Origin of the sequence: Streptomyces sp. NPDC006610 (assembly GCF_040611575.1) — a bacterium.
GTDB lineage: Bacteria > Actinomycetota > Actinomycetes > Streptomycetales > Streptomycetaceae > Streptomyces.
In genome coordinates this window covers 114,785-171,691 of record NZ_JBEXOP010000007.1, presented here as the reverse complement: position 1 = coordinate 171,691, position 56,907 = coordinate 114,785, and the positions used below count along the sequence as shown (strand labels likewise).

Annotated in this window: 50 protein-coding genes and 3 pseudogenes (1 of these 53 running past the window's edge); 43 read left to right on the top strand and 10 right to left on the bottom strand. The window is 72.0% G+C overall.

What is annotated here, in order from left to right; genetic code table 11:
* A protein-coding gene (locus ABZY13_RS08430) for an alpha/beta hydrolase (RefSeq protein ID WP_356628103.1) crosses the window boundary here: on the top strand, positions 1-968 show its 3' portion. Its footprint begins 97 nt before the window's first position; the window shows 968 of its 1,065 coding nt (coding positions 98-1,065); its start codon lies beyond the left edge, outside the window; its stop codon occupies positions 966-968.
* A gap of 109 nt (positions 969-1,077) precedes the next feature.
* On the opposite strand, the gene ABZY13_RS08425 is transcribed toward ABZY13_RS08430, so the two are convergent.
* On the bottom strand, positions 1,078-1,638 hold the full coding sequence (locus tag ABZY13_RS08425) for a GNAT family protein (RefSeq protein ID WP_356628102.1): 561 nt from the start codon (positions 1,636-1,638) through the stop codon (positions 1,078-1,080).
* Positions 1,639-2,131: 493 nt separating this feature from the next.
* The gene (locus ABZY13_RS08420; protein WP_356628101.1) at positions 2,132-2,518 is read right to left on the bottom strand and encodes a VOC family protein; all 387 of its coding nucleotides are present in this window, start codon (positions 2,516-2,518) and stop codon (positions 2,132-2,134) included.
* 268 nt (positions 2,519-2,786) lie between these two features.
* Here ABZY13_RS08420 and ABZY13_RS08415 point away from each other — a divergent pair, with 268 nt between their 5' ends.
* A complete protein-coding gene (locus ABZY13_RS08415) occupies positions 2,787-3,431 on the top strand; it encodes a hypothetical protein (protein ID WP_356628100.1) in 645 nt (214 codons plus the stop codon).
* Positions 3,432-3,451: 20 nt separating this feature from the next.
* Here ABZY13_RS08415 and uppS read toward each other — a convergent pair whose 3' ends face one another.
* The gene (gene uppS / locus ABZY13_RS08410) at positions 3,452-5,032 is read right to left on the bottom strand and encodes a polyprenyl diphosphate synthase (protein ID WP_356628099.1); all 1,581 of its coding nucleotides are present in this window, start codon (positions 5,030-5,032) and stop codon (positions 3,452-3,454) included.
* Between the two features lie 520 nt (positions 5,033-5,552).
* On the opposite strand from uppS, the gene ABZY13_RS08405 reads away from it, so the two are divergent.
* Positions 5,553-5,981 (top strand): hypothetical protein, encoded by a 429-nt coding sequence (locus tag ABZY13_RS08405; RefSeq protein ID WP_356628098.1) that lies wholly within the window; start codon positions 5,553-5,555, stop codon positions 5,979-5,981.
* A 349-nt stretch (positions 5,982-6,330) separates the two neighbouring features.
* Positions 6,331-6,519 (top strand): annotated as a pseudogene (locus ABZY13_RS08400) (transposase); the annotation flags it as partial.
* A 241-nt stretch (positions 6,520-6,760) separates the two neighbouring features.
* Here ABZY13_RS08400 and ABZY13_RS08395 read toward each other — a convergent pair.
* Complete coding sequence (locus ABZY13_RS08395) at positions 6,761-8,311, bottom strand: glycoside hydrolase family 32 protein (protein WP_356628097.1); 1,551 nt, start codon at positions 8,309-8,311, stop codon at positions 6,761-6,763.
* 186 nt (positions 8,312-8,497) lie between these two features.
* Between ABZY13_RS08395 and ABZY13_RS08390 the strand changes: the two genes are divergently transcribed.
* Genes ABZY13_RS08390 through ABZY13_RS08375 form a run of 4 tightly spaced genes read left to right on the top strand, consistent with a single transcriptional unit; the run spans position 8,498 to position 13,077 of the window.
* Positions 8,498-9,904, top strand: a complete 1,407-nt coding sequence (locus ABZY13_RS08390; RefSeq protein WP_356628096.1) for an extracellular solute-binding protein — start codon at positions 8,498-8,500, stop codon at positions 9,902-9,904.
* Positions 9,901-10,854: a sugar ABC transporter permease gene (locus tag ABZY13_RS08385; RefSeq protein ID WP_356628095.1), complete on the top strand. Its 954-nt coding sequence runs from the start codon at positions 9,901-9,903 to the stop codon at positions 10,852-10,854. The genes ABZY13_RS08390 and ABZY13_RS08385 overlap by 4 nt, the downstream gene beginning before the upstream one ends.
* Positions 10,855-10,867: 13 nt before the next feature.
* On the top strand, positions 10,868-11,722 hold the full coding sequence (locus tag ABZY13_RS08380; RefSeq protein ID WP_356628094.1) for a carbohydrate ABC transporter permease: 855 nt from the start codon (positions 10,868-10,870) through the stop codon (positions 11,720-11,722).
* The gene (locus ABZY13_RS08375) at positions 11,719-13,077 is read left to right on the top strand and encodes a glycoside hydrolase family 32 protein (RefSeq protein WP_356628093.1); all 1,359 of its coding nucleotides are present in this window, start codon (positions 11,719-11,721) and stop codon (positions 13,075-13,077) included. Before ABZY13_RS08380 ends, ABZY13_RS08375 begins: the two co-directional genes overlap by 4 nt.
* Positions 13,078-13,210: 133 nt before the next feature.
* Here the strand turns inward: ABZY13_RS08375 and ABZY13_RS08370 are convergent, their stop codons facing one another.
* Positions 13,211-14,272 carry a LacI family DNA-binding transcriptional regulator gene (locus ABZY13_RS08370; RefSeq protein ID WP_356628092.1) on the bottom strand — a complete coding sequence of 354 codons (1,062 nt, stop codon included), beginning with the start codon at positions 14,270-14,272 and terminating at the stop codon, positions 13,211-13,213.
* A 385-nt stretch (positions 14,273-14,657) separates the two neighbouring features.
* On the opposite strand from ABZY13_RS08370, the gene ABZY13_RS08365 reads away from it, so the two are divergent.
* From ABZY13_RS08365 to ABZY13_RS08355, 3 genes are read left to right on the top strand one after another with little or no spacing between them, the layout of a single operon-like run.
* Positions 14,658-14,984: a PadR family transcriptional regulator gene (locus ABZY13_RS08365; RefSeq protein WP_356628091.1), complete on the top strand. Its 327-nt coding sequence runs from the start codon at positions 14,658-14,660 to the stop codon at positions 14,982-14,984.
* A complete protein-coding gene (locus tag ABZY13_RS08360) occupies positions 14,981-15,337 on the top strand; it encodes a DUF1048 domain-containing protein (RefSeq protein ID WP_356628090.1) in 357 nt (118 codons plus the stop codon). The genes ABZY13_RS08365 and ABZY13_RS08360 overlap by 4 nt, the downstream gene beginning before the upstream one ends.
* Before the next feature lies 1 nt (position 15,338).
* Positions 15,339-15,665 carry a DUF1048 domain-containing protein gene (locus ABZY13_RS08355; protein WP_356628089.1) on the top strand — a complete coding sequence of 109 codons (327 nt, stop codon included), beginning with the start codon at positions 15,339-15,341 and terminating at the stop codon, positions 15,663-15,665.
* A 466-nt stretch (positions 15,666-16,131) separates the two neighbouring features.
* Here ABZY13_RS08355 and ABZY13_RS08350 read toward each other — a convergent pair whose 3' ends face one another.
* Entirely contained in the window at positions 16,132-17,331 is a 1,200-nt protein-coding gene (locus ABZY13_RS08350) for a hypothetical protein (protein ID WP_356628088.1), read from the bottom strand.
* Between the two features lie 87 nt (positions 17,332-17,418).
* On the opposite strand from ABZY13_RS08350, the gene ABZY13_RS08345 reads away from it, so the two are divergent.
* The 11 genes from ABZY13_RS08345 to ABZY13_RS08295 all read left to right on the top strand — a co-directional run bounded on the left by ABZY13_RS08345 (position 17,419) and on the right by ABZY13_RS08295 (position 30,169).
* Positions 17,419-18,396, top strand: coding sequence for an ABC transporter substrate-binding protein (locus ABZY13_RS08345; RefSeq protein WP_356628087.1), 978 nt, complete (start codon positions 17,419-17,421; stop codon positions 18,394-18,396).
* A 77-nt stretch (positions 18,397-18,473) separates the two neighbouring features.
* The gene (locus ABZY13_RS08340) at positions 18,474-19,628 is read left to right on the top strand and encodes an iron ABC transporter permease (RefSeq protein ID WP_356628152.1); all 1,155 of its coding nucleotides are present in this window, start codon (positions 18,474-18,476) and stop codon (positions 19,626-19,628) included.
* The gene (locus ABZY13_RS08335; RefSeq protein ID WP_356628086.1) at positions 19,625-20,632 is read left to right on the top strand and encodes an iron ABC transporter permease; all 1,008 of its coding nucleotides are present in this window, start codon (positions 19,625-19,627) and stop codon (positions 20,630-20,632) included. The genes ABZY13_RS08340 and ABZY13_RS08335 overlap by 4 nt, the downstream gene beginning before the upstream one ends.
* A gap of 20 nt (positions 20,633-20,652) precedes the next feature.
* Positions 20,653-21,474, top strand: a complete 822-nt coding sequence (locus ABZY13_RS08330) for an ABC transporter ATP-binding protein (RefSeq protein WP_356628085.1) — start codon at positions 20,653-20,655, stop codon at positions 21,472-21,474.
* A 58-nt stretch (positions 21,475-21,532) separates the two neighbouring features.
* On the top strand, positions 21,533-21,646 hold the full coding sequence (gene amiA / locus ABZY13_RS08325) for a streptamidine family RiPP (protein ID WP_240797855.1): 114 nt from the start codon (positions 21,533-21,535) through the stop codon (positions 21,644-21,646).
* Positions 21,647-21,735: 89 nt separating this feature from the next.
* Positions 21,736-22,590: a hypothetical protein gene (locus tag ABZY13_RS08320; protein ID WP_356628084.1), complete on the top strand. Its 855-nt coding sequence runs from the start codon at positions 21,736-21,738 to the stop codon at positions 22,588-22,590.
* The gene (locus tag ABZY13_RS08315; protein ID WP_356628083.1) at positions 22,587-24,068 is read left to right on the top strand and encodes a CocE/NonD family hydrolase; all 1,482 of its coding nucleotides are present in this window, start codon (positions 22,587-22,589) and stop codon (positions 24,066-24,068) included. The genes ABZY13_RS08320 and ABZY13_RS08315 overlap by 4 nt, the downstream gene beginning before the upstream one ends.
* Entirely contained in the window at positions 24,065-25,444 is a 1,380-nt protein-coding gene (locus ABZY13_RS08310) for a YcaO-like family protein (RefSeq protein WP_356628082.1), read from the top strand. The genes ABZY13_RS08315 and ABZY13_RS08310 overlap by 4 nt, the downstream gene beginning before the upstream one ends.
* A gap of 11 nt (positions 25,445-25,455) precedes the next feature.
* Positions 25,456-26,682 carry a SagB/ThcOx family dehydrogenase gene (locus ABZY13_RS08305; protein ID WP_356628081.1) on the top strand — a complete coding sequence of 409 codons (1,227 nt, stop codon included), beginning with the start codon at positions 25,456-25,458 and terminating at the stop codon, positions 26,680-26,682.
* Positions 26,679-28,418, top strand: coding sequence for an ABC transporter ATP-binding protein (locus ABZY13_RS08300; RefSeq protein WP_356628080.1), 1,740 nt, complete (start codon positions 26,679-26,681; stop codon positions 28,416-28,418). Before ABZY13_RS08305 ends, ABZY13_RS08300 begins: the two co-directional genes overlap by 4 nt.
* Positions 28,415-30,169: an ABC transporter ATP-binding protein gene (locus tag ABZY13_RS08295; protein WP_356628079.1), complete on the top strand. Its 1,755-nt coding sequence runs from the start codon at positions 28,415-28,417 to the stop codon at positions 30,167-30,169. Before ABZY13_RS08300 ends, ABZY13_RS08295 begins: the two co-directional genes overlap by 4 nt.
* Before the next feature lie 353 nt (positions 30,170-30,522).
* On the opposite strand, the gene ABZY13_RS08290 is transcribed toward ABZY13_RS08295, so the two are convergent.
* Together ABZY13_RS08290 and ABZY13_RS08285 are read right to left on the bottom strand one after the other, a co-directional pair.
* A complete protein-coding gene (locus ABZY13_RS08290; protein WP_356628150.1) occupies positions 30,523-30,942 on the bottom strand; it encodes a Fur family transcriptional regulator in 420 nt (139 codons plus the stop codon).
* Positions 30,943-31,392: 450 nt separating this feature from the next.
* Positions 31,393-32,586 carry an Ig-like domain-containing protein gene (locus ABZY13_RS08285; RefSeq protein WP_356628078.1) on the bottom strand — a complete coding sequence of 398 codons (1,194 nt, stop codon included), beginning with the start codon at positions 32,584-32,586 and terminating at the stop codon, positions 31,393-31,395.
* A 199-nt stretch (positions 32,587-32,785) separates the two neighbouring features.
* Between ABZY13_RS08285 and ABZY13_RS08280 the strand changes: the two genes are divergently transcribed.
* The 5 genes from ABZY13_RS08280 to ABZY13_RS08260 all read left to right on the top strand — a co-directional run bounded on the left by ABZY13_RS08280 (position 32,786) and on the right by ABZY13_RS08260 (position 38,524).
* Complete coding sequence (locus tag ABZY13_RS08280) at positions 32,786-33,949, top strand: peptidoglycan bridge formation glycyltransferase FemA/FemB family protein (RefSeq protein ID WP_356628148.1); 1,164 nt, start codon at positions 32,786-32,788, stop codon at positions 33,947-33,949.
* Positions 33,946-35,619: a murein biosynthesis integral membrane protein MurJ gene (gene murJ / locus ABZY13_RS08275; RefSeq protein ID WP_356628077.1), complete on the top strand. Its 1,674-nt coding sequence runs from the start codon at positions 33,946-33,948 to the stop codon at positions 35,617-35,619. Before ABZY13_RS08280 ends, murJ begins: the two co-directional genes overlap by 4 nt.
* A 78-nt stretch (positions 35,620-35,697) precedes the next feature.
* Positions 35,698-36,381: a response regulator transcription factor gene (locus ABZY13_RS08270; RefSeq protein ID WP_356628076.1), complete on the top strand. Its 684-nt coding sequence runs from the start codon at positions 35,698-35,700 to the stop codon at positions 36,379-36,381.
* Complete coding sequence (locus ABZY13_RS08265) at positions 36,378-37,946, top strand: HAMP domain-containing sensor histidine kinase (RefSeq protein ID WP_356628075.1); 1,569 nt, start codon at positions 36,378-36,380, stop codon at positions 37,944-37,946. Before ABZY13_RS08270 ends, ABZY13_RS08265 begins: the two co-directional genes overlap by 4 nt.
* The gene (locus ABZY13_RS08260) at positions 37,943-38,524 is read left to right on the top strand and encodes a hypothetical protein (protein ID WP_356628074.1); all 582 of its coding nucleotides are present in this window, start codon (positions 37,943-37,945) and stop codon (positions 38,522-38,524) included. The genes ABZY13_RS08265 and ABZY13_RS08260 overlap by 4 nt, the downstream gene beginning before the upstream one ends.
* Positions 38,525-38,554: 30 nt before the next feature.
* Here the strand turns inward: ABZY13_RS08260 and ABZY13_RS08255 are convergent, their stop codons facing one another.
* On the bottom strand, positions 38,555-39,562 hold the full coding sequence (locus ABZY13_RS08255) for an amino acid ABC transporter permease (protein WP_356628073.1): 1,008 nt from the start codon (positions 39,560-39,562) through the stop codon (positions 38,555-38,557).
* 672 nt (positions 39,563-40,234) lie between these two features.
* On the opposite strand from ABZY13_RS08255, the pseudogene ABZY13_RS08250 reads away from it, so the two are divergent.
* The 10 genes and pseudogenes from ABZY13_RS08250 to ABZY13_RS08205 form a co-directional block, all read left to right on the top strand.
* Positions 40,235-40,363: pseudogene (locus tag ABZY13_RS08250) on the top strand (alkanesulfonate monooxygenase); the annotation flags it as partial.
* A complete protein-coding gene (locus ABZY13_RS08245; protein ID WP_356628072.1) occupies positions 40,360-40,875 on the top strand; it encodes a GNAT family N-acetyltransferase in 516 nt (171 codons plus the stop codon). The pseudogene ABZY13_RS08250 and the gene ABZY13_RS08245, both read left to right, overlap by 4 nt.
* 2 nt (positions 40,876-40,877) lie before the next feature.
* A complete protein-coding gene (locus ABZY13_RS08240) occupies positions 40,878-41,828 on the top strand; it encodes an ABC transporter substrate-binding protein (RefSeq protein WP_356628146.1) in 951 nt (316 codons plus the stop codon).
* A 21-nt stretch (positions 41,829-41,849) separates the two neighbouring features.
* Positions 41,850-42,881, top strand: coding sequence for an amino acid ABC transporter permease (locus tag ABZY13_RS08235; protein WP_356628071.1), 1,032 nt, complete (start codon positions 41,850-41,852; stop codon positions 42,879-42,881).
* Positions 42,878-43,642, top strand: a complete 765-nt coding sequence (locus ABZY13_RS08230; RefSeq protein ID WP_356628070.1) for an amino acid ABC transporter ATP-binding protein — start codon at positions 42,878-42,880, stop codon at positions 43,640-43,642. The genes ABZY13_RS08235 and ABZY13_RS08230 overlap by 4 nt, the downstream gene beginning before the upstream one ends.
* 37 nt (positions 43,643-43,679) lie before the next feature.
* Positions 43,680-44,666: pseudogene (locus ABZY13_RS08225) on the top strand (ABC transporter substrate-binding protein).
* A 163-nt stretch (positions 44,667-44,829) separates the two neighbouring features.
* Positions 44,830-46,032, top strand: coding sequence for an LLM class flavin-dependent oxidoreductase (locus tag ABZY13_RS08220; RefSeq protein ID WP_356628069.1), 1,203 nt, complete (start codon positions 44,830-44,832; stop codon positions 46,030-46,032).
* A 25-nt stretch (positions 46,033-46,057) separates the two neighbouring features.
* Positions 46,058-47,431 carry an NtaA/DmoA family FMN-dependent monooxygenase gene (locus tag ABZY13_RS08215; RefSeq protein WP_356628068.1) on the top strand — a complete coding sequence of 458 codons (1,374 nt, stop codon included), beginning with the start codon at positions 46,058-46,060 and terminating at the stop codon, positions 47,429-47,431.
* Entirely contained in the window at positions 47,428-48,519 is a 1,092-nt protein-coding gene (locus tag ABZY13_RS08210) for an LLM class flavin-dependent oxidoreductase (protein ID WP_356628067.1), read from the top strand. The genes ABZY13_RS08215 and ABZY13_RS08210 overlap by 4 nt, the downstream gene beginning before the upstream one ends.
* Positions 48,512-49,639: an LLM class flavin-dependent oxidoreductase gene (locus tag ABZY13_RS08205; protein WP_356628066.1), complete on the top strand. Its 1,128-nt coding sequence runs from the start codon at positions 48,512-48,514 to the stop codon at positions 49,637-49,639. Before ABZY13_RS08210 ends, ABZY13_RS08205 begins: the two co-directional genes overlap by 8 nt.
* 103 nt (positions 49,640-49,742) lie before the next feature.
* On the opposite strand, the gene ABZY13_RS08200 is transcribed toward ABZY13_RS08205, so the two are convergent.
* Entirely contained in the window at positions 49,743-50,669 is a 927-nt protein-coding gene (locus ABZY13_RS08200) for a LysR family transcriptional regulator (protein WP_356628065.1), read from the bottom strand.
* A gap of 76 nt (positions 50,670-50,745) precedes the next feature.
* Between ABZY13_RS08200 and ABZY13_RS08195 the strand changes: the two genes are divergently transcribed.
* From ABZY13_RS08195 to ABZY13_RS08170, 6 genes are all read left to right on the top strand, one after another.
* Positions 50,746-50,886, top strand: a complete 141-nt coding sequence (locus ABZY13_RS08195) for a putative leader peptide (protein ID WP_356628064.1) — start codon at positions 50,746-50,748, stop codon at positions 50,884-50,886.
* A gap of 185 nt (positions 50,887-51,071) precedes the next feature.
* Entirely contained in the window at positions 51,072-52,205 is a 1,134-nt protein-coding gene (sfnG, locus tag ABZY13_RS08190; RefSeq protein ID WP_356628063.1) for a dimethylsulfone monooxygenase SfnG, read from the top strand.
* Between the two features lie 46 nt (positions 52,206-52,251).
* Complete coding sequence (locus tag ABZY13_RS08185) at positions 52,252-53,469, top strand: acyl-CoA dehydrogenase family protein (protein WP_356628062.1); 1,218 nt, start codon at positions 52,252-52,254, stop codon at positions 53,467-53,469.
* A gap of 63 nt (positions 53,470-53,532) precedes the next feature.
* Positions 53,533-54,087, top strand: a complete 555-nt coding sequence (ssuE, locus tag ABZY13_RS08180) for an NADPH-dependent FMN reductase (RefSeq protein WP_356628061.1) — start codon at positions 53,533-53,535, stop codon at positions 54,085-54,087.
* 3 nt (positions 54,088-54,090) lie between these two features.
* Positions 54,091-55,275: an SfnB family sulfur acquisition oxidoreductase gene (locus tag ABZY13_RS08175; protein ID WP_356628060.1), complete on the top strand. Its 1,185-nt coding sequence runs from the start codon at positions 54,091-54,093 to the stop codon at positions 55,273-55,275.
* Positions 55,276-55,310: 35 nt separating this feature from the next.
* Positions 55,311-56,501 (top strand): LLM class flavin-dependent oxidoreductase, encoded by a 1,191-nt coding sequence (locus ABZY13_RS08170; RefSeq protein ID WP_356628059.1) that lies wholly within the window; start codon positions 55,311-55,313, stop codon positions 56,499-56,501.
* Positions 56,502-56,907 lie beyond the last annotated feature (406 nt).

Genomic DNA, 56,907 nt, shown 5'->3' with positions numbered 1-56,907 from the left:
TGCTGTGGCAGAACTCCTACGACATGGACGAACAGCGGGTCACCATCCGCCACGGCGGCCACACCCTCAACGGCGTACTGGCCACCCCCAGGGACGGCCGCGAGCGCCACGGCCTGGTCGTGTACGTCCACGGCGACGGCCCCGTCGACGCCACCCACGACGACGGCTACAAGCCCCTGTGGGAGGCGAACGCCAAGGCCGGGTACGCCTCCCTGTCCTGGGACAAGCCCGGCGTCGCGGGCGCGCCCGGAAACTGGCTCGACCAGTCCATGGACGACCGGGCCGACGAGGCAGCCGCCGCCATCGCCTGGGCCCGCGCCCGCCCGGACATCGACGGCGACCGGATCGGACTCTGGGGCGCCAGCCAGGCGGGCTGGGTCCTGCCGAAGATCGCCGCCAGGACGCCCGTGAGCTTCGTCGTCGCCGTCTCGCCCGCGATCAACTGGCTCCGGCAGGGCCGCTACAACCTCCTCGCCGAACTGCGCGCCGACGGCGCGTCAGCAGCCCGTACCCGGGAGGAGGTCGCCCAGAGCGACACCACCCGCCGGCTGCTGAGACAGCATGCGACGTACGAGGAGTACGTCCGGGCGATGGGCGGCGACGCGGACGGCATGACCGCCGACCGCTGGGCCTTCGTCTCCAGGAACTACACCGCGGACGCCACGCAGGACCTCCGCGCCCTGCGCGGCGTACCGGTGCTGCTGGCCCTCGCGGGCCATGACGTCAACGTGGACACCGCCGACACGGAGCGCACGTACCGCGAGGTGCTGGACGCAGGCGGTGCCTTGACGGTCGAGCGTTACCCGGACGCCAGTCACTCACTGCTCAAGCAGTCCGTCGAGCAGTCGGACCTCAAGATCACGCTCACCGCGCTGTTCCGCCCCCGCTCGCTCTTCGCGGACGGATTCCTGGCCGACCAAAGACACTTCATCGAGGAACTGGGCCGAAGCGGTCACGCCGCTCCATGAGGAACGGTCTGACGGCGTGGCCGGCTTCTCCGCGCTCTGCGAGTGCGGAGAAGCCGGCCCGTCCCCGAAACCTGCCGGGTGCGGACCGACGGGCGGGCAGGGCTCGGCTCTAGTGGCCGGCCGTCGGGTGCCACTCGCGGCGCAGGAGGCCGAAGATCCAGGAGTCGGAGACGTCGCCGTTGACGACGCAGTCCTCGCGGAGGGTGCCTTCGCGGACGAAGCCGAGCTTCTCCAGGACCCGGGCGGACGCCAGGTTGCGGGTGTCGGTCTCGGCCTGGACGCGATTCAGGTCCAGGGCGTCGAACGCCCACCGCAGGACGGCGTGCGCGGCCTCCGTGGCGTAGCCGTGGCCCCACGCGGCGGCGTCGAAGACGTAGCTCAAGGACGCGCTGCGGAAGGCGGGGTTCCAGCTGGTCAGACCGCACCAGCCGATGAACGCGCCGTCGCAGAGGCGGTCGACGGCCAGCCGCGCTCCCGTGCCTTCCTGCTCGATGGTCCGGCAGATCGCGATGAAGCGCTGGGCACGGGCCGGTTCGCTCCACGGCGGGGAGTCCCAGTAACGCAGCACGTGGGCGCTGCTGTGCAGCGCGTAGAGCGGTGCCGCGTCGGCCTCGGCGAACGGTCGCAGGCGCAGGCGGGCGGTGTGCAGATCGGGGGTGGGCAATGTCATGCGGAGCATGCTGCCGCGTCCCGCTCGGCCCTGACCATCCGTTTGTCCGGACGGTCGAGCGGCGCATAGGCGCCCGGTGACACGGCAGGCGTCGCGTGGTGACAGCGGCGACGCGCCCGACGAGCACCCGGTGCGGGCCGACCATGCCCTGCCCGGGCGCGAAGGCTGCGTCGCCCGGGCCCGCCGCCACGCCGCCGCGTTCCCCGACCGGGCCGGCGACGAGCATCGCCTGCGGGTCTCCGCACGGGCGAGAGACCTCGCACACCGTGCAGTGCGCTGACCTGCATGGTCAGGTCGCTCTACGAAGGGATCGTCCAGCGCGCCTCAGCACCGAACTCGCGTCTGCACGCCCACCTGCGCTGGTGCGACCGGAACGCCCGGCACCCCGACGTCCTGCCGCGCAACGTCGGAACGCGCCCGTGTTCTGGAGCCGGAAAGGAATCCGCCGGGGAGGTCGCCCCGTCGCTGCAACAGCCCGACCAGCACCGGATCGCTAGGAGGTCTCCTTGTGGACGGCTTCGATGTTGTTGCCGTCCGGGTCGCTGACGAACGCACAGTAGGCGCGGTACTCGCTCCACGCGCGGGGCCCGTGCCGGGAGGCGCCCCCGGCCGCTACCGCAGCCGAGTGGAAGGCGTCCACCGCATCCCGGCTGACTGCTGTGAACGCGATGTGCACCCCCGTGGTGACGGCGTCCACCGCGCGTTCCAGGGACAACGACGGCGTGTCCTGCCCCGGACTCCAGTACTCGGCGACGCCATCGGCCCGGTAGCCGACTCCGATCCCCAGAGCTTCCAGCGCGGAGGTGTAAAACCGTTCGCTGGCCTCGAAGTCCGAAGCGAAGACCCCGAGGTGATGGACGAAGGACGTCGTTGTCTCCATGGCGACCGAGCCTACGGACCAACACATCGAGCGACACGCTCCGACGCTCGACACCCACGGTGAACCTTCCCGGTCGCACCACTAGCCGCGATCATCACGCTCCGCCGCCCGCTTCCCGAACGCCACTTCTGCAAGGCCGGGTACACCAGGGCGCGGCCCTACCACGCTTTCGGGTGGTTTGAGGCTGTTTCGCAGCCTGGATATCTCGACAGTCGGATGATCCTCCTGGGTCGCACCCTGCGGCCCGGAAAGGGTGGTCCGTAGAGCGATGACTACGACGCGACGAACAGTCCTGGGCGCCGCCGCAGCAGCGTCCCTGTTGGCTCAGTTCACCGGAACAGCGTCCGCAGCTGCGGACGACAAGTGGGGAACGGTCACCGACGGTTGGGCCGAAGTCCGCTGGACCGGGCAGGTCCAGGCGGAGCTGGACCGGTTGGGGGCCGTCGTCGAAGCCGTGGCTCCGGCCCGGCTGGTCACGGACTCCCGGGGGTCGGCCGTGCGGTTCCCCGTGGGGTCCGGCAAGGGCGATCCCTCGCTCAGGCGCCTGTCGGAGGCCAGGGGCAGCGGTGTCCTGGACGGTGGGATCGAGGTCCGCACGCCGACCGGCGGCTTCCGGATCGTCAACCCCGAGAGCGTCCTGCGGGACGGGGTCGCGTCCGGGAAGTGCACGGTCAACGGCGTCGAGATCGGGCACCGCTCGGTGTTCCGGTGCGGTCTGGCCGAGGGCCTGCTGACCACCGACGGGGCGCCCGTGGGGCAGCCGCTGACGGTCCGCATCGGCGAGGTGCCGCTGCGCCCCACCCCCGAGCTGCTGGAGGTGTACACCGCTACTTTCGGCGCTCCTGTGTTCGACGCCGACACGGTGCTGGCGTATGTGACTGCCGAAGGCGTGTACACGCCGCCGAAGCCGTGAAGTGAGGGCCGGCCCCGAGCTCAGGAGGCAGGGGCCGGCTCCACCGGGCGGGTGGGACCGGGAAGGCCGCCGCCGAAGCGGCGCTGGCGGCCGGCGTACGTGGTGACGGCCTTCCGCAACTGCTCCAGCCCGAACTCGGGCCAGGGGTTGGGATCGAAGACCAGCTCGGCATAGGCGAGATGCCACGGCAGGAAGTTGCTGATTCGCTGCTCACCGGAGGTGCGGATCAGCAGATCGACGTCGGGAAGGCCGGGCACGTACAGGTTCCGGGCCACGTCGGCGGGGCCGATGTCCTCCGGCCGGATCCTTCCTGCGACCGCCTCGGCCATCAGCGCGCGGGCGGCTTCGGTCAGCTCCTCCCGCCCGCCGTAGTCGACGCAGACGGTCAGCGACAGGACGTCGTTGTTCGACGTCATGCTCTCCGCCAGTTCCAAGGAGGAGGCGAGCGACGGCTCGATGCGGTCGCGCCGCCCGCACCAGCGCACCCGCACACCCAGTTCGTGCAGCCACTCGATCCCCTGGGCGATCCCGTGACCCAGCGTATCGAACAAGACGGCCAGCTCCTCCTGGGAACGGTCCCAGTTCTCGGTGGAGAACGCGTAGATGCTCAGATGCCGCACTCCCAGCCGCAGGGCGGCGTTGACCAGGCGCATCGCGGCCCACTCGCCCGTCTGGTAGCCCCGGGAAACGGGCAGGCCCTGCCGTGCGGCCCACCGCCGGTTACCATCCATGATCACCGCGATATGGTCCGGCACCGCGCCGGCGTGCGGCCACGCGGGACGGCGAGCCGCTCCATCGGCCGCCACAAGCGGCTCGACGCCCTCAGTGAAGACCCGGGCCTGCCGGAGCGTGACCTCGTCGAACTGCAGCTGTGCGCCCAGGAGCAGGGCGTGCAGGAACGGCCGGTATTCGGGGGCCACCAGCTCGGCCACCGGCACCGCCTGCTCCAGCAGATCACGCCAGCGGCCGAGCTGGATGCTCACCAGCTCGTCCAGCACCTGGTGCCGCTCACCGCGCACAAGATCGCTGATCTCCAGCCCCAGCTGTCGCAGGTCGGCGCGCGGCAAGTAGCACCGGCCGGCAGCGAGGTCATCCGGCAGGTCCTCGAAGATGTCCACCAGCTGACACACCTCGCCCAGCACGGAGGTCAGCGAAGACACCTCCGCCCCTCTCGGCTCCAGCAGCGGAGTCCACATCTCGAAGACCGTTCCTGCTACTCCCCGCAGGTAGCGTCGTTGTTCGGCGAACGTCTCGAAAGCGGGCGGGGAGGCACAGTCGGTTCCGATCGCGTCGAGGAATTCCCCGATCACCGCGCGGTCCAGCCCCCACCGCAGCACTGTGTCCACGAAAGCCCGCCGCAGCGGGTGCTCACTGCGCCCCGCACGCAGTTCCCTCAGGGTCTCGGAACGCCACCGGGCGACCCGCTCCTCGCGGTCTGTCTGTGCTCCATGCTCGTCGGCGAGGCGATCGGTCCGCACCACGAAGCCGTGCACGGCCAGGATGTGGGGACGGACCGCGGCGGGCAGCACCCCGGCGGCCTTCCACAGCGGCGCCAGGAACTGCCTGGTCTCGGCCGCGCACAGCTCGTAGGATTCACGCAACTCGGTCGAATCGAACGCAGCCTGGTCCCCGAACACGTGCCGACCTCCCCTTCGACCGCGCCGCCGCTGCGGTTCCGCGGTACGGCGGGCGGCGACACCTCCTCCCCGGCCCGCGGCCGGGGACGTCCACCCTCCTCAACGACACACCGGTCGATCGGTACCGGCCTGGGTGATAATCCGAACAGCAGCCGCCGGGCGCGGTCGGCGGACACGTTGCCGCGGTCGCCGGGGGCGGTGCGCGCTGCTGGGTTCGGCCACCGAACTCGGGCCCCCTCCTCACGTGTCATCCAACCGGCGCCCCGGCCGCCTGAGTTCACGGCTTCGGCGGGCCGCCGACGGTCGCTCGCCCTCCGTCCCCGCATACCCGGCCGCTCACTCCCGTCGCAGGACCTGCCGCATCCAGCGGCGCTTGGGCGAGAGCACGGCGCAGACCTCCTCGAAGGGGAGTCGGGACGGCCGCGGAGGCTTGTGGACCGGGAGCTGCAGGCGTCCTGTCAGTGGCGCCGTCTAGGTTGTGCGCATGGCCACGTTCACGGACTTCAACTTCAAGCTCATCGTCGTCGAGCAGCTGATGTACATCGACGAGACGCTCACGCCTCGGTTTCGCCTCGCCGATCTCCTCAAGGAGAAGGGGCTCGGCGACGACCCCTGGCAGTACGCGCAGCAACACGGCCTGGCGTACCAGGTTGTGCCCGAGGCACGCAGCCACTTCGCATCACTGGAGATCAGCGACGACCTCCTGGCCGGCGTCGAGGAGCTGTGCATGGACGGCGGTAACCAGGTGTACCAAGAGTGCGCCCCGGTCTGGGACGGCGAGGACGACTTGTTCGACGTCTCTTCCCTCGACGACCTCGTGCTGCTTCCGAACCTTCGGCGCGTCCTCGGCTCCGAGTTCCTGGGCCCTGAGTTGCGGAGCGTCCTCGGCGCCCGCGGCATAGTCGCCGACTGACGTCGCGAACGAACGGCCTCGGCCACAGGCGGGAAACTGGTCAGCGGCCAGGAAGGTGACGGGGCGACGGCGTGGACACACCCCCCGGGGTGGAGGTCCCACAGCAGTTGCGGGTGTTCCCCGGCGGAGTGGGGATGGGCGAGGTCGGGTCGGCGGGCCCGGGGCTCATAGATGTCGAGCGCGAGAGAGGACATTGCGCGGGCCGTCGAAGAAGGCCCCGAAGCCGGTCAGAGGGGGGAGCGCATCCGGCGTGACACGAACCCGGCGAGCACCGGCGACAGAACCCGCCGGCCCCCACCGACGAGACGGTGTCCTCGCCCCTTCGGGCGAGGGCACGTTGATCCGGTGGCAGACCCTGGGCCGGACCACTCCGAAGCTCCGTACTCCCCAGGCGGCGGACCGCTGGACCTGGATCCTGATCGTCGCTCACACCCGGCTCCGGCTCGCCCGGCCTGTTGCCGAGGAGTTCCGCCGGCCCTGGGAGAAATCCACCACCTCCGACCGGCTCACCCCGGCCCGGGTCCGCCGGGGGTTCAGGACATCCGCGCTCACCCCGCCTCCCCGACCCGTGTTCCGGAACCGGGCGGCGACGGCTTCCACCACGCTGGCCCCGCAGGACTGTGCGCCCGGATGAGAGACGGCCGGAGGGGCGGTCGGCACGGGACCATGCGGACGCCGGTCCCGGGCCGGGAACGTCGTCCGGCGCCGCCGGGGAGGCCGGACGACGAACTGGGCCCATTGGTCCCCGCAACCGTGCCCCCGTGCAGGGGCGAGGAGCCTCAGACGGTGAACTCCCGTATCACCGTGTTGCGGAACACCGCCCGGCCGTCGATGGTGAACAGCGCGAGCCGGTCGTCGATGAGGTACGGGAATGCCTGTGAGGTGTGCACATAACGGCCGTCGTCCACGAACATCTCCACCGATGTACGGTCCACCAGCACTCTCAGGCGCACCCGTCGCGCCGACGGATCGAACGGGCTCTTGCTCTCCTGCCAGCGCCCCGAGGCGTCCGGGTTGACGGTGGACCTGCGATTGAGGAAGGCGTAGTCGCGGTACACCCCCGCGTCGACATGGCGGCCGCCGTCGTTGGAGCGGCGCAGTTGGAGACCTGCGCCGGTGAGCTGCTCCCAGGTGATCTCGCAGGTCACCTCGTATGCGGTGCCGCGGTAGTCGAGTACACGTGTGCCCTCGACCGCGAGGTCGCCCAGGCTCAGTGTGCGTGAGACATAGCGGTCCAGGGCGGCGATCGGGCGTGAGACGAGGTGGTAGGCGCCGGTGGCGGCGCGCTTGAGCGTGACCTCGCGGACGATGGAGTCGGTGCCGTTGAAGCCGTCGGTGTCGATGGTGGGCGTGGTGTTGGCGTAGTCCCAGTTGTTCAGCCAGCCGATGGCGTAGCGGGCGCGCTCGTCGAGGGTGCCGCTGGTGGTCCGTTTCTCGAAGGTGACGGCGCCGTACCAGTCCCAGCCGTGGTCGAGCCACTGCGGGTCCGACGTGTCGGGGGCGAAGGCGCTGCCGTCGAAGGCGCCGGTCCAGTAGGCGTAGGTGTTGGGCAGCCCGGCGCCCTTGCCGTTGGCGCTCACCCCGAGCACCCACTTCGCGGTGCCGTCCTCGGCGATGATCCGGAACAGGTCGGGGCACTCCAGCACGCCGATGCCGTCCTTGATGAAGCCGCCGGCGTACGTCCACCTCTTCAGGTCCGTCGAGTGGTAGAAGCCCACCTTGTTGTTCTCGGCGAGCGCCATCACCCACCGGTTGCGCTGTTCGTCGCGGATCACCTTCGGGTCGCGGAAGTCGCGGGCGCCGGGATTGGGCAGGACCGGGCCGGTGCCGTGAGGACGGAAGGTGCGGCCGCCGTCGGTGGAGTAGTACAGGTACTGGGCCTGTGCACCGCCCGCCGGTTCCATGGTCGCGAGCACGATGACCGCGCCGGCGCCGAAGCCCGCCGTGTTGCGCGTGTCCACGACCGCCGAGCCCGACCAGACGTCCCCGTTGGGCGTGGTGTCCTTCGGGACGGCGATGCCGCGGTCGGTGAAGCGGACCAGGTCGGTGCTGGTGACCAGGCGCCAGGCGGTTCCTGTCGTGGTGCCGCCGGCGAAGTAGTCCGGGTTGTACAGGTAGTAGTAGTGGTACTCGCCGTCGATCCAGACCGGGCGCTGCGGGTCGTTCTTCCACTGGTCGGGGACGGTGAAGTGGTACGCCGGCCGATAGCTGGCGCAGGTCGGGGCGGCGGCCCGGGGTCCCGCCGCGGCGGGACCCGACGTGGGCAGGAGTGCGGCGCCGGCGCCCGCGGCGGACCCGGCGAAGAGTGCTCGTCTGGACAGTCCACGCATCACGCATCGTTCCTTTCGTTCGAGCGAGCCCGGCAAGCGACGGCTCGGAACGGCGGCTCATGTTGAACCAGGACTGTAGACCTAACTCGTTAAAGGTCAAGGGTCTCGCATGTCTTGACAGGGCTGCTGCGCGGTTCCCATCATCGTCGGCACCAACCCATGACTAACACGCGTTAGGCACGCCCGATGACCGACTTGCACACCCGCCGCAGCCTGCTGCGGTACGGCGCCTACGGCGCGGCGGCCGCCGCGCTGGCCGGCACCGCCGCCTCCTGGGACCGGCTCACCGCGGCCGACATCCCCGGCCGCGACGACGACTCCCTCGTCGTCGCCACCCTGGGCCCCGCCTACGGCCCGGCCGCCGTGCGCACCCTCACCGAGGGCTTCGCCGAGCGCCACCCCGACATCAAGCTCCGGATCAACGCGGTGCAGGCCGTCGACTGGTCGGACTTCTTCGCCAAGATCCTCACCCAGATCGCCGCGGGCACGGCCCCCGACCTGGTCTACGTCGCGACGGAGGGCGTGCAGCTGTTCGCGCAGCGGCTCGGGGCGCCCCTGGACCGCTGGGTCCGGCGGGACGCCGACGAGCTGCGGGAGTACTTCGCCGACGTCCACCCCTCACTGGTGGAGTCGATGATGTACGAGGGCAGCCTGTACCAGCTGCCCGTGGAGTTCAACGCGGCCGACATGTACCTCAACCGGCAGGTGCTGCGACGGGCCGGCGCAGACCATCCGCCGCCCGACTGGACCCGGGAGGACTTCACCGCGCTGCTGCGCCGGATGAAGAAGTCGAGCGACTCCCACTTCACGCCGTACTTCTGGACCAACCGGCTCTGGGGCGGGGTGGTGCCCTGGCTCTTCGCCGGCGGCACCAACCTGCTGGCCGAGTCCAAGGCGCCCGGCGGAGACTGGCTGTGGGACGCCTTCTACCCGGCCGACCAGCGCCAAGGGCGCGGCGGCGGCTTCCGCTGGACCACCCCGCAGGCGACCGGCGCCCGGTTCGAGGAGACGTACGAGTACCTGGCCTCCCTCATCGAAGAGGGCCTGTGCACCCGCCCCGAGGGCGGCAACGGGCAGAACCTGGTCGGCGTGTTCTCCACGGGCCGGGTCGGGGTGACGCCCGCGGGCGGCTTCTGGGCGGGCGGCCTGCACCAGGCGGGGATGCCCGCCGACGGCTACGACGTGCAGTACTTCCCGCGCTGGCGCACCCAGCGCCACCAGTTCGGAGCGGCGGGCTACGCGCTGCTGCGCACCTCCGACCGGCAGGAGGAGGCGTGGGAGTTCATCAAGTACGCCGCCCGCAAGGACACGCTCACCCGGCTGTTCACCACCAACCAGACCACCCCGGCGCGCCGCTCGATGCTGACCGCGGGCCGCTACCGGGAGACCGGCCCCGACCACTGGCGGGTCTTCTACGACACCCTCGACCGGTTCCCCGACACGGGGCCGATCCCGGCGCCACCGCAGGTGGCCGAGGTCGAACAGGTGCTGCTGAAGCACACCGGCACCGCCTTGTCCTCCCCGCGCGCGGTGCGTCCGGCGCTGCGCCGGCTCCAGGGCGATCTGGAGAAGGCCATGGAGCGTGACGTATGACGAACACCCAGAAGATCCCCCCGGTCCGGTCGCAGTCGGCGCTCCGGCCGCCCGCCGCGGTCCGACCTTCCGCGCGGGAGCGCGGCACGCGGCTGCTGGCCGCCCTGTTCCTGGCGCCGACGATCGTCGGCATCGTCGTCTTCACGGTCGTCCCGATCGTCGGCTCGGTGGTGCTGAGCCTCTTCCACTGGAACGTCATCGACGATCCGCGCTTCGCCGGGGCGGCCAACTACCGCGAGGTCTTCGGCGACTCGACCGTGCTGGTCTCCTTCCGCAACACGCTGCTGTTCATGGTGCTGGCGGTCGCGCTGCAACTGCTGATCGCGCTCGTGCTGGCGATCGTGGTGAACGGGCGGATGCCGGTGTGGCTGCGGTCGGTGTTCCGGTCGGCGTTCTTCTTCCCCCTGGTACTGTCCGCGGCGTCCATCTCCGTGGTGATGAAGTACCTGTTCAACCAGGATTTCGGGCTGGTGAACTGGCTGCTCGGGCTGGTCGGGATCGCCCCGGTGCCCTGGCTGACCTCGGAGAACGGGGCGATGGCCGCGGTGATCCTGGTCTACGTCTGGCAGCAGTTCGGGTTCTCCTTCCTGCTGTTCGTCGGCGGGCTCAACAACATCCCGAAGGAGGTCCACGAGGCCGCCGCCCTGGACGGCGCCACCGGACCCCGCAAGCACCTGCACGTCACCCTGCCGCTGCTGTCGCCGACGCTGCTGGTGGCGTCCGTGGTCGGCATCATCAACGCGCTCCAGGTCTTCGAGCAGCCGTACGTGCTGACCGACGGCGGTCCCGGCGACTCCACCCGCACCGTCGTGATGGTCATCTACGAGACCGCCTTCGAGCAGCTGCGCTTCGGCACCGCGTCCGCAGTGGGGGTGCTGCTGTTCGTCCTGGTCATGGCGGTGACCGCCCTCCAGTTCCGGCTCAGCCGGCGTTTCGTCCACTACCAGTGAGCCGGTGAGTCCCATGAGCCACACGACCCTGACCACCGGCACGGTGCGTCACTCCCTCGCGCCGTGGGCGCGCATCGCCGGCCTGGCCGTCTGCGCCCTGCTCACCCTCGGCCCGGTGATCTGGACCGTCTCCACCTCGCTGCGCACTCCCGCGGAGTCCTTCGACCTGCCGCCGGCGATCATTCCCTCGGAGCCGACCGCCGAGGCCTACCGCGGGGTGTTCGCGCAGATCGACGTCTGGCTGCTCGCCCTGAACTCGACGCTGGTGACGGCGCTGATCGCGGTCGGCCAGATGATCACCGCGGGGCTCGCCGGATACGCCTTCGCCCGCCTGGAGTTCCGGTTCAAGAAGCCGCTGTTCGCCCTGGTCCTGGCGACCATGATGGTGCCGTTGCAGGTCACCATCGTGCCGGTGTTCCTGGTGCTGAAGTCGATGGGGCTGACCGACACCCTGCTCGGCCTGATCATTCCGGCGTTCCCGACCGCGTTCGGCACGTTCCTGATGCGCCAGTACTTCCTGGGCATGCCGAAGGACCTGGGCGAGGCGGCGATGCTCGACGGAGCGGGCCCGTGGCGGGTGTTCCGCTCGGTGTACGCGCCGCTCGCTGCACCCGGTCTCGCCATCGTCGGCGTACTGGCCTTCAACTACCACTGGAACGAGTTCTTCCGCCCGCTGATCCTGGAGACCTCCGGCCAGAACTACACCCTGCCGCTCGGGCTGGTCTCCCTCCAGGGCAACCTCGGCACCGGCTCCGTCTCGGTGGTGCTCGCCGGTGTGGTGCTGTCCATGATCCCCGCCGTCGCCGTGTTCGTCGTCGGCCAGCGCCCTCTCCGCGAGGGCATCACCTCCGCAGGAGTCAACCGTTGAGCCCCGACAGCAACGCGCCGCGCTACCGGGTCCGTCCGCCCGCCAACTGGATCAACGACCCGAACGGCCCGTTCCGCTGGGGTGACCGCTACCACCTCTTCTACCAGCACAATCCGGGCGCGCCGGTGCACGCCGACATCCACTGGGGCCACGCGTCCAGTCCGGACCTGGCCCGCTGGCAGCACCATCCGATCGCGCTCACCCCGACGCCCGGCGGACCCGACGAGGCGGGCTGCTGGTCCGGCTGCGTGGTCGACGACGACGGGGTCCCGACAGCGGTGTACACGGGAATCGACCACCACCACACCGGCCTCGGCACCGTCTGCCTGGCCCGCGCGGCCGACCCCGACGATCCGGCGCTGACCGAGTGGAAGCCGCTGCCCGTGCCCGTGGTGCCGGCCCCGCCGGCCGACCTGGAGGTGGTGATGTTCCGCGACCCGTTCGTCTTCCGGCACGCCGGCCGCCGCTGGGCCCTCGTCGGCGCGGGCCACGCCGACGGCACGCCCTCGATCCTGCTGTACGACTGCGACGACCTGACGCGGTGGCGATTCGCGGGTGTGCTCCTGGACGGTGCCGACCCGGTGGCCGTGGACGCGTTCGGCGACAAGGCCGTCGGCTGGGAGTGCCCACAGCTGCTGGCGGCTCCCGGAGGGGACTGGGTGCTGATGGTGTCGCTGTGGGACGGCGACCCGTGTGCGACCGGCTACCTGACGGGCAGTCTCGAACCCTCGTCGCGACACGGGCTGCGGTTCACCCCGCGCACCGGCGGCCCCCTGGACCACGGCCGTGACTTCTACGCGCCCGCCGTCCTGCAGGAGCCGGAGCGGGCACTGATGTGGGGCTGGTCCTGGGAGTCCCGCGGGCCCGGCCGGGCCGAGCGGGCCGACTGGGCCGGTGTGCTCACCGCGCCGCGCGCCGTCGACGTCCACGCCGACGGCACCCTGCGGGTCCTGCCGGCGCCGGAGCTGGACAGGCTGCGGGCGCCGGAACCGTTCGTCACCGTGCCGGGCACGGGCGCACGGCTGCCGGACGCCTACGACCTGACGGTCACCGCCCGCACGCTCACCACGGTCCGCCTGGGGGAGGGGCTGACGCTTCGGATCGACCCCGCAGCGGGCACCCTGACCGTACGGCGGGCCGGGCGGCCCGCGCCGGTGGAGGTGCGGATCCCGCGCGGTGCGGAGCTGCACGTCCGCGTCCTCGTGGACGGTTCGCTGTACGAGGTGTTCGCGGACGACCGGGCCACGGTGACCGAGAGGGTCTACCGACGCCCGGGCGACGCGCCCGAACTGACCGTCACGGGCGCCGAGGCCACCGTCACGGCGTGGGAGCTGGTCGGACCGACCCTGAACTGAGCACCGGGCACGGTCGTCACGCCCACCGCCACGGGTCCCACGTCCCCGGCGCCACCCGCGGCCAGAGGAACGCGTCCCGTTCTTCCTCCCCGCAACGACACCGCCCCCCGGCCCCGCGGCGGCCACTGCGTCGTCACGCGGTCGGGACCGGGCCCACCGACGAGCGCATCACCGCCTGGCAGGTCAGGCGGCGGACCGTGGCCGACGGGGTGCGGCCGGCGATGGCGTCCAGGAGCAGGCGGGCGGCGGACTCGCCCATCTCACGGTGCGGGAGGGCGACCGTGGTCAGGGGCGGCGTGAGGAAGGCGGCCATGTGCTCCTGGTCGTCGTAACCGATCACCGACAGCCCGGCGGGAACGGCGACGCCGAGCCGGGTTGCGGCGTGCAGAACGCCCGCCGCGACCCGGTCGTTGTAGCAGAAGACGGCAGTGGGACGGCGGGCCGGTTCTGCTCCGTCGAGCAGCCGCATGGCTCCGTCGTAGCCGCCGACGATCTCACCACCGGTGCGCAGCACCCACTCCTTGGGGACGGTGATCCCTTCGGCGCGCAGTGTCTCGCGGAAGCCGCGCAGCCGCTCGGCGGACGCGATGTCGTCCATTCCTCCTATGCAGGCGATCCTGCGGTGCCCGTGGTCGAGCAGCAGCCGGGCCGCAGTACGGCCTCCGGCCCGTTCGGCGGGGATGACGGCGGGCAGGGAGTCGTCCTCGGGCAGGCAGTTGGCGAGGACGGAGTGGGTGCGGTGCAGCCCTTCGGGGACGCGGACCCGGCGCAACCACATGGCGGCGTAGATGATGCCGTCCACCCGCCGGTCCAGGAGTTCGGCGACGGCCGCGTCCTCCTTGGCGGGGTCGCCGCCGGAGTCGATGGTGAGCACGAGGTGCTCGCTCGCCCAGGCCGTCTCCATCGCGCCGCGCAGCAGTCGGCCCGCGAACGGGGAGGACGCGATCTCGTCGGTGATCAGTCCGATCACGGCCGTACGGCGGCGGCGCAGGCCGCGGGCGACAGGGTCGGGTCGGTAGCCGAGCTGAGCGGCGGCCAGCCGGATGCGTTCCTGGGTGGCGGGGGAGAGGTTGCCCTCGGCACGGCCATTGAAGACGAACGAGACGGCGGTGTGCGACACGCCGGCGAGCCGGGCAACGTCTCGCGAGGTGGGACGCCCCGTTCCCGTCGTGGGTTTGCCTTCTGCGCTCGTCATGGCATCCGCTGTCCTCTGCTTGCCCGCCCGTGCGGTTGATCGCTGCTCAGCCTAGCCGGACGCGGCCGTTGGCCGGCCGCCCTCGGCTGCTCGTCGCATCGGAGGGGACCGAGTGTCCCGACTCCGCAAGTCGGCAGCGGCGCCTACCGTCCGAGGGGAAGCCCGGTCCACCCGTCGGCGACGGTCGCGAGGAGACGCGGCTGATGTGGCGGTAGCGGCGTTCCCTCGTCCGCGGCAGGCAGCGCCGTCGTGAGCCGGGTGCCTCGCCGAACGATCGGTTCCGGGGTTGCGCCCACCGGAGACGTTGCCGCCCCGCTACTCGGTGATACCGTACAGCGGTACCCGGTAACACGTAGTACCGGCCCAGGGCTGAGGAGCGCCCGCGATGGACGACCTGACGGAGATGTTGAAGGGCACGCTCGAAGGGTGCGTGCTCGAAATCATCGACAGGGAGGAGACCTATGGGTACGCCATCACCCGTCGGCTGAACGAGCTCGGCTTCACCGACGTCATCGAGGGGACGGTGTACACCATCTTGCTGCGGCTGGAGAGGAACGGGCTCGTCCAGGTGACGAAGCGGCCGTCCGGGGTCGGTCCGCCGCGCAAGTTCTACGTGCTCAACGACGCCGGACGCGAGGAACTCGCGAAGTTCTGGGCGAAATGGCACTACCTCTCATCACGCATCGACAGGCTCAAGGAGGGCGGGAGATGAACTTCTGGGAGAAGGTCACCGGCAGCGATCTCACCAGGGGATGGAAGGCGTTCGAAGCCCGGGCCGAGGCCCTGCCGGACGACTACCGGGCGGCGTGGGGACAGATCATCGCCCACCTCTTCCCCCACGGGGACTTCACCGGCCGCAACCTGATGCCGATGCTCGACGCCGCCCTGGGGCTGCTCGAAGTGGCGGCGGCCGACGGCCAGAGCGTCCGCGAGGTGCTCGGCGAGGACGTCCGAGGCTTCTGCGCCGCGCTTGCCGGTGAAGAAGGGGCCCGAACTCATCGCGACCGGTGGCGCGAGCAGTTGAACAGGAACGTCGCGAGAGAACTGAGCCGGCTGGGAGGCTGACGTGGGCATCAAGGACATCGTCGAGGGCAAGCACAGGTGGCGGGCGCACGTGGCCCGGGTCAAGGCACTCCCGCCGGACTACCGGATCGTTTACAAGGAGATGCAGAAGTACCTGTTCAAGGTCGGACCGGTGAGCCTGTCCGACGGGTCCCTCCTCTCCGGCGTCGTCGACTTCTTCGAGGAGGGCGTCGCCGCGGGCAAGGGAGTTGTGGAACTCATCGGCACCGACGTCGCCGCGTTCTGCGACGACCTGATCAAGGACTCTCCCACCTGTGCGGATGCCTACCGGGAATCCATGAGCGGCAAGCCCGGCGCGGCCGGGAAGTGACAGCCGCCGCACCGGTGCGGATGCTGCATACCCCTGTCGTCCTCGACGACGGCCGCACCGTCGACGTCGCCGCATCCATCGGCCCGCTGCACGCGGCGGACGGCGGGCGGTTCCACACGACGGCGAACTCGTCGCCGCCCAGGCGGTCGGCCGGGCGCCCGAACACCGTGAGAACGGCGTAGCCGGCCGCGCGGTCGGCGAACCCACCTGGCAGAACGGCCGCATGCCCGTGGCGGGCAGGTGATCACGCCGGTCGTCACGCAGGGTGCCGGGTGGTCTCGTCGCGCCTGCTCGCGGCGAGAGCACCGTGCTGCGGAGGTGCATGCGCCTGCTGTCGTGGTCGGCGGGCGGCGACCTGATCCACCGCCGGTGCGCCGGCCGCGCCGCGAGACGCGCCGGTCCCTCCCGGCGTTCGTCGCAGGCCGGCTGACCCGGACGTCCGGACCGTGCCGGCCCGAACCCGTCGTCACCGGCCCACGGGATCGCCGTCGGCGCCGTCGTCGCGGCTGCGCAGTGTCATGTGGCCGCCGTGGTGCAGTGGAGTACCCGGCCGCAGCCGGGTCACCTCGTGCCCCGTTTCCGCGTCGACGAGGTGCACCTCGCCGTGGCCGCCCCGGCTGACGGCGATCCAGTCGGAGCCCGGTGAGGCGGCAACCGCCCGGCGCTGGACGCCCTCCCAGGGGGTGCCGCCGCGACGCGGAGCGCCCTCCATGGCCGGCAGGGGAACCCGGCGGACGGTGCCGTCGATGCTCAGGAGGATCAGTTCGTCGCCGTCGGGGTGGATGCGGGTGAAGGCGGTGTGGCGCCGGGCGAGGGCCAGCCGGAAGACGAGCCCGGGGCCGAGTTCCGTGTGCACCGTGCGGCCCGTCTCCAGGTCGTGCCGCCACGCCTGGTTGGTCCACTCCGGCCAGCGCAGGGGGTCCGGGTCGCCGCCGCGCAGCGTGCTCCACAGCGCGCGCCGGCGGGTGTCGAGCCGGAGATACCAGCCGCGGGCGGGCGACTCCCAGGGGACCACCGCCTCGGCGGCGAGTGCGTCGCCTTTCCTCCGGGCCCGGTGCACTCCCTCGCCCGTGGCCGCGAACACGTCTCCCGTGCCGGGCGCCTGCGCGTCCCCGTGTCCGTCGTCCGGCAGCGGCAGGACCGCGTGCGGTGTGACCGGAGGGCAGCCGGGCGGAGCCGCGAGGAGGTCGGCGAACCGGTGGACGGCCAGCTCCCCGGGCTCTCGGTGCCGGAGCACGACCAGCGGATCGTCGCCGCCCAGCACCGTCACGCCCGGTTCGCCGACGCGGGTGCGCACCCTCGCCGTGTCCCCGGTGGCCAGGTCGAGGACGGTCAGCAGGTCCGACCACGGTGCGGGGTTCTCGCCCAGGCCGGTGGTGACGGCCAGCCGGCGACCGGACGGGTCGCAGGCGAGGTGCTCGGCCGGCACGGCGACCGGGACCGCGCGTTCGACGAGCTTGTCGGCGAACGGATCGAGTACCAGCAGTTCCCCTCGCCGGTCGTCGACGCAGGCCACCCGTCCGCCCGGCAGCGCCAGGAACCCGGCGTGCTCGGAGAGATGACGACCGGTCAGGCTTCCCACGACGGCTCCGTCCGGCACGGTCAGTACATGGACGTATCCGTCCACATGGTCGGATACGAAGAGAACGGGTGTGTCAGCGGGCATGGGTTCCTCCAGAGACCGGTTCTGATGAAAACGATTATCATGTATCTTCGGTGCGTTCCCGATATCCGAGAAAGAGCGAGGGCATCGATGCTGCGCGCACCGTCGAGATTCGTCCGTGGCTGGATCACCGCAGTGGTGGTGGGTTCCGTTCTGGCCGGCTGCGGCTCGTCGTCCGAAGAACCCGCGAACGACAAGGCCGAGCCGACGGCGAAGACGGACGTCACCGTCGAACCCATCAAGGCCTCCACGGAGTTGACCGACACCAACGGCGTCAAGGTCTCCCTGAAGAAGGAGCCCGAGCGGATCGTCTGCCTGTTCGCGCTCTGCGACGACATCCTGACCGAGCTGGGCATCGTCCCGACCGCCACCAACAGCGCGTTGCTCGCCCACCCGGACTTCCTGGGGGAGGGCAGGGCCAAGGAGGTCGACGTGATCCCCGGCGGATTCATCGCCCCGGAGGTGGAGGCGATCCTCTCCCACAAGCCCGACCTCGTGATCGGCCTGGGGGACACGCACGGCAAGCTCGCCCCGGCCCTCAAGGGCGCCACGACGTTCTGGGCCATGCAGCCCGAGACGTGGCAGGACAGCGTCGGGTACCTGCGCGACCTTGCCGCGCTCACCGGGCGCACCGCCGAGGGCGAGAAGGCCGAGAAGACCTTCCGGACCAAGCTCGCCGCAGCCGAGAAGGCTCCCAGCGACAAGACCGCTCTCATCATCTACGGCAGTGACGAGAACTTCGGCGTCGCGACCCCGGAGACCGACGTGGCCGCCAGCCTCTTCCCCAAGATCGCCGAATACCCGTGGAAGTCCCGTGGCGTGCAGGGCACTTACAGCCTCGAAGAGATCCTTGCCCAGGACGTCGACGTGCTGTTCGTCGAGACGCTGAGCTTCGGCGACGCGGACGGCAAGCTGTCGGAGAAGCTCGCCGAGAACCCCCTCTGGGGCAAGATCCCGGCGGTGAAGAACGGCGACGTCCACGAGGTGAACTCGGAGGTGTGGGCCAAGGGCCGCGGCACCCGCTCACTCGGCATCGTCCTCGACGAGGCCACGGCCGCCCTGCGGTGAGGACGCCCCACACGCAGCCCGTCGCGGCGGGCGGACAGCGGGCGTCGCGCGTCGCGCGGAGGTGGCAGCCGCTCCTGGTGGTCGTCCTGCTGGCCGTCTGCTCGGTCTGCGCGCTCAGCCTCGGCACCCCCTACGTCCCACCGCACCGGCTGGTCGCCGCGGTGCTGGAGGGGGACACCACGCTCGCCGGGATCGTCGTCACCGAACTGCGCGTGCCGCGACTGGTGCTCGCGCTCCTCGCCGGCGCCTGTCTGGGTGCGGCCGGGCTGGTACTCCAGGAGGCGCTGCGCAATCCCCTGGCGGTGCCGGAGATGCTGGGCGTGTCGTCGGGCGCCGCTCTGGGGGTGGCCGCGCCGCTGGTACTGAGCCTGTCACTGCCCGCCGTCGTCCATCCGATGCTGGCCATCGGCGGGGCCGCGCTCGGCGGCGGGCTCACGCTCCTGGCCGCCGGGCTCGGCCGCAGTCCGTCCGCCGTACTGCTGACCGGCGCCGCGGTGGCGGCCGCCCTGCAGGCTGCGCTGCTGGTGATGATGGTCATGGCCGACCAGTTGGACCTCCAGCTCATCTACCGCTACCTGCTCGGCTCCCTGTCCGCCCGGACGTGGGACGACGTCGCGGGTCTGTGGCCGTGGCTGCTCGTCGCGGCCCCCGCACTCCTGCTGTGCGTGCCGGTGCTGTCGGTGATGCGGCTGGGCGACGAGGACGCCGAGGCGCTGGGCGTGCGCGCGCAGCGCGCCCGGTTGGCGGCGCTGGCCATCGCGGTGGTGCTGATCGCCCCGGTGACGGCCGTGTGCGGGCCGGTCGCGTGGGTGGGCTTCCTCGCCCCGCACCTGGCGCGGTCGTTCGACCCCGCGGCCGGGGCGGCGCGCTGGCTTCCGTGGTCCGCCGCCTGGGGCGCGGTCGCCGTGGTCGTCGCCGACCTCCCGGCCCGGCTGGCGCTGGCGCCGGTGGAGACACCGGCCGGTGCGTGGACGGCCCTGCTGGGGGTGCCGGCCGGGGTCGCGCTGATGCGGTCGGGCGGTCGCGGCCGAGCGGTCCGGCGCCGGCCGGCCGCCTCGGCCGCGGTGCGCGAGCCGTTGCCCGGACCGAGGAGGACGGCTTCCGGCGCCGCGGACGACATCCCTCGTGCCGGGGCGCAGGGCGACGTCGGCGCGGACGCGCCCGGGCGCGGCGGCCCCGGGGATGCCTGCCCGCCCCCTTCCAGGGCGACCGGATCGGAGGACGTACGGTGACCCGGCGATTCACGGCTCTCGCGGCACTGGCCCTCGTGTGCGCCGGTGTGGAACTGGTGGCCGGGCGCGGCATGTCCCCGGGCGCGGCCTGGGACGTCATGAACGGCGGCGGTGACGCGACGGAGCGCCACATCCTGTTCCAACTGCGCCTGCCCAGGCTGCTGGTGGCTCTCGTCGCCGGTGCCTGTCTCGCCGTCGCGGGGCTGGTCCTGCAGTCCGCCCTGCGCAATCCCCTCGCCGGGCCGGAGGTGACGGGCGTGACCCCGGGGGCGGTGCTCGGAGCCGTCACCGCGACCGCCCTGGGACTGGCCGGGTGGGACTCGCCCCTGTCCGTGGTCCTCGCCGCGTGCGCGGGCGGGTGCGCCGGAGCCGCGCTGCTGTGGCTGCTCGCCGGCCGCGGGCGCGGTGACCCCGCGCAGACCGCCGTGCACGGGGTGCTGGTGTCGGCGGTGCTCGGCGGACTCACCGCCATGGTGCTCCTCGTGGAGCCGGGTGAACTCGGCAGCGTCGTCCAGTGGCTGGTGGGCACCACGGAGGGCCGGGTGTGGCAGCACTGGCACCTGCTGTGGCCGTGGGCCCTCGTGTGGGGGGTCGCGGCCTGGCTGCTGGCCGGGCCGTTGACCCTGCTGCGCTGCGGGGACGACATCGCCCTGGCCGCCGGCCTCTCGGCCCGCCCTGCCCGGAGCCTGGCCCTGCTGTGCGCGGTGGCGCTGACGGCGGGCGCGGTGGCCGCCGTCGGGGCGCTGGGCTTCGTGGGACTGCTCGTTCCGCATCTGGCCGTGGCCGTCTTCGGTGCGGACCTGCGGGTGAGCCTGCCCGGCACCGCCCTGGTGGGCGCGGTGGTGGTGTGCGGGGCGGACGCGGCGGCGCAGCTGTCCTCGCGGCTGCTGGCGGGGGCGCTGGACGCCGGACGGCTCACGCTGCCGGTCGGGGCGCTCACCGCCTGTCTCGGCGCCGCGTTGCTGCTGGTCGTCGTGCGCCGCACGCCGAGCCGTTCGTTCTGACGTCGAATCGAGGACAGAGCATGACCGAGTCCGTGGGGATCCACGTCGAGGGGGTCCACTTCGGCTATCCCGGGCGACCTGTGCTGCGGGGCGTCGACCTGACCGTCCAACCGGGCGAACTGACCGCCCTCATCGGGCTGAACGGCTGCGGCAAGTCGACCCTGCTGCGGCTGGCCGCCGGGCTGCTGCAACCTGACGAAGGGCGCGTTCGCCTCGGAGGGGACGACCTCGCCCGGCTGTCCCGGCGGGCCACGGCCCGGAGGGTGGCCCTGCTGCACCAGTCCGCTCCGGCCGTTCCGGGGATGACGGTGCGTCATCTCGTCCGCCAGGGGCGGTACGCGGCGCGCGGACCGCTGGGCATGCTGCGCGAGGGCGACGACCCCGTCGTGCACCGGGCGCTACGGGACGTCGGGGTGGAGGAGTGGGCCGACCGTGACGTCGACGCGCTGTCCGGAGGCGAGCGGCAGCGGGTCCGGCTCGCGATGGCGCTCGCCCAGGACACGCGCGTCCTGCTGCTCGACGAGCCGACCACCTACCTGGATCTGCACCACCAGCTCGACGTGCTGCAGACGGTGGTCCGACTGCGCCGGGAACGCGGGCTCACCGTGGTGATGGTGCTGCACGACCTGGCCCACGCGGCCCGGTTCGCCGAACGTGTCGTCGCCCTGCGCGACGGCCGTGTGGTGGCCGACGGAGCACCGGGCGAGGTGGTGACCCCCGGGTTGCTGGCGGACGTGCTGAAGGTGGCGGGACGAGTCGGCCGGGACCCCGAGGGGGGCTGGCCGGTGTGTTACCCGGATCACCCTCTTCCAGATCTTGAATATGAAAATCGCATTCATTAATGTGGCGTCCGCGGCGCTCACCCGAACGCCGCAACGCCCAGGTACACGAGGAGAGTTCATGGACAACGAGCAGATCTTCACGCCGATCGCCGACCAGGGCCAGCTGGCCCACGCCTCGGCCTCCCACTCCAACGCCCTCGTCGAGAACCCCTTCGACGACAACGAGGAGTAAGCGAGGACCGGCACCCTCGACCGTGGGCCCGCCCGTTGCCTTCCGGGCGGGCCCACGCCCATCCACCCACCTTTCGTCAGGAGATCACCGTGTCCCGCAGCCGACTCGTCCCCGGTGTCGAGGTCGTCGCCGCGCCCGGGCGGGGGCTCGCCGTCCGGACCCAGGAAGGAGAGTTCCTCAGCGTCAGGACAGCAGGCGTCGACGAGGACGCCCTGCTCTCCCGGCTCACCGGCGCGACAACGGGCTCGTCGGACGAGGAACTCGACCGTGTGGTGCGGGCGTTCGAGGAGGCGGGCTATCTGGCGCGAGAACCGCAGGACTCGCGGTGGCCCGCCGCCCGCCGCACCATCCGCGTCCTCGGCGACCCGGTACTGACCGAACCGCTCGCCGCGCAGCTGGCCGCCCTGGGCGCCCGGCCTCTCACCACCGAGGCCGTCACCGCCCCGGGCCGAGCACCGGTTCCCGTCGAGGACCTGCTCGACGGAAACCCCTGCGCGGTCGTGTGGTGCCTCGACGGCCCCGTGCCGTACCGGTTGTGGGACGCCGCCGACACCCTGCCCGACCACGGCGTCGCGTGGCTGCGCTGCCACCGCGAGGGCTGGCAGGCGTACGTCGAGCCGGTGGCCGCCGCTCCCGGAGACGTCACCTCGGCGCACATCCGGTCCCGCCGGCTCGCCGCCACCCCCGCCCACCGCGAACTGGCCGCGTACTGGCGCGGACCTCGTACCTCCGGCGCGCCGGTCCGGCTCGCCCTGCCCGCCGCCACGCTGCTCGCGGCGCTGCTCGCCGACGATCTCGGCCGGTGGGCCACCGGCGCCCCGGACCCGGCCGGCCTCCCGGCCCGCCGCCGGCTCCGCCGCGTGGACCTGCGCACGCTGACGGTCACCGAGCACCCCGTCCTCCCGGTGCCCGACGTCGCAGCGATGCCGGAGAAGGACGGATGACAGCGTTCGACACGACCGTGGAGGAACTCGCCACCGACGTGTTCCTTCCGGCCGGCGACGGCCCCTTCCCGGCCGTCCTGGTGCGCACCCCCTACGACAGGACCCGGCACCGGGCCGAGGCGCACGCCTGGGCCCGCCGCGGATTCGCCGCCGTCGTCCAGGACGTGCGCGGCCGGTTCGCGTCACCGGGGCAGTGGCGCCCCTACGCCAACGAAGCCGCCGACGGCTCGGCGGCCGTCCGCTGGATCCGCCGGCAGCCGTGGAGCGACGGCCGGCTGGTGGCCGTCGGCGCCTCCTACGCGGCGCACTGCGCCCTCGTCCTCGCCCTCGACGCGCCCGAGGACGCCCGGCCCGACGCCGTTCTCGCGGCCGTACCCGCCCTGGGGCCCGCGGAGACGGCGCGCGAGGCGTCCGGCGTGGAGCGGCTGCTGTCCCGCGCCGGATGGTGGGCCGCCCACGGCGACCGGCCGGACTCGGACGAGAGCGCGCTGGACAAGGCCCTCACGGCCGACCCCGCTCTCCTCACCTGCCTGCCGCTCACCGGCCTCCCCGAACGGCTGGGCCGCGCGCTGCCCTCCTGGGCGGGCCTGTGGCGGCACCGCGACCGCGGACGCCTGATCGCGCGGGCGGCGCACGCCGTCGTGCCCCTGCTCGCGGTGGGCGGCCACCACGACCACTTCACCGAGGACACCGTCGCACTGTGGCACGCCTGGGGCGGACCCTCGGCACGGCTGCTGCTGGGCCCCTGGGGCCACGGCCTCGTTTCCACACCCGGCCCCGACGCCGGCCCGGCCCACCGGGTGAACCTGGGCGAGCTGTACGTGCGCTGGACCCGCCGCGCCCTGGCCGGCGAACTGGCCCCCGGCCACCGTGGCGCACAAGCGCTGGGCGGGGCCGATCTGTGGCTGCCCGCCGGCACGGAGGGCGAGCCGCGCACCCGACGGCCGCGGCTGCTGCTCGGGGCCGCGTTCACCGCCGATCCCGGCCGGCCCGTCCGCTCCGACGATCTGACCGTCCCCGCCGACGGCCCGCCCGACCGCTGCCTGCTCGTCACCCCGCCGCTCCCGCGTCCGCTCGACGTGGTCGGCCCTGTGAGCGTGCACCTGCGGGCCACGGCCCACACGCCGTCCGCGGACTGGGCCGCCCGGCTCGTCGCCCTCACACCGGAAGGGGCCGCCGACGGACTCGCCGTCGGAATCGTCCGGCGCGACGAACCGGCAGGCCGCCAGGTCGCGTTCACCGTCGCCCTCGGCCGGATCGCACGTCGGCTGGGCGCCGGCACCCGGCTGCGCCTGGAGATCGCCGGGCACCACTTCCCGGCCCACGCCCGCAACCCGCACACCGGACAGGACCCGGTGACGGCCGACCGACTGCACGCCTCCCGGCGCGAGATCGATCCCGACAGCGTGGTGCTGAGCCTGCCCGTGCTCCCGTCCCGCCCCACCCCAGTCGACCCCGCGCAGGAGATCCTGAGATGACGACGCTGCCACTGGAAGCACTCGTCGACCCCGTCTGCGGCATCGTCCGCAAGGTCGAGCCCGTCGAGCACCCCGCGGGCGCCCCGCCCCGCTACACCGCGCTCACGGCCGAGATATCCGACGCCCGCAGACACGGCCTGTGGCCCGCCGACCGGGTCTCCCTCGGCACCACCTTCGGCGACCCCGGCCAAGCCCGTGTCGCCGCGATAGCCGAGGGGGTGGAACGGTACTGCGGCAACCGCGTCCCGCCGCCCGGCCACCCCGACGCCCCCGTGCGGGCCACCGCCGCCGAACTGGCCGACAAGGGCCTGCGACTCTACGGCCCCAGGGACCTGCCCGCGTACGCCGACTGGCAGTACGCCCGGGAGAAGTTCCCCTACCGCCCCCTCACCCCCGACACCCCGGCCCTGTGGACGCGCGGCACCGAACTGCTGCCCGGCGGACGGACGGCGGACGTCTGGGCGCCCGTCGCGCTCACCCACCTCAACTGGCGCCAGGGCGAACTGCGCGAGCTGCCCCGCACCCACCACCTCAACTACGCCGGGATCGCCACCGGACAGGGCTTCGACGACGCCGTCGAACGCGGCCTGCTGGAGATCGTCGAACGTGACGCCCTGGAACTGTGGTGGCATCTGGACGGCCCGGCCCGCGGCATCGACCCGGCGAGCGTGCCCGGCCTCGCCGACGACCTCGCCGGTTCCGCGTTCGACGTCCACATCGTCGAGATGCACTCGGAATTCGCCCCCTGCATGGCCGCGCTCGTGCACGACCCGCGCCTCGGTCTGTACGCGGCCGGGTTCGCCTGCAAGTACGACCCGGCCGAGGCCGCCCGCAAGGCCGTCCTGGAAGCCGTCCACACCTGGGTCTTCACCCAGGGCCTGACCGACCCTGACGGCTGGGTGTTCCGGGCCGTGGAGGCCGGGCTGCTCGCCCGCGGGCTGTACCTGGACCACCGGGCCGACGGCCGCTATCTCGACGCGTGTGGCGAGCAGTTCGAGCACGTGAGGGACCTGGGCGCCCATGTGCAGGTGTGGCTGGACGAGAGGATGGCAGCCGAGGCCAGGCGGTTCACCGAGCCGGCGCTCGGGACCGTGTCCCTCGACGAGGTCGAACGCGGCAGCCGGCAGCGGCTGGACAGCACGCTGCACGCGGGCGGCCACCGGGTCATGACCTTCGACCTCACCACGGAGGACGTGGCCGAGACGCCCCTGCGCGTCGCCCGGGTGCTCGTCTCCGGACTGCTGCCCAACGCCCCCGCCGCCTTCGGCTACTTCGGCTGCCCGCGCCTCGCCGACGCCGCCGTCGCCCGGGGGTGGCGCACGAGCCCGCCGAGCGCGCCGGAGGACTTCACGCTGGCGCCTCCGCCGCACATGTGAGGGCCGCACCCGTGGAAGACCTCCGCAAGGACCGCCCGGTGGACCTCGTCGCCGCCCTCGCTCGCGCACGCTCTGCCGAGCCACCCGGACCCGACACACCCGCCGGAGGAGCGGTCAGGGCCTGGCCCGGACCGCCCCGCCCCCTCCCGCCGGCCGGCCCGGCCGGCCTCGACCTGGGGGCCCTGCTGCGCTACTCGCTGTCCGCGGCGGACGACTCCGGACGCCTCAGGCCCGTGTCCTCCGCCGGTGCACTGCACCCGGTGGACGCCGAACTGCACGTGGGCCCGGGCTGCTCCCTGCCGCCCGGCCACTACGGCTACGACCCGCTGCGCCACCGCGTCCACCGCCTCGGCCGGCAACCCGAGGGCACACCGCCCGGCGTGACCGCCGAACTCTCCGTCACCGCACGGCGCACGGTCTCCCACTACGGCCACCGAGCCTGGCCACTGCTGCTGCTGGACACCGGGCACGCCGCCGCGGCCCTGTTCCTCGCGGCCCGCGCGCTGGGCACCGACGCGCCCGAGGTACGGCTGGACGGTCTCGCCGAGAGCCCACTGGCCGCCGTGCACGTCCCGCCGCCCGGCGGGCGCGGCGGCCCGGCGCACCAGGAGGGCGGGCGGGGCCGGGCGCACCCGGACGGCGGCGCCCGCGTCCCGGACCCGCCGGGCGGCCCGGCCACCCCCGCCGAACTGCTGGCACGCCGCAGTACCCCACCGCCTCTGCCGGGCACGCCCTCCCAGGACGCGCTGCTGGCGGTCCTCACCGCTGCGGAACGGGCGGTCGCCGGCGCGCCGCGGAAGGTCCTCGCGACCACCGCACGGCCGGGCGACGGCGACCTGCGCTGGTGCGCCGCGGTGGGCCCGCCGCGACCCGCCCTGATGGCGCTGTCCGCCGACGGCACGACCCTGCGGCGGCACGCGGCGGGGGAGGCCCGCCCGACCCTCGCGGCCTGGGCCGCCGGCCAGGCGTGGATCGCGGACGCGGGCGCCGTCCTGCTCGCCCACGGCTGCCCCGCGGAAGCCGACGCCGCGCACATCCGCCGCGCCCACCTGCGGGCCGGCTTCGCCGTCCACCTGGCCCATGTCACCGCCCTGCGCCACGGGCTGGCTGCCCGACCCGTCGGCTCGTGGCAGCAGGCGGACCTCGGCGCCGCCCTCGGCGCCGCCCCGGGCCGGGACTGGATCGTCCACGGACTGGCCCTCGGCGCCCGCCACGCCGACGAGGAGAACACCACATGATCGTCCACCCCGAGCTGCGCCGCGCCGCCAGGGCCGCCCGGCGCCCCCTGCTCGCGTCCACCTTCCTGCAGGGCGCCGTGACCCTGACCCACCTGGCGCAGGCCGCACTGCTGGCCCTCGCGCTCGCCCACCTGGCCCGCGGGGACACCGGCCGGCTTCCGTGGCTGCTGGCCGCGGTGCTCGCCGTCGTCGTCGTCCGCGCCGGGCTCGCCCTGTGGCAGCGGCGCACCGCCACCCGTGCCGGGGCCCGGGTCAGGGTGGCCCTGCGGGACGAACTCCTCGCCCACCTGGGCCGGCTGGGGCCCGCCCACCTGACCACCGCGAGGGCCGGAGCCGTCCGCACCACCCTCGTCGACGGGGTGGAGGGCGTCGACGCCTACGTCTCCCGCTACCTGCCCCAGCTGCTGATCACCCTCACCGTGCCGCCCCTGGTACTGGCCGCCCTGGCCGTGGTCGAACCGTGGGCACTTCTCGGCCTCGTCCCCGCCCTGCTGCTGGCCCTGGCCGGCCCGCGGGCCTGGGACCGGCTCCTGGCCGCCCGCGGCAAGGAGCACTGGGACACCTACGAAGGGCTCGGCGCCGACTACCTGGAGGCGCTCCAGGGCATGCCCGCCCTGCGTGCCGCCGGCGCCGTCGGGCGCACCCGCGCACGCCTGGAGGAACGGTCCGCCGCGCTGCACCGGGCGACCGTCGCCAAACTGAGGGTGTCCCTGGTCGACACCGCCATCACCGACCTCGCCATCCAGGGCGGCACCGTCGCCGCCGCGCTCCTGGCGTGCTGGTCGGCCGTCACCGGATCCACCACGGCGACCGGCACCTATCTGGTGCTGCTGCTGGCCTCCGAGTGCTTCCGGCCGGTGCGCGACCTGGCCCGCGAATGGCACGCCGGATATCTGGGCGCGTCGGCCGCGGACGGCCTCGCGGCCCTGCGCACCGCCGAGCCGGCCGTCCCCGACACGGGCGAAGCCCCCGCCCATTGGACCAACCCGCCGGAAGTGCGCTTCGACAACGTCCGGTTCACCTACGACGGCACACGGGCGCCGGCCCTCGACGGCGTCTCCTTCAGCGCGCAGGCGGGACGGACGACGGCGATCGTCGGCCCTTCCGGCGCGGGCAAATCCACACTGCTGGCCCTGCTCCTGCGCCACCACGACCCGCAGGAGGGCAGGATCACGCTCGACGGGCGCCCCACGGCCGAGTACACCCTCGACTCGCTGCGGCAGAACATCGCCGTCGTCTCGCAGGAGACGTACCTCTTCCATGCCAGCATCGCCGACAACCTGCGTCTGGCCCGGCCCGGCGCCACGGACGACGACCTGACCCGGGCGGCGCGCGTCGCCGGAGTCCATGACGAGATAGCCGCCCTCCCGGACGGCTACGCCACCGTCCTCGGTGAGCGCGGCGCCACCCTCTCGGGCGGTCAGCGCCAGCGTCTCGCCCTCGCGCGCGCCCTGCTCGCGGATGCGCCGGTGCTGGTCCTCGACGAGGCCACCAGCGCGGTCGACGAGCGCCGCGAAGCGGACATCCTCCGGGAACTGATGAACGCCGCGAGCGGCCGGACCGTCCTGGTGGTCGCCCACCGGCTGGCCGCCGTCCGGCACGCCGACCGCATCGTCGTCCTCGACGAAGGACGGGTGGACGCCGTCGGCGAGCACGCCGGCCTGGTCGCGGCCGGCGGCGTCTACGCGCGGCTCGTCGACGCCGGCCGCGCCCACCGAGGAGAACTCGCCGCATGAGCACCGCCACCACCACTGCCCCTGCCGAAGCGGACGTGCCCGCACGAGGCGCACTGCGGGCCCTCGTCCCCGCCCTCGCCGCACACCGGGCCATGACGGCACGCACCTGCGCCGCCGCCCTCCTCGAACAGGGGTCCCTCGTCGCGCTGGTGACCCTGGCCGCGCACACCGTGGGTACCGCCGTCATCGGAGGGCGAGCCCCTTCGGCCGCCACCGTCACCGCACTCGTCGCCCTGGTCGTCGCCCGCGCCGTGACGACCTGGCGGGAGATGGACCTCTCGCACGACCTGGCCTACCGGGTGCTGGCGGTACTGCGGGTACGCGTCTTCGACGGACTCGCCCGCAGCGCGCCCGCCCGCATCGCGGGCCGGCGCAGCGGCGATCTCGCCGCCACCGCCATGGCCGACGTGGAAGCGCTGGAATTCTTCTACGCCCACACCACCGCCCAATTGCTGGCGTCGGCGACGATCTTCACCGGCGGCTCCCTGGTCCTCGCAGCGGTGGAACCGTGGCTGCTGGTGGCCGTACTCCCGGTCGCGGCCCTGCTCGTCGCGGCGCCCTTCGCCGACGCGCGCGGGCGCGCGGCCCTCGGCGGCCGCACCAGGACGGCCGCGGCGAGGCTGTCGGCCGACACGGTGGAGACCGTCGACGGACTGCGCGAACTGCTCGCCTTCGGCCGGCTCGCGGAACGCCGCCGCACGCTGGCGGAGCGGGGCCGGCAGGTGGGCGACGCCCAGCGCGCCGAGGCCACCTGGGAGGCGATCGCCGCATCGGTCCGCGACCTGCTCATCGTGGCCGCCGTCCTCGGGGTGGTCACCGCGGCGGCGCAGTCCGTGACCTCCGGACGGCTGCCCGGCGCATGGGCCCCGGCGGCGATGGCCCTGGCCCTGTCCGTCCTCGGTCCGGTCGCGGAGTCGGCCCGCGCCCTGAGCCAGGCGGTGGCACTGCGCGCCGCGGCGGCCCGCGTCGGCGCGGCCGTCAAGGCTCCCGCCCTCGCCCCGCCGCCCGCGGCGCCCCGTTCCCTGCCACCCGGTCCGTTGGGCGTCCGGCTGCACGGCGTGCGGTTCGACTACGGCGGACAGCCCGTGCTGGACGGCGTCGACCTGACCGTCCCTGCGGGGCGGACACTCGCCCTGGTCGGTGTCTCGGGAGCCGGCAAGTCGACCTGCGCCCACCTGCTGGCCCGGTTCTGGGACCCCTCCCAGGGAGCGGTCCAGCTGGTGCCCGCCCACGGCGACCCCGTGGACATCCGGGAGGTGAGCGACCCCGAACTGCGGCGGGCGGTGGTCCTCGTGGGGCAGGAGACCCCCCTCTTCCACGGCACGCTCGCCGAGAACCTGCGGCTCGCCGCGCCCGAAGCGGACGACGACCTGCTCGCCACGACAGCGCGCCGGTGCGGCGTCGACCGGATCGCCGCGATGGACACCCTCGTAGGGGAACGCGGCGCAACCCTCTCGGGAGGGCAGCGGGCCCGCATCGCCCTCGCGCGCGCGTTGCTGGTCCGCCCGCGTGTCCTCGTCCTCGACGAGTCCACCGCCCACCTGGACAACACCGGCGACGCCCAGCTCGCCGCCGCGCTGCGCGAGGAGGGCCGCACCACGATCGTCATCGCCCACCGGCCGGCCACCATCCGCCGTGCCGACCGCATCGCCGTCCTGGAGCAGGGCCGCGTCACGGAAGAGGGAACCTGGGAGGACCTGACGGGCCGCCCCGACAGCGCGCTCAACCGCGTGCTCACCGCCCCCTCCTGAGCACGGGACGCCGACAAGGGCCCTCGGGCAGGGGCAGGCCGGCCCTTCCGTCGGCGGGCGATCAGTGCTGCCTTAGCGGAGGGGGCACGCGAGCGTCATGGAGGTCCGGCGTGCCGCGCGGCGCCGGTCCCGGTAGCCACCGACGGACTGGCGATCCGGAGACGGTCAACGAGACCGTCGTGACGTGCGGGCCGACGGGAAGGGAGCCGCCGAGGGCGACCGCGCTCGCGCCCTCGGTCGGGACGACCGCGAAGACCACGCTGAGCAGGGGCACGGGTACGGCGCTCCGGGCGGCCGCCGCGGCGGGTGACGGCCGGGCTGGGAACCGGCCTGCCCGTCGGGGCGGGGTTGGCTCAGGCGCGCCGGTCTCCGGGGGCCGGTGCGGTGTTCCTGGTCGAGTGGCACCGGTCGCACACGCCACTGAGTTCGAGCGTGTGCTCGACTTCGGCGAAACCCATGACCTCGGCCACCTTCTCGGTCCATCGCTCGACCGGGTCCGCCTCCACCTCCGTGCTCAGGCCGCAGTCGCGGCAGACGAGGTAGTGGCGGTGCCCGTCGGCGGGTCGCGGCCGGTAGAGCCGTTCTCCGCTCCTCTCGCGTACGACGTCGACCTGTCCGGAGCGGTCCAGGGCATGCAGGGTCCGGTACACCGTGGTCAGACCGATGGTGATGCCGTCGGCCTCCATCGCCTCGTGCAACTCCTGGGCGGAGGTGAAGCCGGCCTGCTGATGCAGGGCGCTCATGACGGCCTTCCGCTGGCGTGTCGTGCGCAACGGCGCCGGCAGCTGTGTGGTCGACGTTTCGCGCAAGGCTGCCCACCTCCCCGAGTTGACGCATATGGTAATCATTTCCATCATGGATTCAAAAGGCGGTGCGGGCTAGGCAGGCCGGGCCGGGAATGCCTGTCCACCATCGGTGGTCCCAGCGTCCTCGGGGCGTCGAGCGCCGGCGATGGGGGTCGTCCACGCCGGCGTCCGCCTCCGGGAAACGCCGCCGCGTCGGCTGTCAGGGCAGACGTAGGGGGTCGAGCCGGGAACGGGCGGCGGACGGCCACGATGTTCGAAGGCGGGGACGCCGAGCAGGAAGCGGACGGTGCAGGAGTTCAGCCGGCGCCGACGGTGAACCGGCTGCGGACGGGCCAGGGCCGGGAACGGCCGCCGGCGCCCCTGCCGGGGTGCCGACCGGGAGGTGACGGCCGGGCGAATCGTCCGGCCGGGCGGCCGTCAGCTGAGCGCGCTCTTCACCCGCCACTCGGCCCACGGAACGTTCCAGGCGCCGAAGCCGTTGCCCGGTGCGACGACGCCCTTGGTGTCCTTGCCCTTGATCTCGAACGGGTCGCCCGGGCGGACCTGGTCGTAGAACCAGGCGGCGTTCGCGTCGCTCATGCCGATGCATCCGGAGCTCATGTTGGCCTTGCCGAACCACCTGTCGTTCCACGGCGCGGCGTGCGCGTACATACCGGACCAGGTCAGCCGCATCGACTTGTCGACCATCTTGTCGTAGGCGTCGCCGAGCCCGACCGTCTCGGAGTTCATGTTGATCGTGCCCTCCTTGGACATCAGCACCGCCGTGCCCCGCCAGGAGCGCTTGTCGCCGCCGGGGGTCCCGCCGGAGACCGGGATCGTGCGGACCGCCTTTCCGTCCCGCTCCAGGGTGAGCTGCTTGCCGTCGAGGTCGACCTTGACGATCTGACCCGTCCCCACGGTGAAGCGGGTGGTGTAGTCACGGACGAACCAGCCGCCGTCGCCGGAGTCGGTGCCGTTCAGTTCGGCTTCGAGGGTGACCTTCGTGCCGGGCTTCCAGTACTGCCTGGGGCGCCAGTCGATCCGGTCGCGGCCGGAGTGGTCCTCCAGCCAGGCCCAGGAGCCTTCGGTGCCGTTCGAGGTGGTGAGCTTCAACTGCCGTTCGACAGCCGCCTTGTCGGTGACCGGATTGTCGAAGACGAGGGAGACCGGCTGGGCGATGCCGACGGTCGTGTTCGCGCCGGGGCGCCAGTCCACCTTGTTGACCTTGTCGGCCTCGGCCGTGGTGAACGCGGACGTGGTGGTGCTCTTCGTGCCGGCCTTCGCCGTGGTCACGGCGGTGACCGTGTACGAGGCGCCGGGGACCGCCTTGCGCTTCGAGACCCACCTCGTGCCGTCGGCGGCCATCCTGCCGACGAGTTCACGGCCCTCGTCGTCGGTCACCCTGACCGACGTGAGCGTGCCGCCGGCCGCGGTGACCCGCACCGTGCCGCCGGCCCGTACACCGTCGCCCTTCGGCGCCACCGCCACCGTCGCGGGACGGTCCTTCGCGGCCCGGGCGCCGCCGCCCTCGGCGTCCTCCGCCGCATCACTCGGTCCCGCGCCGGCGGAGCAGGCGGCGAGCGGCGCCAGCAGCACCGCCACCGCCGCGATGTGCACACGTATCTGGCTCAACGGAGCCTCCGTCCATGGTGGTCGGGGTGGAATACGGCGACTCTAGGGCCGAGAACACGCAGGTGAGCGGTGATGCGGGCCATGTGACGGCGACTGCAGAGCAACGGTCATGGTCCGGTCACACAGGCCGCTCACAGCGGTCACGGACCGCTGTGAGCATCCTCTGCATTCCCACAGAGAGGCTCACACCGTGTCAGCGATGCTCGTGACGGCCGCCCCCGGCCAGGAAATGCCGCTGGGGCCCATCACCGCCGAGACCTACCGTTCGTTTCTCTCCTCCGACGCGGGCTCGCACCTGGGCGCCGGGTTCCTGCAGTGCCCGTCATGGGCGCAGGTCAAGGACGGCTGGCAGGCCCGGACGGTCGGCTGGGGGCCCGATCCGCAGGCCGGCCGGCTGTCCGGGGTCGCTCTCGTCCTGCTGCGGCAACTGCCGGGCACCCGCAAGTACTTCGCCTACCTGCCGGAGGGACCGGTCGCCGACTGGGCCGACCCGGGCATCGACGGCTGGCTCGGCCCGCTGCTGAGACATCTGCGCGCCTCGGGGGTGTTCGCCGTGCGGATCGGCCCTTCGCCCGTGTACCGCCGCTGGAGCGCGGCGCGCCTCAAGGCGGCGACCGGACCGGGCCGCAGGCTCGCCGACGTGCTCGCGACCGAAGTGGACCCGCTGGGCACCACCGTCGCCGAGCGGCTGCGGGCCCGCGGCTGGAACCGGTGCGGCGGCGAGGACGACGGAGACGCGCAGCCGCGCCACGTCTTCCGCATACCGCTCACCGGACGCACGCAGGACGACCTGTGGTCCGGACTCAACCAGGAATGGCGGCGCAACGTCCGCCGGGCGCAGAGGTCGGGCGTCGAGGTGGTCGTCGGCAGCGCGGCCGACCTGCCGGAGTTCTACCGGCTGCTGCGCATCACCGAGGAGCGCGACGGGTTCCGCCTCGGACGGTCCCTGCAGTACTACGAGCGGCAGTACGCGGCCCTCAACGCCGAGGAGCCGGGCCGCATGCAGCTCTACCTGGCCCGCCACGACGGTGAGATCCTCGCCGCCCACACCATGATCCGCGTCGGCCGCCGGATCTGGTACCAGACCGGCGCCTCCGCCGACCACCGCCGCGAGGTCCGGCCCTCCAACCTGCTGCAGTGGCGCATGCTGCTCGACGCCCACGCCCTGGGCGCCGACGTCTACGACATGCGCGGGGTACCCTCCACCCTCGACCCCGGCGACCGTCCGTACGGGCTGCTGCGCTGGAAGCTCGGCACCGGGGGCGAGGTCGTCGAGACCCTGGGGGAGTGGGAGAGACCGATGGACGGCACGGCCAACCACGCGCTGTACCGCGCGTTCCAGACCTATATGGCGCGCCGATGAGCGTCATCGCCGCGGCCGGGCCGAAAGGGGAGCCGGCGTCCACGCTGCGCAGCGGCGCCATCATGGCCGCCGGGTCGGTCGTCTCCCGCGCCACCGGGTTCCTGCGGTCCGCGGTCGTCGCCGCGGCGCTCGGCGTCGGGATCGTCGCCGACGGCTACGCGGTGGGCAACTCGGTTCCGACCATCGTCTACATCCTGCTGCTCGGCGGGGCGCTCAACGCCGTCTTCGTGCCGGAACTGGTCAGGGCCGCCAAAGACCACGCGGACGGGGGTGCGGCCTACACCGACCGGCTGCTGACGGTGTGCGTGCCGGCACTGCTCGTGCTGACGGGGGCAGCGGTGTGGGCGGCGCCGGCGATCGTCGGGTTCTATTCGGACTACCCGCCGCACCAGCACGCGACGACGGTCGCGTTCGCCCGGTACTGCCTGCCCCAGATCTTCTTCCTCGGCCTGTTCACGCTGCTGGGGCAGGTGCTCAACGCGCGGGGCCGCTTCGGCGCGATGATGTGGACGCCGGCTCTGAACAACGTCGTGGTCATAGCGGTGTTCGGCCTTTATCTGGCGACCGGCGCGGGCGGGACGCTCACCGCGGGGGAGCGGGCACTGCTCGGGTGGGGCACCACGGCCGGCATCGTCGCCCAGGCGCTCGCGCTGCTGCCGTCGCTGCGGGCCGCCGGTTTCCGCTACCGGCCCCGGTTCGACTGGCGCGGCAGCGGTCTGACCCGTCCGCTGCGCTCCGCGGGCTGGCTGGTGCTGCTGGTGCTCAGCAACCAGGCCGTCTACTGGGTCACCACCAGGCTCGCGACCTCCGCCGGCGCCCGCGCCGCCGCCGAGCACATCGAGGGAGCGGGCTTCAGCGCCTACAACAACGCCTACACACTGTGGATGGTGCCGCACGGCATCGTCACGGTCTCCCTGGTGACGGCTCTGATGCCGCGGATGAGCCGGTCGGCGGCCGACGGCGACACGGCGGCGGTCCGCCGGGACACGGGGTACGCGCTGCGCACGAGCGGAGCCGTCATCGTGCCCGCCTCGTGCGCGCTGTTCGCCCTGGCGCACCCCGCGACGGCGCTGGTCTTCCAGCACGGCAGGACCGGCCCGGAGGACGTCGCCGTGCTCGCGGGCGTCCTGATGGCCTTCGCCCCCGGACTGATCGCCTTTTCCGGCCAGTACGTGCTGTCCCGCTCCTTCTACGCGCTGTCCGACACGCGCACCCCCTTCCTGCTGAACCTGGTGATCGCCGGCCTCAACGCGGGCCTGTCGTGGACGGCGTACCAACTGCTGCCGGCGCGCTGGGCCGTGACCGGCATGGCGGGGGCCTACTCACTGGCGCTGTTCGCCGGCTGGGCCGTCACCGCCCTGGTGCTGCATCGCCGGCTGACGCCCCGCAACGCCGACGCGGGCCCGCCGACCGCCCGTCGGCACAGTCCTCGGCCGTGGCGTTCCGCCACCGTCGCCTCCCAGGCCAGACTGCTTGCCGCGGCCGCGCCCGCCACCCTGCTCGGCCTCGGCGCCGCCCGCTGGTCGCTTTCCGCCGGGCCGGCCGTCGCCGCCGGAGCAGGCGCACTGGTGATCGTTGCCGTCTTCGCCGTGCTCGCCCGTCCCCTGCGCCTCGCCGAGGTCGACGCCCTCGTCACCGGCGCGACCGCCAGGCTCCGCCGCAGGTCGTGAGATTCCCGGAACCGTGAGGGCCTCCGACACCGTGATCCTTCCCGAACGCCCGTTTCCGACCCCAGGGATACCCCGCACATGCCCCGCGTGCTCCTGATCGAAGACGACCCCTCCGTGCGCGAGGGCGTCGAGCTGGGACTGCGCCGCCGCGGCCACGAGGTCCGCACGGCCGCCACCGGAGAGGCCGGCCTGGCCGCACTCCGTGAGTTCCGGCCCGACCTGCTCCTGCTGGACCTGATGCTGCCCGGCATGAACGGGGTCCAGGTCTGCCGACGGGTACGGGAGGACAGCCAGCTGCCCATCATCATGCTCACTGCCCGCGGCGACGACTTCGACGTCGTCATCGGTCTCGAGGCCGGCGCCGACGACTACATCGTCAAGCCGGCCCGCACCGAGGTGATCGATGCCCGCATCCGGGCCGTGCTGCGCAGGATGGAGGTCCCGGGCAGTGGCCGGCCCGCCGTCGAGTTCCACGGAGACCTCGCCGTGGACCGCGCCGGCCTCACCGTCGCCAAGTCCGGTGAACGCCTCGCCCTGGCCCCTTCCGAGATGAAGCTGCTGCTCCACCTGACCGCGGCGCCGGAGCAGGTGTTCAGCCGGCAGCAACTGCTCGAGCACGTCTGGGAGCACAGCTACCACGGCGACGCCCGCCTCGTCGACGCCTGTGTCCGCAGGCTGCGTAACAAGATCGAGGACATCCCCGGCAGCCCTCGCTACATACAGACCCTGCGGGGCTTCGGCTACCGTTTCGGACCCCTGTGACCGCCGCCCGCACCCGCCTGCGCCGGATCGCCCCCTTCGGGCTGCGCACGCGACTCGTCCTGGCGTTCCTGCTGGTCGCCGCCGTCAGCGCGGGGACGACCGCGGCCCTGACCTACCGCGAGGCGCGCAGCGCCGTCCTCGTCAGCGCCCAGGACACCGCGGTCGCCTCCTTCCGCGAACAGGTGGGGACGCTCGCGCCCTCGTTGCCCGTCGATCCGGAGGTGCTGCGCGAACTGCTGTACGTCATCGCGAGCAAGGCGAAGCCGCAACCGTGGATCGTCTTCGCCGAGTACGGCTCGCTGAGGGTCTCCTCGGGCACCAGCCCCACCTCCTCCGTCATCACGCCCGAACTGCGCCGCACCGCCCTGACGACGTCGCACAGCAGCTTCGAAAGGGTGGTGAAGGACGGTGTCCCCTACCTCACGATCGCGGTACCCGTCCTGACGAGGACCGGCGCGAGCGGCAGTATGCCCACCGGGCTGGTCCTCTTCGCCGTGATGCGGATGAGCAACGAGCAGGCCAGTGTCGGCGCCCTGGTCACCGCCGCCCGCGACGGCGCCCTGCCCGGTCTCGCCATCGCCCTCGTGCCCGCGCTGATCGCCGCGCGCAGCGTGCTGCGTCCGGTCCGCGAACTGCGCAAGGCCGCCCGCTCCATGGGCAGCGGCCGCCTCGACGCCCGGATCAAGGTTTCCGGTAGGGATGAACTGGCCGATCTGGCCCGCACGTTCAACGAGTCGGCGGCGGAGCTGGAGAGGTCGGTCGACGAACTGCAGCATGCCGAGGCCCGTGCCCGCCGGTTCGCCTCCGACGTCTCGCACGAACTGCGCACCCCGCTCGCCGGGATGCTCGCCGTCACCGAGGTCCTCGACGAGGACGCGGACGGCCTCGACCCGGACACTGCGCGGGCCGTACGGCTGATCAGCGCGGAAACCGGCAAGCTGGCGGTGCTGGTGGAGGACCTGATGGAGATCTCGCGCTTCGACGCCCGCGCGGCCGAGCTGAACACCGACGAGGTCGACGCCGCGGAGACGATCCGCAAGACCCTCCTGCACCGGCACTGGAAGGACCGCGTGCGCACCGAGCTGCCCGATGGAATCCGGGCCCGTCTGGACCCGCGCCGGTTCGACGTCGTCATCGCCAACCTCGTCGGCAACGCCCTGCGGCACGGCTGCGAACCGGTCACCGTGCGCCTGGGCAGCAAGACGGCCGCCGACGGGACCGGCCTGCTGGTCGTCGAGATCGCCGACAGCGGGCCGGGCATACGGCCGGACGTGCTGCCCCATGTCTTCGACCGCTTCTACAAGGCCGACGCGGCCCGTACCCGGTCGGCGGGCAGCGGTCTCGGCCTCGCGATCACACAGGAGAACGTCCGGCTGCACGGCGGCACCGTGCGCGCCGGGAACGGACCGGGAGGCGGCGCCGTCTTCACGGTCGAGATCCCGCTCGGCGGGCCCAGCGGCACCGAACGGTCCGGCACGGACGACGGTGCACAGGGATCCGGCACGGACGCGGCGACGGCGCGAACGGGTCACGCGTCCGGCGCCACGAAGGGGGCCACGGCATGAGGGCACGCCTGCGTGCGGCCGCCGCGCTCACGGCGCTGCTCCCGCTCACCGCGTGCGGCATCCAGGAGACGGACGTCATCGGGGCGGGCGGTGGCGCTACGGTCGACGTGCTTCCCGCCCGTGAGGTCAGGATGCTCTTGTTCTTCCTCTCCCCGGACGGTCAGCTGATGCCGTCGTCCCGCATCGTCGCCGGCGGCGGATTCGAAGGTGGAGGGCAAGGGCCCGACAGCGCGGAGGAGATTGCCCCGCCCTCCACCGAAGAGACGGTCGCCGCGCTGCTGAGCGGGCCGACCCCGCCGGAGAGGCGCGCGGGGATGGGCAACGAGCCGTCGCTGCCCGACCCGAGCACCCGGGTGGGCATCACGGCATCCGGCGGCAGGGTGCAACTCGACCTGGCAGCGCCTCTCGACGGGCTCACCGAACGCGCCGAAGGGCAGCTCGTCTGCACGGTGGCGTACGCGGAGAGCGCCGCCGGCAGCGCGCCGGTGACGCTGCGGGGCACGGACGGCACACATGCCCCTGCCCGGTGCGACCTCCCGGAGGGGGAACCGGCGAACACCGGGACGGCCCCGCGCTGAAGTCACCGGGACGGCCGCGGAGGAGGCCGCTCATCGATCACCGCCGACCGCGGGGCGGGCATCGGCGGCCGTCGCCGCACTCAGCCGGGTGCGCACGGCGGAGAGCTGACCGCGCAGCCGTTGCAGTGGCGTGGGCGGCAGCGCGCGGGAGTCGCCGCGCGCGTAGTACCGCTCGACGTAGTACTGACCTGCGCTGAGTGCGCTGGTGACCGCGATGTACCAGAGCGTGGCGACCATCAGCAGCGGGATGACCTGGTAGGTCTGGTTGTAGATCAGCTGCACCGAGTACAGCAGGTCGTGCACGGCCAGCACGCTGACGATGCTGGTGCCCTTGAGGGTGCCGATCAGCATGTTCCCGGCGGTCGGCACGATGGAGCGCATCGCTTGCGGGATGACGATCCGGTGCAGGGTGCGGCGTCTGCTCAGGCCGAGCGCCTGGGCGGCTTCGTTCTGGCCGGAGTCGACGGACAGGATGCCGCCGCGCACCACCTCGGCGGCGTAGGCGGTCTCGTGCAGGGTCAGCCCGATGACGGCGGTGAGGGTGGGGCCGAGCAGGTTGACCGTTTTGACGGTGACGAACTCCGGGCCGAACGGGATGCCGAGGCCGAGTGTCGGGTACAGAGCGCCGATGTTGAACCAGAACAGCAGCTGCACCAGCAGTGGTGTGGAGCGGAAGATCCAAACGTAGCCCCAGCCCAGCGTGCGCAGCACCGGGTTGGCCGACAGCCGCATCACAGCAAGCACCGTGCCGAACAGAAAGCCCAGCACCATCACCGCACCGGTCAGCCATAGCGTGAGCAGCAGCCCGTCGAGCACGGCGGCGGTGGTGAAGTACCGGCCCACCACGCCCCATTGGAAGGCGTCGTTGCGGGCGACGGAATTGAGCACCAGCACGAAGACGAGCAGTGCCGCGGCGGCGGTCGCCCAGCGTCCGACGTGCCGGCGCGGCACGATGCGCGGCAGGTCGGGGCGCGGGCCGCCGGCTCGCTGTGAGGGCTTCGTGGCAGGGGCTGGTGTGACATCGGAAGGCGTGACCATCGGGAGGCGCTCCGGGGGGAGGGAATGGCTGGCGTGGGTGACCACCCGGTGGCACTCGCAGGGGAGCGCGACGGCATGGGCGCCACGCGGTACGGTGCGGCCGGGGCCTGGGGCGTCGTCACATTCGCCGCGTCCCTCAACGCGGCCGGAAGGGCTGCCGCGCGGGGCGGAGCCGATCTGTCGTCGATCGTATGCGCCCACAGCACAGAGGTGTCAACAACGCGTGGCACAGACAGGGCGAGGCGATGTCCGGCATCCGGGCGCTGCTTGACGAACAGCAGGATGTGCTGCTCAATTGGCCGCATGACTGCCCAGCAGCGCTTGGTCTCGCGCCACCACATCGACTTCGGTCGGGTGTGGTCCGCAGCGTGTTGCGTCTGACTCGGCAGCGGGCCGTCTGACCGGCCCTTCCCTCCCTCGGTGATTCCGTCGCGGGCCTGGTTCCGCCCTCGCGCACGCTGCCGAAGCTCCGCCTCTTTCGACGCCCGGCGTCGTCACACCCGTATCGACCCATCTTTCTGACGGTCACCGTCCGCGACTTCCGCGCCCGGCAGCTCAGTCGTGCCCGCGTGCCGTCGCGTCTCCAGAAAGGCCATGCCCATGCCCGTGCCGTTCCTCGGCATCGCCGCGACCAACGACGGCTGCGCAACCATGTCGCGCTCCGGCACCACCTTCGACCTGCTGGGCGACGCCGTCGACTTCGGCCGGCACATCGTTCCTCTCGTCCGCGAGGAGATCCCCGAACGCGACGCCGAGCGGACCGCACGCGAGGCACGGACTCCGGCGGTGGTGAACGCATGACCTCCGCCGTGGAAGCGACGGTCGTTCCGGTCTCGGTGGGCGACCCGCGCGTGAGGCCCCTGCTGCGCGAACTCGGCCACGAGTACTCCACGCGCTACGGCAAGGACGCCCACGCCGAGATCTCCCGCTACCCCGACGAGGAATTCACCCCGCCCCACGGAGGCGTTCTCCTCCTGCTGCTGGAGGGCGGGGAGCCCGTCGCGGGCGGCGCCTTCCGCCGTTACGACGCGACCACCGCCGAACTGAAGCGGATCTGGACCCATTCCGCCCACCGCCGCCGCGGCCTCGCCCGCCGCGTGATCGCCGAGCTGGAGCGCGAGGCGAGTGCCCGCGGCTACCGGCGGATCTACCTGACCACCGGCCCACGCCAACCGGAGGCCCGCGGCCTGTACCTGGCCACCGGCTACACGCCGCTCTTCGACACCGAGGCCGACCCGGAATCCATCGGCCCGCTGCCCTTCGAGAAGCACCTCGCCCTCCGGGAACGCACGGGAAAGGCCCCCGACCAGTGAACATCCGCACCCTGACGACTCGTCTGCACAGCGCCGCCGTCCTCGCCCTGCTTCCCCTGCTGGCGCTGACCGCCTGCGGCTCGGGTGACACCGGCGGCACGGCGACGGTGGGCGCTCAGGCCTCTCCCGCGCCGACCGACGACCCGGTAGCCGCCGTACGCAAGGTGGACTCCGTCGCCGCCCTGCTGCCGGCCGACGTCCGCACGTCGGGCACGCTGAGGGTCGGTAGCTCGATCGGGTTCCCGCCGGGCGCGTACTACCCGAACGGCACGGACAAGGCGCCCGCGGGGCAGGACATCGACCTCGCCGACGCGGTGGCCAAGGTCCTCGGCGTCAAGCTGGAGCGGCAGGACGCGTCCTTCGAGACGATCCTGCCCGCCCTCGGCAGTGGCAAGTACGACTTCGGCACCGGCAACTTCGGCGTCACCAGCGAGCGCCTGAAGACCATCGACTTCGTCACCTACATCAACGACGGCCAGGGCTTCGCGGTGAAGAAGGGCAACACCGAGCTCACGTCGAAGGTCACCGACCTCACCCGGCTGTGCGGGCTGACCATCGGCACCGGTGCCGGCACCACCTTCGAGGCGACCCTCACCGCACAGAAGGGGGTGTGCGCCGAGGCGGGCAAGAAGCCGTACGACGTGAAGGTCTACTCGGAGAACGCGGCGACGCTCACCGCGCTGCAGCAGGGCCGTATCGACGTGATCATGTCGACGATCAACGGCCTGCGCCACCAGGCGGCACAACCCGCCTCGCAGACGAGTTTCCTCGGCGAGTACCACCGCCTCGACGTCGGTTTCGCCTTCAAGAAGGGCTCCCCGCTCACCAAGGCGTTCCAGGCGGCCGTCAACGAGCTCATCAAGGACGGCACATACGCCCGGATCCTCAAGAAGTGGGGCACCTCCGCCTCCGCGATCGAGAGATCGCGAATCAACCCGCCCGAGCACACGTAAGAGCTGAGCAGGAACATCACGATGGCATCCACCACCGACGCCGCGCCGCCCGGCGCGGCCTCCCCGGGCACCCGCCCCCAAGCCCCACCCGCTTCGGACGACCCCGCCTCCCTCAAGGTCGTACCCGCCCGCCACTACGGCCGGTGGGCGGCGGCCGTCGCCGTGGTCGTGCTGGTCGCCCAGTTCGTGCACGGACTGGCCACCAACCCCGTCTGGGAGTGGAAGGTCTTCCGCGACTACGTCCTGTCCGAGACGATCGTCCAGGCAGTGTGGGTCACCCTCCAGCTCACCGCCTACGCCACCGTTCTGGGCTTCCTCCTCGGCACCGTGCTGGCCTTCATGCGGCTGTCGCGCAGCCCGGTGCTGCAGACCGTCGCCTGGACATACGTCTGGGTCTTCCGGTCGATCCCGATGATCGTCCAGCTGGTGTTCTGGTTCAACCTCAGCGCGCTCTACGAGGAACTGGGGGTCGGCATCCCCTTCGGCCCGGTGTTCTGGTCCGTCGACAGCAACAGCCTCATCGGCACCATCGGCGCCGCGATCATCGGGCTGACGCTGCATCAGGCCGCCTACGCCGCCGAGATCGTCCGCGGCGGCGTCATCTCGGTCGACAACGGGCAGCTGGAGGCAGCCGCCGCCCTGGGCATACCCCGGCTGCGGCAGATCCGCCGGATCGTGCTGCCGCAGGCCATGCGCGCCATCCTGCCCACGGCCGGCAACGAGATCATCGGCCTCCTCAAGGGCACCTCGGTGGTCTACGTCATGTCCATCGGCGAGCTGTTCTACCAGGTGCAGGTCATCTACGGCCGCAACGGCCGCGTGGTCCCGCTGCTGCTGGTCGCCACCGCCTGGTACGTCGTCCTCACCTCCTTGCTGTCGGTCGCCCAGTACTACGTGGAGCGCCGCTACGCCCGAGGCGCCAACCGCACCCCGCCGCCCACCCCGCTCCAGCGCGCCCGGCGCCTTCTGCTCACCCTGCGCGCGGCGGCGGCCCAGCGCAGCCGGCCTGTCGTACCTCTGACGACCCCTGGACCCCTGGGAGACAGCCGATGAGTCAGGTGATGGTGGACGTCCACGGCGTCCACAAGAGCTTCGGCCCGCTGGAGGTGCTGCGCGGCGTGGACCTCAAGGTCCGCACCGGCGAGGTCACCGTGATCCTCGGCCCGTCCGGCTCCGGCAAGTCCACACTGCTGCGCACCATCAACCACCTGGAGAAGGTCGACAGCGGCTGGATCAGCATCGACGGCGAGCTCATCGGCTACCGCCGCGCCGGGAGCAGGCTGCACGAGCTGAAGGAGAAGCATGTTCTGAAGCAGCGCACCCACATCGGGTTCGTCTTCCAGAACTTCAATCTCTTCCCGCATCTGACCGTGCTGGAGAACCTCGTCGAGGCCCCGGTCTCGGCGTTGCGCCGCCCTCGCAAGGAGGCGGAGGAGACGGCCCGCCCGCTCCTCGACCGGGTCGGGCTCGCCGACAAGGCCGACGCCTACCCGCGCCAGCTCTCCGGCGGCCAGCAGCAGCGCGTCGCCATCGCCCGCGCGCTCGCCCTCGAACCGAAGGTGCTGCTCTTCGACGAGCCCACCTCGGCGCTGGACCCGGAACTCGTCGGTGAAGTCCTCGACGTCATCAAGGACTTGGCCGGGACCGGCACCACCATGATCGTCGTGACCCATGAGATCGGCTTCGCCCGCGAGGTCGCCGACACCGTGGTGTTCATGGACGGCGGAGTCGTCGTGGAACAGGGGCCGCCCGCGGCGGTCCTGGACAACCCGCACCACGAGCGCACCCGCGCCTTCCTCTCCAAGGTCCTCTGACCGCCCCTCACCCATTCCACACGCAAGGAGAACGACCGTGTCCACCACCCTCGCCCGCCGCCGCACCACCGCAGCCGCGCTCGGACTCACCACCGTCCTCGTCCTCGCCGCCTGCAGCAACCCCACCGACGGCGGCACCACCGAGGTCGCGGACACGTCGGGCGCCAAGACGAAGATCAACCTCAGCGCCGACCAGAACCGCATCACCACCGCCAAGGTCGACTCCATAGCCGCCGAGGTCCCGGAAAGGATCCGCAAGAGAGGCACCCTGGAACTGGTCGCCTCGTCCGGCTCCGCCGCGCCGCTGACCTTCTACGCCACCGACAACAAGACCGTCATCGGCGTCGAGCCGGACATCGCCCACCTGGTCGCCGACGTCCTCGGCCTCGAGCCGCACATCAACTCCGTCTCCTGGGAGAACATCTTCGTCGGCCTCGACAGCGCCAAGTACGACGTCGGCTTCACCAACATCACCGTCACCGAGGAACGCAAGGAGAAGTACGACTTCGCCACCTACCGCGAGGACAACCTCGCCTTCGAGGCGAAGAAGGGCAGCGGCCTGAAGGTCACCGGCCCCGAGGACGTGGCGGGCAGGACGGTCGCCGTGAGCAGCGGCACCAACCAGGAGAAGCTGCTCATCGAGTGGAGCAAGGAGAACGAGAAGGCCGGCCGGAAGCCGGTGGACATCAAGTACTACCAGAACGACAGCGACACCTACCTCGCCCTCCAGTCCGGCCGCATCGACCTGTACCTCGGCCCCAACCCGACCGCCGCCCACCACGCGGCCACCACCGGCAGGACCGAGGTCGTCGGCACCTAGTCCGGCGCCGGCGCCACCCTCCAGGGCCTCATCGCCGCAACCACCAAGAAGGACAGCGGCCTGGTCGAGCCGCTCGCCGACGCACTCAACCACATCATCGACAACGGGACCTACGCGAAGGTGCTGGAGCGCTGGGGTCTGTCCGACGAGGCCGTGACCAAGTCGGAGATCAACCCGCCCGGCCTGCCCAGGACCAGCAGGTAGCCGGTCCAGGGCGCGAAGACGCACGGGCTCCGCGACCTCAACCGTCCTCGTGCGCAACACGACTGCCCCGGACCGCCTTCGACCTCAAGAAGGCCGCAGACTGGCCCAGCTCCGCGCGAGGGCCGGTGTTCTCGTCACCAACTTCCAGGAAGGCACCTCCGCCGTGTCCTCAAGACCTACTTCACTGCTGCACCTTGCGGTCGCCCTGGACGGCACCGGCTGGCATCCCGCCTCCTGGCGCGAGCCGGTGGCCCGCCCCCGGGACCTGTTCACCGCCGCGTACTGGGCGGACCTGGTCGCGGAGGCCGAGCGCGGGCTGCTCGACTTCGTGACCATCGAGGACGGCCTCGGCCTCCAGTCGTCCCACTTCCTGGACCCGGACGACCGCACCGACCAGGTGCGCGGTCGTCTGGACGCCGTCCTCATCGCCTCCCGCGTGGCACCGCTGACCCGGCACATAGGCTTGGTGCCGACGGTGGTCGCCACCCACACGGAGCCGTTCCACATCTCCAAGGCGATCGCCACCCTGGACCACGTCAGCACCGGCCGCGCCGGCGTGCGGGTGCAGATCACCGCCCGCCCGAACGAGGCCGCGCACTTCGGCCGCCGTACGATCCCGCGTATCGAGGCCTACGACCACCCGGACACACGGGAGTTGGTCGCCGATCTCTTCGACGAGGCCGCCGACTACGTGGAGGTGGTGCGCCGCCTGTGGGACAGCTGGGAGGACGACGCCGAGATCCGGGACGCCGCCACCGGCCGCTTCATCGACGCCGACAAGCTGCACTACATCGACTTCGAGGGCGGGCACTTCAGCGTCAAGGGCCCCTCCATCACACCCCGCCCGCCGCAGGGCCAGCCGATCGTCAGCGCGCTCGCCCACGACACCGTTCCGTACCGGCTCGTGGCCCGCGCCGCCGACATCGGCTACGTCACGCCGTACGACGCCGACGAGGCCCGCGCGATCGTGGCTCGGATCCATGCCGAGCAGAACGCGTCCGGGAGGGCTGCCGACCCGCTGCACGTCTTCGGCGACCTGGTGGTCCTCCTCGACGACGACCCGGGCGCCGCGCGGGCACGCCGGGATCGGCTCGACGCGCTCGCGGGACGGCCGTACACGAGCGACGCCCCGGTCTTCACCGGAACACCGGTCCAACTGGCCGACCTCCTGCAGGAGTGGCACGGTGCCGGCCTGTCCGGTTTCCGGCTGCGCCCCGCCGTCGCCGGGCACGACCTCCCGGCGATCACCCGGGCGCTGGTCCCCGAACTCCAGCGGCGGGGCGTGTTCCGCCGCGCCTACGAGGCCGGCACCCTGCGCGGCCTGCTGGGTCTCGCCCGCCCCGCCAACCGTTACGCGGCAGCCTGAGCCGTCGGAAGGAAACCGCACAGCCGTGACCAAGCCCTTGAAGCAGATCCACCTGGCCGCCCACTTCCCCGGCGTCAACAACACCACCGTGTGGAGCGACCCACGGGCCGGCAGCCACATCGAGTTCAGTTCCTTCGCGCACTTCGCGCGGACCGCCGAACGCGCCAAGTTCGACTTCCTCTTCCTCGCCGAAGGGCTGCGGCTGCGCGAACAGGGCGGGAGGATCTACGACCTGGACGTCGTCGGCCGCCCCGACACCTTCACCGTCCTCGCCGCGCTCGCCGCCGTCACCGAGCACCTCGGCCTGACCGGCACCATCAACTCCACGTTCAACGAGCCCTACGAGGTCGCCCGCCAGTTCGCAAGCCTCGACCACCTCTCCGGAGGCCGCTGCGCCTGGAACGTCGTCACCTCCTGGGACGCCTTCACCGGCGAGAACTTCCGCCGCGGCGGCTTCCTGCCGCAGGAGGAGCGCTACTCCCGCGCCAAGGAGTTCCTGGCCACGGCGAACGAACTCTTCGACTCCTGGCACGGCGACGAGATCCTCGCCGACCAGGCCACCGGCGTCTTCCTGCGGGACGCCAAGGCCGGCGCCTTCGTCCACACCGGACGGCACTTCGACATCCACGGGCAGTTCAACGTGCCGCGCTCCCCGCAGGGCCGCCCGGTCATCTTCCAGGCCGGCGACTCCGACGAGGGCCGCGAGTTCGCCGCCGCCGAGGCGGACGCCATCTTCAGCCGGCACGGCACCCTCGAGGCGGGCCAGGCCTTCTACACGGACGTGAAGTCCCGCCTGGCCAAGTACGGCCGCCGCCGCGACCAGCTGCTCATCCTGCCCGCCGCGACGTTCGCCCTCGCCGACACCGACACCGAGGCAGAGGAACTGGCCCGCGAGGTGCGCCGGCGGCAAGTCAGCGGGGCCACCGCACTCAAGCACCTGGAGTTCGTCTGGAACCGGGACCTGTCGGCGTACGACCCGGAAGGGCCGCTGCCCGACATCGACCCGGACGTCGGCGACGACCACATCTCCAAGGGGCGCGCCCAGGTCCGCATGTACCGGGACCCGCTGGCCGTCGCCCGCGAGTGGCGCGAACTCGCCGCGTCCAACAACTGGTCCATCCGCGACCTGGTCATCAACACCGGCAACCGGCAGAACTTCGTCGGCTCCCCGGCCACCATCGCGAAAACCATCAACGACCTCGTGCAGGCCGACGCGAGCGACGGTTTCATCCTCGTCCCGCACATCACCCCGGGCGGCCTGGACGAATTCGCCGACAAGGTGGTCCCGCTGCTGCAGGAGCGGGGCGTGTTCCGCACGGAGTACGAGGGCACGACCTTGCGCGACCACCTGGGCCTGGCACACCCGGACGGCGTCCGCGGCGAGCGGGTGGCGTCGTGAAGTTCCTCGCCATCACTCTGATCGTGCACCGCCCGGACCCGGTCACCGGCGTACAGAGATCGACCCATGAGCGTTTCCGCGAGGTCCTCGACAACGCCGTGCTGGCCGAGGAGCTGGGCTTCGACGGCTTCGGGGTGGGAGAGCGGCACGAGCGGCCGTTCATCTCCTCCTCGCCGACCGTGGTACTGAGCCATGTGGCCGCGCTGACGAAACACATCCGTCTCTTCACCGCCGTGACGACCCTGAGTCTGCTCGACCCGGTGCGCGCCTACGAGGACTACGCCACCCTCGACCACCTTTCCGAGGGGCGACTGGACCTGATCATCGGCAAGGGCAACGGCACCGCCCAGCGCGAGCTGTTCCACGTCACGGCCGAGGACCAGTGGGACCGCAACGCCGAGAGCTACGAGGTGTTCCGGCGGATCTGGCGCCAGGACAAGGTCACCGCGCAGACCCGCTTCCGCCCGCCGCTGACGGACGCCGAGGTGTGGCCCCGGCCCTTCCAGCAGCCCGTCCGTGTCTGGCACGGCAGCGCCACCAGCAAGGAGTCGGTCGACCTGGCCGCCCGCCACGGCGACCCGCTGTTCTCCGCGAACGTCACCCACCCCATAGAGCCGTATGCCGAGTTGATCCGCCACTACCGCGAACGCTGGGAACACTACGGCCACGACCCGGCCGGCATCGCGATCGGCGCGGGCACGGCGGGCATCCTCGTGGCGCCGACCTCTCAGGAGGCGCTGGCCGCCTACCGGCCGGTCTTCGAAGCCAATCTGGCCTTCTCCAAGCAGGCGGGACTGCCCGTCGTCTTCGAGACCCTGGAAGACTTCGTCGCCCGCAGCTCCGCCCTGATCGGCAGCCCGCAGCAGGTCATCGACAAGGTGCACCGCTACCACGAGCAGTTCGGCCACACCGTACTGCATGTGAACGCCGACGCCGGCGGGCTGACGGACGCCCGGCACCGCGCCTCCCTCGAGTTGTTCCAGTCCCACGTCGCACCGGTGCTGCGCCGCGAGATACCGGACCCGCCGTTCGCATGGGGACCCGTGTTTCCGGCACCACCGCTCACCCAGGAGTCCGCCCGTGTCTGACATCCCCCTCGGCGTCCTCGACCTCGTCCCGATCCCGTCGGGGTCGACGGCCGCGGACGCCCTGCGCAACTCCATCGACCTCGCCCAGCAGGCCGAGCGGCTCGGCTACGCCCGGTACTGGTTCGCCGAGCACCACCTCAACCCGGGCGTGGCGGGTACGTCCCCGGCGGTCGTGCTCGCCCTGACCGCCGCCGCGACCTCCACGATCCGGCTCGGCTCAGGGGCCGTACAGCTCGGACACCGCACCGCCCTGTCCACGGTCGAGGAGTTCGGCCTGGTCGACGCCCTTCACCCCGGCCGCCTCGACCTGGGCCTGGGCCGCTCGGGCGGCCGCCCGCCCAGGGAGAAGGCGAACGTGCCGACGGCCACCCCGGTCGTCGACGGCCGCGCCCCGAACGGCCTGCTCATCCCGCCCCGCTTCTCCTTCGAGCACCTGCTCGGCTCACCCCGCGTCGCGTTGCAGCGCAAGCTGCTCCTGCTCCCGGGCGCCGAGTCGCAGGACTACGCCGAGCAGATCCACGACATCCTCGCGCTGCTGGCCGGCACCTACCGTTCCCCGGAGGGCATCGAGGTGCACGTCGTGCCGGGCGAGGGCGCCGACGTGCAGGTGTGGATCCTGGGCAGCAGCGGCGGCCGGAGCGCCGAGGTGGCAGGGGCGCGCGGTCTGCGTTTCGCCGCGAACTACCACGTCAGTCCCGCCACGGTGCTGGAGGCGGTGGAAGGCTACCGCTCCTTCTTCCAGCCCTCCGAGTTCCTCGACAAGCCGTACGTCAGCGTCTCCGCCGACGTCGTCGTCGCCGACGACGACGCGACCGCCCGGGAACTCGCCACCGGATACGGCCCGTGGGTCCGCAGCATCCGCACCGCCGAAGGCGCCATCGAGTTCCCGACCCCGCAGGAGGCGCGTGCTCACACGTGGAGCGACGCGGACCGGGCCCTCGTGCAGGACCGCATCGACACCCAGTTCGTCGGCTCACCGGCCCAAGTGGCCGACCGGCTGGAGCAGCTGCAGGAGGCCACCGGTGCGGACGAGTTGCTCATCACGACGATCACTCATGACCACGCCGACCGGGTGCGTTCGTACGAGCTGCTCGCGGAGGAGTGGCGCCGTCGGGGCTGAGCCCTTCGAGGCCGTGCGGACCGCACCGATCCGGGCCGCCAGGAGACGGGCGAGCGTGGTGTCGCCGGCACCGGGCAGACCGCGCATGGCCATGAGCCGGGGATCACCCCTGCGTCAGCCGTCGTGCGGAGGCGCCGTGCGCCCGGGCGTTGCGCACGAACAGCTCGTGCAGGTCGCGGACCGCCCGGGGAACGGAGCCGGAATGGCGGCGCTGCAGGACGAGCAGTACGTCGGTCGCCACCCCCGCGAGGGGCCGCACAGTGATCACGCCCCGTCGCTCCAGCGGGTCGCCGACGACGCTGAAGTCCGGCAGCACGGTGGCACCCAGGCCCTCGGCGACCATCAGCTTGCCCATCTCCGCACCGTCGGTGGAGTACGAGAAGGACGGTGTACGGCCGCGGAGCAGCCGGTGCACGAAACGGTGCATGACATAGCCGGACCGCATCACGACCAGCGGCTCGGTCAGGAGGCTGTCGGCGTCCACCGCCTCCAGGGCAGCCAGTGGACTGTCCGGACGCACGCACACCACGGGCCGGCCGCACAGCAGCTCCGTCGTCTCGAAGCCGGGCGGCATGTCGTCGCCCCGCAGGTAGTTCACCAGGCCCAGGTCGAAGGCGCCCTCCAACAGCCCGCGGTGGATGTCGGCCTGCTGCGCGCCGACCATCTCGACCTGGGTGACCGGGTGCGCGGCCCGGAACTCCCGCACCGTCGGGATGACCAGCGGCACAGTGGCCGTGTTCACCGTGCCGAGTCGGACCATGCGGCTGATGCGGTGCTGGTCGCCGGCCGCGCCGCGCAACCGGTCCACTGCGTCCAGCACAGTCATGATGTGCGGCAGCAGCTCCCGGCCCTCGTCGCTGATCTTCGCCCCGGACCGCTTGCGCTCCAGCAGATCGACGCCCAGCTCGCGCTCCAGATTGCGGACGGTCTCGCTGAGCGCCGGCTGGGACAGATGGAGTTCTTCGGCGGCGCGCCGCAGCGAACCGAACCGGGTGACGGCGGCGATGTATTCCAGCTGTTCGATACGCACGGCAGGAGACTGCCGCCCGTCCCGCGCGGCGTTCAAGGGAAACCCTGTCACAACCTCGTGAACAACGACTCCCAGGATGTGGAATCACAGCGAGGAATTCTTGACCGACAGGACTCCCGCTGGTTCCATCGGAGACATGAAGCGACAGGACCTCACGCGTCGACGCCACGTCGACCTCGCGCGTGTCTCCAGCTCCTGCTGTCGCTGTCGGGCCTGAGCGCACCCGAGGGAAACCCTCCCACGGGCTCCGTCCGCCATCTCCTGCTGCGCATTCTGATCCCGGCTGATTCCGTCCATCCGTAGCGGTGACGAACCTTCCGGGAGCGACGCTCCGGCGTGCCCTTAATTCCCCAGGAGCTCCTTCTTCCTGCCCGCAGCAGTATTCTCCCGCCTGGAGTTTCCATGCCCGCATCTTCCGGACCTGATCCCGTCCGATTCGCCTACTGGGTGCCGAACGTCAGCGGCGGCCTGGTCACCAGCACCATCGAGCAGCGCACCGACTGGGGCTACGACTACAACCGGGAACTCGCCGTCCTCGCCGAGAACAACGGCTTCGACTACGCCCTCAGCCAGGTCCGTTACATGGCCAGCTACGGCGCCGAGTACCAGCACGAGTCGACCAGCTTCAGCCTCGCCCTGCTGCTCGCCACGCAGCGGCTCAAGGTCATCGCCGCCGTCCATCCCGGTCTGTGGCACCCGGGTGTGCTCGCCAAACTCGGAGCCACCGCCGACCACCTGTCGAACGGCCGCTTCGCCGTCAACGTCGTCAGCGGCTGGTTCAAGGGCGAGTTCACCGCCCTCGGCGAGCCCTGGCTGGAGCACGACGAACGCTACCGACGCTCGGAGGAGTTCATCCGCGCCCTGCGGAAGATCTGGACCGAGGACCACGCCGAACTCGCCGGGGACTTCTACCGGTTGCGTGACTTCTCCCTCAAGCCCAAGCCGCTCAACACCCCCGAGCGCCCGCACCCGGAGATCTTCCAGGGGGGCAATTCCAGCGCCGCCCGCGCCATGGCCGGTCGCGTCTCCGACTGGTACTTCAGCAACGGCAAGGACTTCGACGGCGTCACCGAGCAGATCACCGACGTACGCAAGTCCGCCGCCGAAGCCGGCCGTACGGCACCGAAGTTCGGACTCAACGGCTTCCTCATCGCTCGCGACACCGAGGCCGAGGCCCGCGAGACGCTGCGCGAGATCGTCGCCCGTGCCGACAGCGAGGCCGTGGAGGGCTTCGGCGCCGCGGTGAAGCAGGCGGGGCAGTCCACGGCCGACGGCAAGGGCATGTGGCAGGACTCGACCTTCGAAGACCTCGTCCAGTACAACGACGGCTTCCGCACGGGCCTCATCGGCACGCCCGAGCAGATCGCCGAGCGGATCGTCGCCTACAAGAAGCTCGGCGTCGACCTCCTCCTCCTCGGCTTCCTCCACTACCACGAGGAGGTCGAGTACTTCGGCCGCCGCGTGCTGCCGCTCGTACGCGAGCTGGAGGCCCAACTGCCGGACAGCGAGACGGACCCCGTCCCGGCTCGCGCCTGAACCCCTCCTTTCCACACCGCACCGCATCCCGAACGAGGTCATCAGCATGAGCACTGTCACGCCCGCCGACTGGGCCACCCGCCCCGCCCCCGTCACCGTCGAGGAGTGGATCGCCCGGGCGGCCGAGGTCGCCGCCGTCCTCGCCACCGACGCCGCCGAACGCGACCGCGCCGGCGCCACCCCGTACGCCGAGGTACGGCTCCTGAAGGACGCCGGCCTGGTCACCCTGCTCGGCCCCGTCGAGCACGGCGGCGCGGGCCAGGACTGGACCACCGCCTACCGGGTCGTCCGCGAGGTCGCCAAGGCCGACGGCTCCATCGGCCAGCTCCTCGGCTACCACTACCTGTGGTTCTGGGCCGCCCGCCTGGTCGGCACCCGCGAACAGTGGGAGCGGACAGAGGCCGAGGCCACCCGGGAGCGCTGGTTCTTCGGCGGGGCCGTCAACCCGCGCGACAACGACGTCGTCGTCACCGACGACGGCGACGACCTGGTCTTCACCGGCCGCAAGACCTTCTCCACCGGCAGCAGGGTCTCCGACGTCACCGTCCTCGAAGGCGTCCTGGAGGGAACCGAACTGCACGTCTTCGCGATCGTGCCGTCCGACAGCGAGGGCCTGACCTTCCACGACGACTGGGACAACATCGGCCAGCGGCTCACCGAGAGCGGCAGCGTCACCATCGGCGGCGTCCGCACGCCCTGGTCGTCGGCGCTCGGCTACGTCGGCAAGGAATTCCAGCCGCGCACCTACAACACCCTCAACGTCCCCACCATCCAGCTCGTCTTCGTCAGCTTCTACCTCGGCATCGCGAGCGGCGCGCTGGAGACGGCCGCCACCTACACCCGCACCAAATCCCGTCCGTGGCTGCACGGCGGTCATGAGCGGGCGGTCGACGAGCCGTACGTCATCGACGTCTACGGCGACCTCACCGCCAAGCTCTGGGCGGCGGAGGCCCTCGCCGACGCCGTCGCCGCCGAGGGGCAGAAGCTGCACGACGACCCCGATGCGGTCACCGCGCAGACCCGCGGCGACTTCGAGGTACGCGTGGCCGCCGTGAAGGCCCGCGCCACCGACGTCGCCCTGGAGATCGGCAATCGGATCTTCGAAGTGACCGGCGCCCGCGCCACCGCAACGTCCGAGGGCCTGGACCGCTTCTGGCGCAACGTCCGCACCCACACCCTCCACGACCCTGTCGCCTACAAGCGGCGCGAGGTCGGCCGCTGGGTCCTCGAGGGCGAACTGCCCGAACCCACCTGGTACTCCTGACCGCCCCGGGGGCGCCTCCCCCCGGCGGAGGCGCCCCCTTCCCTCCTCCCCGAAAGAGGACCCATGGCCACTGTCCTGTCCGTCTCCGGCAGCCCTTCCGCCTCCTCCCGCACCAACCGCCTGCTGCGCCACCTGGACCAGCGACTGACCGCTCAGGGGCACGACATCGTCCCGCTCGACGTTCGCACCATCCCCGCCGAGGCCCTGCTCGGCGCGGACTTCCGGCACCCGGCGATCGTCGAGGCCACCGAGCTGTTCGCGAGCGCCGACGGCGTCGTCGTAGGAACACCCGTCTACAAGGCGTCGTACTCCGGAGTCCTCAAAGCACTCCTCGACCTGCTCCCGCAGTACGCACTCACCGGAAAGACGGTCCTGCCTCTCGCCACCGGCGGCTCCATCGCGCATGTCCTCGCCATCGACTACGCGCTGCGTCCGGTCCTCAGCTCCATGGGCGCCGCGCACATCGTGCAGGGCTGGTTCACCCTCGACAAGGACATCACCGCCCACGACGACGGCTCGGTCACCGTCGCACCGGCCGCCGCCGAGGCCCTCACCCAGGTCGTCGACCAGTTCTCGCTGGCGCTGGGTCGTACGCCCCTCCTGGCCGCGGCGAGCTGAGCCATGACCGCACACGTCATCGCCGACGACGCCGAGGCCGTCGCTGTCGCGTCCGCCCTGGCCGACGAGTTCCGGGTGGGCGCCTCGGCCCGGGACGCCGAACGCCGGCTTCCCCGTGAGGAGCTGGACCGGCTCTCCGCCTCGGGGCTGCTCGCCGTCACCGTGCCGGCGGAGCACGGTGGTGCGGACGTCCGCGCAGAGACGCTCGCGGAGATCTTCCGGCTTCTGGGCTGCGCCGACGCCAGTCTCGCTCAGATCCCGCAGAGCCACTTCGTCTACGTGAACGTGATTCGCCGCCAGGGAACCGAGGAGCAGCAGAAGTTCTTCTACGCCGAGCTGCTCGCCGGCCGCCGCTTCGGCAACGCCCAGTCGGAGGCGGGTACGAAACACGTCCAGGACATTCGCACCCGTCTGGAACCCCGGCCGGACGGCTCGTACGTCCTCAACGGACTCAAGCACTACTCCACGGGAGCCCTCTTCGCCGACTGGATCCCGGTCCTGGCCCGCGCCGAGGACGACAACCTGCATGTGGCGTACGTGCACTCCGGCGCCCCAGGCCTCACGGTGATCGACGACTGGGAAGGCCTGGGGCAGCGTACGACGGCCAGCGGCACCGTCCGTCTGGCGGGCGTCCCGGTGCCCGCGAACCGGGTGCTGCCCCACCACCTGACCTTTCGAGGGCCTCAGCTGCACGGTGCCGTAGCGCAGTTGCTGCACGCCGCCATTGACGCCGGAATCGCCGCGGGAGCGCTCGCCGAGGCCGCGGAGTTCGTGCGCACCAAGAGCCGTCCCTGGTTCGAGAGCGATGTCGACACGGCTGCGGAGGATCCGCTGCTGATCCAGCGGTTCGGTGAACTCGCCCTTCAGGTGCGGGCGTCCGAGGCCCTTCTGCGCGAGGCCGCGCGAGTGGTGGACGGGGCGCAGGCCCACCTCACGGACGACTCGGCTGCAGAGGCGTCCATCGCGGTCGCCGCGGCAAAGGTGCATGCCGCCCAGACGGCGGTGGAGGTGGCGAGCGCGCTGTTCGAGGTGTCCGGAACCCGTTCCGCGGCCAGCTCTCTGAATCTCCACCGGTATTGGCGCGACGCCCGCACTCACTCCCTGCACGACCCCGCCCGCTGGAAGGTCCAGCACATCGGCCGTTACGTCCTGGGCGGCACCAGGCCGCCCCGCCACGGCCTCCTGTGACGAACGCCGACGCACACCCCGGATCGGAGCCCCGAGTGTCCCTCACCTTCCACTGGTTCCTGCCGACCAACGGCGACAGCCGCCACGTCGTCGGCGGCGGCCACGGCACCCCCGCCACCGAGACCGGCCGGGACCGGCCGCCCACGGTCGCCTACCTCAGCCAGATCGCCCACGCCGCCGAGGACCTGGGCTTCGTCGGCGCGCTCACGCCCACCGGCGCATGGTGCGAGGACGCGTGGCTGACCACCGCGATGGTCAGCCAGAACACCGAGCGGCTGAAGTTCCTCGTCGCCTTCCGCCCCGGCTTCGTCTCACCGACGCTCGCCGCGCAGATGGCGTCCACCTTCCAGCGGCAGACCGACGGACGGCTCCTGCTCAACGTCGTCACAGGAGGGGAGAGCCACGAGCAGCGCGCCTACGGCGACTTCCTCGACAAGGACGCCCGGTACCGCCGCACCGGCGAATTCCTCCAGATCGTACGGGGACTGTGGAAAGGCGAGAGCGTCGACCTGGACGGTGAACATCTGCGCGTGGCGGACGCCAGACTGGCCCGGCTGCCCGAGCCGGTGCCCGAGGTGTACTTCGGCGGCTCCTCGTCCGCGGCGGGAGAGGTCGCCGCCCGGTACGTCGACGTGTACCTCACCTGGGGCGAACCACCCGCCGCCGTCGCCGAGAAGATCGCCTGGATCCGGTCGCTGGCAGCGAAGGAGGGCCGCACCCTCCGCTTCGGCATCCGTCTGCACGTCATCACCCGGGACACCTCCGCGCAGGCCTGGGCCGAGGCGAACCGGCTGCTCGACGGCTTCGATCCGGAGACGGTGAAGTCGGTCCAGGCAGGGCTCGCCCGCAGCGAGTCCGAGGGACAGCAGCGCATGCTCGCCCTGCACGGCGGCGGCAGCCCCCTTGACTCCCGACGCCGCTCGAGCGGGGGAACCCGCACCCGCCTGGAAATCCACCCCAACCTGTGGGCGGGCATCGGTTTGGTACGCGGCGGCGCGGGCACCGCCCTGGTCGGCAGCCACGAGGAGGTCGCCGAGCGGATCAAGGAGTACGCCGCCCTGGGCATCGAGGAGTTCGTGCTCTCCGGATATCCGCACTTGGAGGAGGCGTACTGGTTCGGCGAGGGCGTCCTGCCGAAGCTCCAGGCGCAAGGGCTGTGGCAGCACCCGTTCGGGCAGCCGGCCGCCTCCCCGGCCCAGGTTCCCTTCGCCGGGGCTGGTGGGTGAGGGCCGCGGTCCCAACCGTCACGAGCACATGGCACCTGCGCGAAGGACCAGTTGTCACCACCTCGCTCTGGTCGTCGTCATCCTGCCCTTGCGCACCGGACGGCGAGGACTGGAGGGGGCCGTCGTCCAGCGGAAGGGCTTGGCTCAAACCGTCGGACCTCGGCACACCGCATCCTCGGTGCCCCTGCACAGGGAAATCTTCCCGGAGGGGCGCTTCACGGTCCCTGCGCCGGCGCCTAGGAGGGCATGTGCTGCGCGTGCGGCCGGTTTGATCCGCTATGCACGGCGCGCAGGCGTGGACGCGAGCATCAATGGGCACTCTGTGCGCCCTCCCGGTTTCCGAGGGTGAGGGAAATGATGAGCGCACCGCACATGAGCCGGGTGATCCGCGGTCTCCTGTCCCTCG

Coding starts and splice junctions, on each gene's coding strand:
- ABZY13_RS08425 (WP_356628102.1), bottom strand. CDS start 1,638: ATGACATTGCCCACCCCCGATCTGCACACCGCCCGCCTGCGCCTGCGA.
- ABZY13_RS08420 (WP_356628101.1), bottom strand. CDS start 2,518: ATGGAGACAACGACGTCCTTCGTCCATCACCTCGGGGTCTTCGCTTCG.
- ABZY13_RS08415 (WP_356628100.1), top strand. CDS start 2,787: ATGACTACGACGCGACGAACAGTCCTGGGCGCCGCCGCAGCAGCGTCC.
- ABZY13_RS08405 (WP_356628098.1), top strand. CDS start 5,553: ATGGCCACGTTCACGGACTTCAACTTCAAGCTCATCGTCGTCGAGCAG.
- ABZY13_RS08395 (WP_356628097.1), bottom strand. CDS start 8,311: ATGCGTGGACTGTCCAGACGAGCACTCTTCGCCGGGTCCGCCGCGGGC.
- ABZY13_RS08390 (WP_356628096.1), top strand. CDS start 8,498: ATGACCGACTTGCACACCCGCCGCAGCCTGCTGCGGTACGGCGCCTAC.
- ABZY13_RS08385 (WP_356628095.1), top strand. CDS start 9,901: ATGACGAACACCCAGAAGATCCCCCCGGTCCGGTCGCAGTCGGCGCTC.
- ABZY13_RS08380 (WP_356628094.1), top strand. CDS start 10,868: ATGAGCCACACGACCCTGACCACCGGCACGGTGCGTCACTCCCTCGCG.
- ABZY13_RS08370 (WP_356628092.1), bottom strand. CDS start 14,272: ATGACGAGCGCAGAAGGCAAACCCACGACGGGAACGGGGCGTCCCACC.
- ABZY13_RS08365 (WP_356628091.1), top strand. CDS start 14,658: ATGGACGACCTGACGGAGATGTTGAAGGGCACGCTCGAAGGGTGCGTG.
- ABZY13_RS08360 (WP_356628090.1), top strand. CDS start 14,981: ATGAACTTCTGGGAGAAGGTCACCGGCAGCGATCTCACCAGGGGATGG.
- ABZY13_RS08350 (WP_356628088.1), bottom strand. CDS start 17,331: ATGCCCGCTGACACACCCGTTCTCTTCGTATCCGACCATGTGGACGGA.
- ABZY13_RS08345 (WP_356628087.1), top strand. CDS start 17,419: ATGCTGCGCGCACCGTCGAGATTCGTCCGTGGCTGGATCACCGCAGTG.
- ABZY13_RS08330 (WP_356628085.1), top strand. CDS start 20,653: ATGACCGAGTCCGTGGGGATCCACGTCGAGGGGGTCCACTTCGGCTAT.
- amiA (WP_240797855.1), top strand. CDS start 21,533: ATGGACAACGAGCAGATCTTCACGCCGATCGCCGACCAGGGCCAGCTG.
- ABZY13_RS08315 (WP_356628083.1), top strand. CDS start 22,587: ATGACAGCGTTCGACACGACCGTGGAGGAACTCGCCACCGACGTGTTC.
- ABZY13_RS08310 (WP_356628082.1), top strand. CDS start 24,065: ATGACGACGCTGCCACTGGAAGCACTCGTCGACCCCGTCTGCGGCATC.
- ABZY13_RS08300 (WP_356628080.1), top strand. CDS start 26,679: ATGATCGTCCACCCCGAGCTGCGCCGCGCCGCCAGGGCCGCCCGGCGC.
- ABZY13_RS08295 (WP_356628079.1), top strand. CDS start 28,415: ATGAGCACCGCCACCACCACTGCCCCTGCCGAAGCGGACGTGCCCGCA.
- ABZY13_RS08280 (WP_356628148.1), top strand. CDS start 32,786: ATGCTCGTGACGGCCGCCCCCGGCCAGGAAATGCCGCTGGGGCCCATC.
- murJ (WP_356628077.1), top strand. CDS start 33,946: ATGAGCGTCATCGCCGCGGCCGGGCCGAAAGGGGAGCCGGCGTCCACG.
- ABZY13_RS08270 (WP_356628076.1), top strand. CDS start 35,698: ATGCCCCGCGTGCTCCTGATCGAAGACGACCCCTCCGTGCGCGAGGGC.
- ABZY13_RS08260 (WP_356628074.1), top strand. CDS start 37,943: ATGAGGGCACGCCTGCGTGCGGCCGCCGCGCTCACGGCGCTGCTCCCG.
- ABZY13_RS08255 (WP_356628073.1), bottom strand. CDS start 39,562: ATGGTCACGCCTTCCGATGTCACACCAGCCCCTGCCACGAAGCCCTCA.
- ABZY13_RS08245 (WP_356628072.1), top strand. CDS start 40,360: ATGACCTCCGCCGTGGAAGCGACGGTCGTTCCGGTCTCGGTGGGCGAC.
- ABZY13_RS08235 (WP_356628071.1), top strand. CDS start 41,850: ATGGCATCCACCACCGACGCCGCGCCGCCCGGCGCGGCCTCCCCGGGC.
- ABZY13_RS08230 (WP_356628070.1), top strand. CDS start 42,878: ATGAGTCAGGTGATGGTGGACGTCCACGGCGTCCACAAGAGCTTCGGC.
- ABZY13_RS08195 (WP_356628064.1), top strand. CDS start 50,746: ATGTGGAATCACAGCGAGGAATTCTTGACCGACAGGACTCCCGCTGGT.
- sfnG (WP_356628063.1), top strand. CDS start 51,072: ATGCCCGCATCTTCCGGACCTGATCCCGTCCGATTCGCCTACTGGGTG.
- ABZY13_RS08185 (WP_356628062.1), top strand. CDS start 52,252: ATGAGCACTGTCACGCCCGCCGACTGGGCCACCCGCCCCGCCCCCGTC.
- ssuE (WP_356628061.1), top strand. CDS start 53,533: ATGGCCACTGTCCTGTCCGTCTCCGGCAGCCCTTCCGCCTCCTCCCGC.
- ABZY13_RS08175 (WP_356628060.1), top strand. CDS start 54,091: ATGACCGCACACGTCATCGCCGACGACGCCGAGGCCGTCGCTGTCGCG.